This is a genomic window from Paraburkholderia sp. GAS199 (genome assembly GCF_050436585.1).
GTDB lineage: Bacteria > Pseudomonadota > Gammaproteobacteria > Burkholderiales > Burkholderiaceae > Paraburkholderia.
In genome coordinates this window covers 173,014-230,684 of sequence record NZ_JBNDMM010000003.1, presented here as the reverse complement: position 1 = coordinate 230,684, position 57,671 = coordinate 173,014, and the positions used below count along the sequence as shown (strand labels likewise).

General features: G+C 63.7%; 48 protein-coding genes (2 of these 48 only partly in view). 18 read left to right on the top strand and 30 right to left on the bottom strand.

Annotated elements, in window-relative coordinates:
- A protein-coding gene (locus P3T18_RS12685) for a hypothetical protein (protein ID WP_429300275.1) crosses the window boundary here: on the bottom strand, positions 1-178 show its start. The gene continues 1,895 nt to the left of window position 1, outside the view; 178 of the gene's 2,073 nt are visible here — the first part of the coding sequence; the start codon lies at positions 176-178; its stop codon lies beyond the left edge, outside the window.
- 419 nt (positions 179-597) lie between these two features.
- Here P3T18_RS12685 and P3T18_RS12680 point away from each other — a divergent pair, with 419 nt between their 5' ends.
- Positions 598-921 carry a hypothetical protein gene (locus P3T18_RS12680; protein ID WP_429300274.1) on the top strand — a complete coding sequence of 108 codons (324 nt, stop codon included), beginning with the start codon at positions 598-600 and terminating at the stop codon, positions 919-921.
- An 811-nt stretch (positions 922-1,732) separates the two neighbouring features.
- Positions 1,733-2,494: a 3-oxoacyl-ACP reductase gene (locus P3T18_RS12675; protein WP_429300273.1), complete on the top strand. Its 762-nt coding sequence runs from the start codon at positions 1,733-1,735 to the stop codon at positions 2,492-2,494.
- Positions 2,495-2,632: 138 nt separating this feature from the next.
- Here P3T18_RS12675 and P3T18_RS12670 read toward each other — a convergent pair whose 3' ends face one another.
- The gene (locus P3T18_RS12670; protein WP_429300272.1) at positions 2,633-3,619 is read right to left on the bottom strand and encodes a zinc-dependent alcohol dehydrogenase family protein; all 987 of its coding nucleotides are present in this window, start codon (positions 3,617-3,619) and stop codon (positions 2,633-2,635) included.
- A gap of 91 nt (positions 3,620-3,710) precedes the next feature.
- Here P3T18_RS12670 and P3T18_RS12665 point away from each other — a divergent pair, with 91 nt between their 5' ends.
- From P3T18_RS12665 to P3T18_RS12640, 6 genes are all read left to right on the top strand, one after another.
- Positions 3,711-4,610: a LysR family transcriptional regulator gene (locus tag P3T18_RS12665; RefSeq protein ID WP_429300271.1), complete on the top strand. Its 900-nt coding sequence runs from the start codon at positions 3,711-3,713 to the stop codon at positions 4,608-4,610.
- Positions 4,611-4,948: 338 nt separating this feature from the next.
- On the top strand, positions 4,949-6,340 hold the full coding sequence (locus tag P3T18_RS12660; protein WP_429300270.1) for an FAD-binding oxidoreductase: 1,392 nt from the start codon (positions 4,949-4,951) through the stop codon (positions 6,338-6,340).
- 138 nt (positions 6,341-6,478) lie between these two features.
- Positions 6,479-7,549 carry a transporter gene (locus tag P3T18_RS12655; protein ID WP_429300269.1) on the top strand — a complete coding sequence of 357 codons (1,071 nt, stop codon included), beginning with the start codon at positions 6,479-6,481 and terminating at the stop codon, positions 7,547-7,549.
- Between the two features lie 160 nt (positions 7,550-7,709).
- The gene (locus tag P3T18_RS12650; RefSeq protein ID WP_429300268.1) at positions 7,710-8,300 is read left to right on the top strand and encodes a BPSL1445 family SYLF domain-containing lipoprotein; all 591 of its coding nucleotides are present in this window, start codon (positions 7,710-7,712) and stop codon (positions 8,298-8,300) included.
- Between the two features lie 229 nt (positions 8,301-8,529).
- The gene (locus P3T18_RS12645) at positions 8,530-10,032 is read left to right on the top strand and encodes a SulP family inorganic anion transporter (protein WP_429300267.1); all 1,503 of its coding nucleotides are present in this window, start codon (positions 8,530-8,532) and stop codon (positions 10,030-10,032) included.
- Between the two features lie 120 nt (positions 10,033-10,152).
- On the top strand, positions 10,153-10,653 hold the full coding sequence (locus tag P3T18_RS12640; protein ID WP_429300266.1) for a histidine kinase: 501 nt from the start codon (positions 10,153-10,155) through the stop codon (positions 10,651-10,653).
- Positions 10,654-10,661: 8 nt separating this feature from the next.
- Here P3T18_RS12640 and P3T18_RS12635 read toward each other — a convergent pair whose 3' ends face one another.
- Both P3T18_RS12635 and P3T18_RS12630 read right to left on the bottom strand, forming a co-directional pair.
- Positions 10,662-12,221, bottom strand: a complete 1,560-nt coding sequence (locus P3T18_RS12635; protein WP_429300265.1) for a methyl-accepting chemotaxis protein — start codon at positions 12,219-12,221, stop codon at positions 10,662-10,664.
- A 145-nt stretch (positions 12,222-12,366) separates the two neighbouring features.
- Positions 12,367-12,906: a YbaK/EbsC family protein gene (locus P3T18_RS12630; protein WP_429300264.1), complete on the bottom strand. Its 540-nt coding sequence runs from the start codon at positions 12,904-12,906 to the stop codon at positions 12,367-12,369.
- 207 nt (positions 12,907-13,113) lie between these two features.
- Between P3T18_RS12630 and P3T18_RS12625 the strand changes: the two genes are divergently transcribed.
- The gene (locus P3T18_RS12625; protein WP_429300263.1) at positions 13,114-14,454 is read left to right on the top strand and encodes a YihY/virulence factor BrkB family protein; all 1,341 of its coding nucleotides are present in this window, start codon (positions 13,114-13,116) and stop codon (positions 14,452-14,454) included.
- A gap of 444 nt (positions 14,455-14,898) precedes the next feature.
- Positions 14,899-16,080 carry a porin gene (locus P3T18_RS12620; protein ID WP_429300262.1) on the top strand — a complete coding sequence of 394 codons (1,182 nt, stop codon included), beginning with the start codon at positions 14,899-14,901 and terminating at the stop codon, positions 16,078-16,080.
- Positions 16,081-16,338: 258 nt separating this feature from the next.
- Here the strand turns inward: P3T18_RS12620 and P3T18_RS12615 are convergent, their stop codons facing one another.
- The 7 genes from P3T18_RS12615 to P3T18_RS12585 all read right to left on the bottom strand — a co-directional run bounded on the left by P3T18_RS12615 (position 16,339) and on the right by P3T18_RS12585 (position 25,029).
- A complete protein-coding gene (locus P3T18_RS12615) occupies positions 16,339-17,211 on the bottom strand; it encodes a peptidase (protein ID WP_429300261.1) in 873 nt (290 codons plus the stop codon).
- 139 nt (positions 17,212-17,350) lie between these two features.
- Complete coding sequence (locus tag P3T18_RS12610; protein WP_429300260.1) at positions 17,351-18,151, bottom strand: transglutaminase family protein; 801 nt, start codon at positions 18,149-18,151, stop codon at positions 17,351-17,353.
- Between the two features lie 13 nt (positions 18,152-18,164).
- The gene (locus tag P3T18_RS12605) at positions 18,165-19,115 is read right to left on the bottom strand and encodes an alpha-E domain-containing protein (protein WP_429300259.1); all 951 of its coding nucleotides are present in this window, start codon (positions 19,113-19,115) and stop codon (positions 18,165-18,167) included.
- 169 nt (positions 19,116-19,284) lie between these two features.
- Positions 19,285-20,694 (bottom strand): circularly permuted type 2 ATP-grasp protein, encoded by a 1,410-nt coding sequence (locus P3T18_RS12600; RefSeq protein WP_154562910.1) that lies wholly within the window; start codon positions 20,692-20,694, stop codon positions 19,285-19,287.
- Between the two features lie 337 nt (positions 20,695-21,031).
- Positions 21,032-21,484, bottom strand: coding sequence for an HU family DNA-binding protein (locus P3T18_RS12595; RefSeq protein WP_007177969.1), 453 nt, complete (start codon positions 21,482-21,484; stop codon positions 21,032-21,034).
- A 308-nt stretch (positions 21,485-21,792) separates the two neighbouring features.
- The gene (locus P3T18_RS12590; protein ID WP_429300258.1) at positions 21,793-23,271 is read right to left on the bottom strand and encodes a PLP-dependent aminotransferase family protein; all 1,479 of its coding nucleotides are present in this window, start codon (positions 23,269-23,271) and stop codon (positions 21,793-21,795) included.
- 216 nt (positions 23,272-23,487) lie between these two features.
- Positions 23,488-25,029, bottom strand: coding sequence for a peptide MFS transporter (locus tag P3T18_RS12585; RefSeq protein ID WP_429300257.1), 1,542 nt, complete (start codon positions 25,027-25,029; stop codon positions 23,488-23,490).
- A gap of 965 nt (positions 25,030-25,994) precedes the next feature.
- On the opposite strand from P3T18_RS12585, the gene P3T18_RS12580 reads away from it, so the two are divergent.
- From P3T18_RS12580 to P3T18_RS12550, 7 genes are all read left to right on the top strand, one after another.
- Positions 25,995-26,567, top strand: a complete 573-nt coding sequence (locus P3T18_RS12580) for a cupin domain-containing protein (RefSeq protein ID WP_429300256.1) — start codon at positions 25,995-25,997, stop codon at positions 26,565-26,567.
- 170 nt (positions 26,568-26,737) lie between these two features.
- Complete coding sequence (locus P3T18_RS12575) at positions 26,738-28,354, top strand: peptide ABC transporter substrate-binding protein (RefSeq protein WP_429300255.1); 1,617 nt, start codon at positions 26,738-26,740, stop codon at positions 28,352-28,354.
- A 16-nt stretch (positions 28,355-28,370) separates the two neighbouring features.
- Positions 28,371-29,309, top strand: a complete 939-nt coding sequence (locus tag P3T18_RS12570) for an ABC transporter permease subunit (protein WP_429300254.1) — start codon at positions 28,371-28,373, stop codon at positions 29,307-29,309.
- A 3-nt stretch (positions 29,310-29,312) separates the two neighbouring features.
- Positions 29,313-30,227, top strand: coding sequence for an ABC transporter permease (locus tag P3T18_RS12565; protein ID WP_429300253.1), 915 nt, complete (start codon positions 29,313-29,315; stop codon positions 30,225-30,227).
- Between the two features lies 1 nt (position 30,228).
- Positions 30,229-31,224: an ABC transporter ATP-binding protein gene (locus tag P3T18_RS12560; protein ID WP_429300252.1), complete on the top strand. Its 996-nt coding sequence runs from the start codon at positions 30,229-30,231 to the stop codon at positions 31,222-31,224.
- On the top strand, positions 31,221-32,276 hold the full coding sequence (locus P3T18_RS12555; protein WP_429300251.1) for an ABC transporter ATP-binding protein: 1,056 nt from the start codon (positions 31,221-31,223) through the stop codon (positions 32,274-32,276). Before P3T18_RS12560 ends, P3T18_RS12555 begins: the two co-directional genes overlap by 4 nt.
- 163 nt (positions 32,277-32,439) lie before the next feature.
- Complete coding sequence (locus P3T18_RS12550; RefSeq protein WP_429300250.1) at positions 32,440-34,065, top strand: OprD family outer membrane porin; 1,626 nt, start codon at positions 32,440-32,442, stop codon at positions 34,063-34,065.
- Positions 34,066-34,159: 94 nt separating this feature from the next.
- On the opposite strand, the gene P3T18_RS12545 is transcribed toward P3T18_RS12550, so the two are convergent.
- From P3T18_RS12545 to P3T18_RS12495, 11 genes are all read right to left on the bottom strand, one after another.
- Positions 34,160-34,456, bottom strand: a complete 297-nt coding sequence (locus P3T18_RS12545; protein ID WP_429300249.1) for a hypothetical protein — start codon at positions 34,454-34,456, stop codon at positions 34,160-34,162.
- 55 nt (positions 34,457-34,511) lie between these two features.
- On the bottom strand, positions 34,512-35,447 hold the full coding sequence (gene panE, locus P3T18_RS12540) for a 2-dehydropantoate 2-reductase (protein WP_429300248.1): 936 nt from the start codon (positions 35,445-35,447) through the stop codon (positions 34,512-34,514).
- A 191-nt stretch (positions 35,448-35,638) separates the two neighbouring features.
- Positions 35,639-36,622 carry a nucleoside hydrolase gene (locus P3T18_RS12535; protein ID WP_429300247.1) on the bottom strand — a complete coding sequence of 328 codons (984 nt, stop codon included), beginning with the start codon at positions 36,620-36,622 and terminating at the stop codon, positions 35,639-35,641.
- Positions 36,619-37,008: a cytidine deaminase gene (locus P3T18_RS12530; RefSeq protein WP_429300246.1), complete on the bottom strand. Its 390-nt coding sequence runs from the start codon at positions 37,006-37,008 to the stop codon at positions 36,619-36,621. The genes P3T18_RS12535 and P3T18_RS12530 overlap by 4 nt, the downstream gene beginning before the upstream one ends.
- A gap of 14 nt (positions 37,009-37,022) precedes the next feature.
- A complete protein-coding gene (locus tag P3T18_RS12525) occupies positions 37,023-38,300 on the bottom strand; it encodes a NupC/NupG family nucleoside CNT transporter (protein WP_429300245.1) in 1,278 nt (425 codons plus the stop codon).
- A 126-nt stretch (positions 38,301-38,426) separates the two neighbouring features.
- Complete coding sequence (locus tag P3T18_RS12520; RefSeq protein ID WP_429300244.1) at positions 38,427-39,611, bottom strand: thiolase family protein; 1,185 nt, start codon at positions 39,609-39,611, stop codon at positions 38,427-38,429.
- A 49-nt stretch (positions 39,612-39,660) separates the two neighbouring features.
- Complete coding sequence (locus tag P3T18_RS12515) at positions 39,661-41,091, bottom strand: efflux transporter outer membrane subunit (protein ID WP_429300243.1); 1,431 nt, start codon at positions 41,089-41,091, stop codon at positions 39,661-39,663.
- A 22-nt stretch (positions 41,092-41,113) separates the two neighbouring features.
- Positions 41,114-42,685 carry a DHA2 family efflux MFS transporter permease subunit gene (locus P3T18_RS12510; protein ID WP_429300242.1) on the bottom strand — a complete coding sequence of 524 codons (1,572 nt, stop codon included), beginning with the start codon at positions 42,683-42,685 and terminating at the stop codon, positions 41,114-41,116.
- Positions 42,682-43,785, bottom strand: coding sequence for an HlyD family secretion protein (locus tag P3T18_RS12505; protein ID WP_429300241.1), 1,104 nt, complete (start codon positions 43,783-43,785; stop codon positions 42,682-42,684). Before P3T18_RS12505 ends, P3T18_RS12510 begins: the two co-directional genes overlap by 4 nt.
- Before the next feature lie 85 nt (positions 43,786-43,870).
- On the bottom strand, positions 43,871-44,293 hold the full coding sequence (locus tag P3T18_RS12500) for a MarR family winged helix-turn-helix transcriptional regulator (RefSeq protein ID WP_429300240.1): 423 nt from the start codon (positions 44,291-44,293) through the stop codon (positions 43,871-43,873).
- Between the two features lie 94 nt (positions 44,294-44,387).
- Positions 44,388-44,810 carry a MarR family winged helix-turn-helix transcriptional regulator gene (locus P3T18_RS12495; RefSeq protein WP_429300239.1) on the bottom strand — a complete coding sequence of 141 codons (423 nt, stop codon included), beginning with the start codon at positions 44,808-44,810 and terminating at the stop codon, positions 44,388-44,390.
- A gap of 655 nt (positions 44,811-45,465) precedes the next feature.
- On the opposite strand from P3T18_RS12495, the gene P3T18_RS12490 reads away from it, so the two are divergent.
- Complete coding sequence (locus P3T18_RS12490) at positions 45,466-47,070, top strand: DUF2957 domain-containing protein (protein ID WP_429301079.1); 1,605 nt, start codon at positions 45,466-45,468, stop codon at positions 47,068-47,070.
- Between the two features lie 80 nt (positions 47,071-47,150).
- On the opposite strand, the gene hutG is transcribed toward P3T18_RS12490, so the two are convergent.
- The 8 genes from hutG to P3T18_RS12450 form a co-directional block, all read right to left on the bottom strand.
- A complete protein-coding gene (gene hutG, locus P3T18_RS12485) occupies positions 47,151-48,125 on the bottom strand; it encodes a formimidoylglutamase (RefSeq protein WP_429300238.1) in 975 nt (324 codons plus the stop codon).
- On the bottom strand, positions 48,122-48,892 hold the full coding sequence (locus P3T18_RS12480; protein WP_429300237.1) for an amino acid ABC transporter ATP-binding protein: 771 nt from the start codon (positions 48,890-48,892) through the stop codon (positions 48,122-48,124). The genes hutG and P3T18_RS12480 overlap by 4 nt, the downstream gene beginning before the upstream one ends.
- Complete coding sequence (locus tag P3T18_RS12475; RefSeq protein ID WP_429300236.1) at positions 48,889-49,557, bottom strand: amino acid ABC transporter permease; 669 nt, start codon at positions 49,555-49,557, stop codon at positions 48,889-48,891. Before P3T18_RS12475 ends, P3T18_RS12480 begins: the two co-directional genes overlap by 4 nt.
- A gap of 26 nt (positions 49,558-49,583) precedes the next feature.
- The gene (locus P3T18_RS12470; RefSeq protein WP_429300235.1) at positions 49,584-50,339 is read right to left on the bottom strand and encodes a transporter substrate-binding domain-containing protein; all 756 of its coding nucleotides are present in this window, start codon (positions 50,337-50,339) and stop codon (positions 49,584-49,586) included.
- Positions 50,340-50,480: 141 nt separating this feature from the next.
- Positions 50,481-51,230 carry an IclR family transcriptional regulator gene (locus P3T18_RS12465; protein ID WP_429300234.1) on the bottom strand — a complete coding sequence of 250 codons (750 nt, stop codon included), beginning with the start codon at positions 51,228-51,230 and terminating at the stop codon, positions 50,481-50,483.
- A 149-nt stretch (positions 51,231-51,379) separates the two neighbouring features.
- Positions 51,380-52,276, bottom strand: coding sequence for a transglutaminase family protein (locus tag P3T18_RS12460; RefSeq protein WP_429300233.1), 897 nt, complete (start codon positions 52,274-52,276; stop codon positions 51,380-51,382).
- On the bottom strand, positions 52,273-54,924 hold the full coding sequence (locus P3T18_RS12455; protein WP_429300232.1) for a circularly permuted type 2 ATP-grasp protein: 2,652 nt from the start codon (positions 54,922-54,924) through the stop codon (positions 52,273-52,275). Before P3T18_RS12455 ends, P3T18_RS12460 begins: the two co-directional genes overlap by 4 nt.
- 29 nt (positions 54,925-54,953) lie before the next feature.
- A protein-coding gene (locus P3T18_RS12450) for a DUF2126 domain-containing protein (protein ID WP_429300231.1) crosses the window boundary here: on the bottom strand, positions 54,954-57,671 show its 3' portion. It continues 756 nt past the right edge of the window; the window shows 2,718 of its 3,474 coding nt (coding positions 757-3,474); its start codon lies off the right edge, out of view; it ends in the stop codon at positions 54,954-54,956.

Sequence of the window (57,671 nt, the reverse complement as noted above, 5' to 3'; positions counted from 1 at the left end):
CCATCACCGTGACCACCGTCACCATGGCCACCATCGCCATGACCACCGTCGCCATGACCGCCATCGCCGTGGCCACCGTCGCCATGACCGCCGTCACCATGACCACCGTCGCCGTGGCCGCCATCACCGTGACCGCCATCGCCGCCGCTGCCGCCATCTCCTCCCGAGCCCGTTCCACCAGTGCCGGTCCCACCAGTACCCGTTCCGCCAGTACCGGTTCCACCGGTCCCAGTCCCACCAGTGCCAGTTCCGCCGGTCCCAGTTCCACCCGTACCCGTTCCGCCAGTGCCAGTTCCACCGGTCCCGGTCCCGCCAGTGCCAGTTCCACCAGTACCCGTTCCGCCAGTGCCATTCCCGCCTGTACCAGTTCCGCCTGTACCAGTTCCGCCTGTACCAGTTCCGCCAGTCCCAGTCCCGCCAGTCCCAGTCCCGCCAGCACCAGTTCCACCAGTGCCAGTCCCAGTCCCACCCGCACCCGTCCCACCAGCCCCAGTCCCACCGCTCCCCGACCCATCCCCACCCTTACCACCGCCAGTACCCGTACCAGCACCACTACCGCTACCACCACCCGCACTATTAGAACTTCCCGAACTGCCGGTGCTTCCCGCACCCACTCCCGCAGCGCCCGAAGTCGATCCGCTCGCGCCGCCTCTGCCGCCGTTCGCGCCCGAGCCGGTCGACGAACTCCCGTCGCCCGCGGCGCTTTGCGAACCGAGGCCCGACGAGGTGCCGAATCCTGCCGCCGCAGCAACGCCGAATCCGATCGCGGTCGGCGCGGTTACTTCATCCTGTTTGCAACCCCGTGTGTCGTACGACGGGCAATCGACCGGCAATGCCTGCGCGAGCATGAAACTCGTCGAATTCCCCGACGGCGCAGCCGTCATCCCCACATTCGTTTCCGCGCCGGCCATCGCGGCGTAAAGACTCACGGCAATGGCCAATACCGCCTTGCGTGTCCCCAACGTCCGCACGTCCCCGTTTAGCTTTTTCATTTCATTCTCCTAACTACATTCAAAAGGCAGATCTCTGATAACGAGTCGATCTCCGTTCGCTCTTAATAACGAAACTTCAAACGAAAACGTCAAAGCCCGGTCGGCATTGCTTCGCGTTACGCAAAACATCGCATAACGCCATGCATTTCTCGCGGTTAAATCCCGGTCCGATTTCTCGTCATCCGCAAGAAGCGTCGTGCTGCGTGGAAAAAACTTTCGACAAAAACACAGCAGGGCCTGATACATGCGGAAGTTATGCGCAGCGGCATTGACATACCGTGCGCTAGACCACGTACTGCACGATTGGCAGCGCTTCTTTCTATTTATGCGGCGCTGAAAACGTCAAAGATCGTTAATTACCGAACTTCAATTCGTGCTGGCAAATTCTTCCATTCGATACGGAGTACCAAGGATTATCTATAAATGAATCCGCGATGCGTCCGGATCAACGGATTGCGTAGTTGCTCTTGCAACGACTGTGCGAAAGCGAACAGAATCGAATCGCAAAAACATTCCGCGACGGCTCTGAATCATTAATCCAGGTGTTTATCCCGACACTGAAAGACAATTGGATTCGCGTTAATGCGGTCAATCACACAGACGGCCCGATTGCCGGCAGATCACACTGACGCACGCGCTCGCGTTGCGAATGGATCTTCGCGTTATGCAAACAAGTTCGGGTTGCCCCGCGATTCAGGCGACAATACAAAGATCGCAATTCGATCGACAACGGGGAAAAGATGCTTTTATCGGATCAATGGGTATTGGTGACGGGCGGCGCGCGCGGACTCGGCACGGCAATCACGCGGGCGTTGCTGCGCGAAGGCGCGAGCGTGGTGGTGAACTACCTGAAAAGCGAAGCATCGGCGAACGCGCTGAAAGCGGAGTTCGGCGAGCGTGTCCTGCCGGTCAAGGCGGACGTCACCGATCGTGACGCGGTCGAGCGTCTGTTCGAAACGGCTCAGGCTCGCACCGGCCAGCCGATCGTGTCGGTGGTGAATAACGCGTTGGCGGATTTTCAGTTCGATGGCGACGCGCGTCCGAAGATCGATAGCATCGAATGGACGCGTTTCCAGCAGCAACTCGACGGTTCGCTGAAAGGCGCGCTCAACACGACGCAAGCGGCGCTCGCGGGCATGCGTTCGCGCGGCTTCGGCCGTATCGTCAATGTCGGAACCAACCTGTTTCAGAATCCCGTGGTGCCGTACCACGACTACACGGCGGCCAAAGCGGCGCTACTGTCTTTCACGCGTACTGCCGCGCACGATCTCGGACCGGACGGCATCACGGTCAATATGGTATCGGGCGGCCTGCTGCGCACCACGGACGCGAGCGCAGCCACGCCCGACTTCGTCTTCGACCTGATCGCGAATTCCACGCCGGTGCGGCGCGTCACCACGCCTGAAGAGTTCGCGGACGCAGTGCTGTTTTTCCTCTCGCCGTGGTCGCGAGCCGTCACGGGTCAAAACCTGATCGTCGACGGCGGCCTGGTCAAGGGCTGAAGAAAGCTCACAAGAAGGCTCACGAAGCTTGTCTTTATATAGCGCGAGTTCACGCCTTGGGCGCAGACCTGGATCGGAACACACGTCCACGTCTGCGCTCCGTTCGATCCGACAGCGCGGCAACGTCGTCGAGCGGCCTTAGGCCACCTCGACCACCACCTTGCCCCGTGCGTTCCCGCTGGTCATCGCTTCATACGCGGCTTCGGCGGATGTCAGATCGAAGCGGCGCGCGTCGAGTCGCGGCGCGAGTTTGCCTGCTTCCGCGAGTCGCGTCGCTTCGCGCAACATTTCGCCGTGATGCGCGCGGCCGTCGCCGGTCAGGAGCGCATGCAAGGTGAACACGCCCGAATAGGTCGCCTCGCGGAACGACAACGGCGCGAGCGCGTGCGTGCCCCAGCCGAGCGCGCTCACCACGTGACCGAAGTGCTTTACAGCCGCGAACGAGGCGTCGAGGGTTGCGCCGCCCACGTTGTCCACCACCAGATCGAAACCCTTGCCTTGCGTATTCGCCGCGACATACTGCTCGACGGTCTGCGCGCGGTAATCGATCGCTGTCGCCCCGAGCGCCTCGACCACGGCGCGGTCGTGCTCGCTGACCGTCGTAAAAACCCGTGCGCCGAGCGACAACGCCAGTTGCACCGCGAGATAGCCGACGCCGCCCGCGCCGCCATGTACGAGCACGGTCTGCCCCGACTGCAGACGCGCGCGATCCACGATGCCCGAATACGCTGTGATGAAGGCGAGCGGCACCGCCGCGGCTTCGCGCATCGTCAGGTTGGCCGGCTTGAGCGCCAGCAGATCGGCGTCGACCGCGGCAAATTGCGCGAGCGAGCCCTGCATGCCACCCACGCCGCCGGTCATGCCATACACCTGATCCCCCGGCTTGAATGCGCTCACGCCCTCGCCCACTGCCTCGACGACGCCAGCCATGTCGATCCCCAGCACCAGCGGCAGCGGATGCCGGGCGTGCGCCGCAGCGCCCGCGCGAATCTTGGTGTCGAGCGGATTCAGGCCGCTTGCGGCGATCCGCACCAGCACTTCGCCGTGCGCCGGTTGCGGGCGCGGCATGTCGGTCAATTCGAGCGGGCCGTTGTGCTGCGAAAGAACAAGCGCTTGCATGGACATGATGAATTCCTTGGTGAGAGTCGATACCTGCGATGTTGATCCGTGCGAAACTGCATGTAAATCGACACTTATGCACGTCAGGCAAACAAAAATGAATGGCACGACTTTGGACTGGAGCGACGTCCGCATCTTTCTCGCCATTGCGCGCAGCGGCACGCTCGGCGCGGCCGCGCGTCTGGCCGGGCAGACCCAGCCGACCATGGGACGGCGGCTGCGCGCACTGGAAGCGGCGGTCGGCCATACGCTGTTCCAGCGCACGCGCGACGGTTTCGTGCTGACCGACGAGGGCAGCGCCGTGCTGCTCTACGCCGAGCGCATGGAAGAAGAAGCACTGGCATTCAGCCGCGCGCTGGACGGCAAGGAGCGCCTGCTGACCGGGCAGCTGCGGGTGTCGTCATCGGACTGGTTCGGCGTGCATGTGCTGACGCCGGTGTTCGCGCGCTTTCTGGAACAGCATCGCGAAGTGTCGATCGAACTCGTCACGGATTCGCGCCGCTACAATCTCGCGCGCCGCGAAGCCGATCTGGTATTCCGCATCACGCCTTTCGACGAAGCCGACGTCATCCAGCGCAAACTCATGCACATGGACTACGCGTTGTACGGTCGCGCCGACCTCGCCGCGTCGCTGGCGCGTCATGCCGGCGACGCAGGCGCGGAATCGCCACCGCTCATCACCATGGACAGCGCATTCGGCACCTTGCCCGATGTGGCCTGGGCGAAGCGCATGCTGCCAAACGCACGGGTTCGCTTCGGCAGCAATAACCGCGAGTCGCAGGCGCGCATGTGCGCCGAAGGTGTCGGGCTTGCCGTGCTGCCCTGCCCGCTCGGCGACGCGACGCCGGGCCTCGCGCGCATCGACCTGGGCGAAGCGCCGCCGGGCCGCGACGTCTGGTTCGGCTATCACCGGGATTTGCGGCAACTCGCGCGTCTGAGAGCCCTGCTCGACCTGACCATCGAGTTGCTCGGCAATCCGGTCGCCGGCCCTGTCTAGCGCCGCAGTGCGGCTGCAGTGTTGCCGCGCGACCACCACAACGGCAGGCACCCAACACTTCGCCGTGCCGTGTTTTTTTAAAGCATTTCCACCATCCATCGCGCCGGCGCAAGTCGCCCGGCGCGTCTCCTTGCGCGGATGCCTACCGTACCGGCCTTCGCGTGACATCGCTGAAAAACGCGGGTTTACCTTCGTTTGACTTACACAATCAGCCCCGTTTACTGGACGCAACCCGAACCGCTGCCAACCCCGCCGATTGCTATGTTCAGCTGAATAACCGGCAGTGCGAGGCAGCGTGGGAAGCGCGTCCATTCATTCACGATGTCCGGAGGTATCTCATGGCCAATGTGTCGAGCAGCGCGATCGACGAACTCAAATCCACCAGCCGCGGTCAGTTGCTGCTGCCCGGCGACGCCGGCTTCGACGAAGCGCGCAGCATCTGGAACGCGATGATCGACCGCTATCCGGCGATGATCCTGCGTTGCGCGGGCGTCGCCGACGTGCGGCGCGGCATCGCCTTCGCGCGCGACCACGGCTTGCCGCTCGCGGTGCGCGGCGGCGGTCACAACATTGCCGGCAGCGCACTGTGCGACGACGGCCTGGTGCTCGATCTCTCGCAGATGAAATCCGTGCGCGTCGATCCTGCCGCACGGCGTGCCTACGTCGAACCGGGCGCCACGCTCGCGGATTTCGACCACGAAGCGCAGGCCTTCGGACTCGCCACGCCGCTCGGCATCAATTCGACCACCGGCGTGGCGGGACTCACGCTCGGCGGCGGCTTCGGCTGGCTGAGTCGCAAATACGGCATGACGGTCGACAATCTGGTCGCCGCGGACGTCGTCACGGCAGACGGCGAATTGCGTCACGCCAGCGCCGAGTCGAACGCCGATCTGTTCTGGGCGATTCGCGGCGGCGGCGGCAATTTCGGCGTGGTCACGCGCTTCGAATTCGCGCTGCATCCGGTTGGCCCGCTGGTGTACGGCGGCCTCGTCGTGCTGCCGTTCGCCGAGGCGAAACAGGCACTGGTCCAGTACCGCGCCGCCGTGGCCGCCATGCCGGAAGACCTGAGCGTCTGGGTGGTGTCGAGACTCGCGCCGCCATTGCCGTTCCTGCCGCCCGACGTGCACGGTCGACCGGTGATCGTCTTCGCGATGTGCTACAGCGGTCCACTCGAAAACGGCCCGGCTGCCGTGCAGGCTGTGCGTGGTTTCGGCACGCCGGTGGGCGAACATCTCGGCCCGATGCCTTACGCGATGTGGCAGCAAGCCTTCGATCCGCTGCTCACGCCGGGCGCACGCAACTACTGGAAATCGCACAATATCGGCGAGATCAGCGACGGTCTGATCGACGCGCTGATCGAGGCGATCGGCGCATTGCCCTCGCCCCAATGCGAGATTTTCTTCGGGCAGATCGGTGCGCAAACCAGCCGTGTGCCGGTCGACGCCACGGCCTATTCGAGCCGCGATGCGCAATACGCGATGAACGTGCATGGCCGCTGGGACGACGCCCGCGACGACGAGCGCTGCATCGGCTGGGCGCGCGCATTCTTCGATGCGGCCGCGCCGTTCGCGCTGGGCAGCGTCTACGTGAACTTCATGACGCAGGAGGAAAGCGCGCGCGTGAGCGAAGCGTACGGCCCGAACTACGCGCGGCTCGTCGAGGTGAAAACCCGCTACGACCCGGCCAATCTGTTCCGCCATAACCAGAACATCCGGCCCGCCGGGCAGTAACGCGTCGAGCGCGCTTACACGCCGATCGTGACATTCATGTGTCCGCCGCAATAGCCCTCCACGGGCGCGTGCGGCGGACACCGCCTGTATTTGATGTGTCAGAATGCGCGGCTGTGGAACGCTCATCCTGAACGGCTTATGAACCTGAATGTTGCACCTGTCATGTACGGTGCGGACCGCTCGGGCCTCGTCTGCGGCTTCCGCTTCTCGGCAGGCCGGCCCGGTTTGCCGATCGACACGGACAGCGCGGCCGAATGGCTCGCTTCCCACCCGCACAATCCGGACGGCACCGTCGTGTCCGCCGACGCACCGCGATCCGCCGGCGAGAACGGCGAATTCCTCTGGCTGCATTTCAATCTCGCGCACGTCTCTAGCGAAAAATGGATGCGCGCGCATCTGGATTTGCCCGAGAGCTTTTTCGAAGCGCTGCGCGAAGGCTCGCACTCGACCCGTATCGAACATCAGCATGGCGCGCTGCTCGCCGTCATGAACGACGTGATGTTCGATTTCGAGCAGACGCCGTCCGATATCGCCACGCTGTGGGTCTACACCCACGAGCGGATCATGATTACCGCGCGCCTGAAGCAGCTGCGCTCGGTGGACCGCTTGCGCGCCTCGGTGCGCGAGGGCGAGATCTTCGACGCGCCGGCCGAACTGCTGATTCACCTGTTGCGCGATCAGGCCGACCTGCTGGTCACGATCGTGCGCCGGAGCAGCACCGAAGTCGACCGGATCGAAGACCAGTTCCTGTCGCGCCATAACTTCGAAAACCGCCGCGACCTCGGCGCGATGCGCCGCGTGCTGGTCCGTCTGCAACGGCTGCTCGCGCCGGAACCGGGCTCGATCTTCCGGCTGCTGGTGCGGCCGCCCGCCTGGCTATCGGCCGCCGACGTGCAAAGTCTGCGGGACTCGACGGAAGAATTTTCATTGGTGCTCGGCGACCTCTCCGGTCTCGCCGAACGGATCAAGCTGCTGCAGGAAGAGATCGCCGCGCGCCTCACGGAACAGAGCAACCGCACGCTCTTCACGCTCACGCTCGTCACCGTGCTCGCCTTGCCGATCAATATCATCGCCGGCCTGTTCGGCATGAACGTAGGCGGTATTCCGCTCGCGGAGAACCGGCACGGCTTCTGGGTCATGGTGCTGATGGTGGTGAGCTTTACCGGGCTCGCGGGATGGTGGGGATTCCGGCGCCGAACCGGACGCTGAGTGCGCATCGTGGCTAGTATGTAGGGGCAGGCACGGGAACTGCTGAGGTCTTGGCGCGTCACACGTCTGGCGCGGCGCTGCTCGCAACTGGCGCCGTCCGGGACAGACGGCAGAAAACCAAACCACCTCTCAAGCATACGAACGCACAAGGAAAACAATCATGCGCAGACGACAATTCATCATGACCGGCAGCGCTGCTTTGGCCACTGCAGGCCTCAGCCTCGCCGGTTGCACGACCACGTCGCCGTCTTCGAGCGCCTCGCCTTCGGCCAATGCCGGCAAGCGGGACACCATCAACGCGGGCGTCGATTCCACGCTGTCGCGTCTCTATGCAAACGTAGGCGGTTCGCGCGAACTGGTCGCGAAGGCACGTGGCATCCTCGTGTTCCCGTCGGTGATTTCGGCCGGTTTCTGGATCGGCGGCCAGTATGGCGAAGGCGCGTTGCGCGTCGGCGGCCGTACGTCGGGTTATTACAGCACGGTGGCCGGCTCGTTCGGTCTGCAGATCGGCGCGCAGTCGAAAGCGCTCGTGTTCCTGTTCATGACGCAGGAAGCGCTCGACAAATTCACCAGCAGCCAGGGCTGGGCAGCGGGCGCCGACGCGACCGTCGCGGTGCTGAAGGTCGGCGCAAACGGCGCGGTCGATACGTCGACCGCCACCAGCCCGGTCGAAGCATTCGTGCTGACCAACGGCGGCCTGATGGCCGGCGTGTCGCTCGAAGGCACCAAGGTGTCGCGCCTGATGATCTGATCATCCGCACCGGTGAGTCCCACGCCACGCAGCCGCTATTGCGGCTTGCGTGGCGTTTTTCATTGACGGCATCCATTCGGGCAGCGCTGCGGCCCTCGCAGGTCGTTACGGCAGCCTTGTTGTAAAATTCGCGTCTTTGGTGGCCGTCGTTACGCGTCGCCTCCTTCCGCTTTCGTGCCTGGCACCGCCGTTTTTGCGCGTACCGGCATGCACTTTCGTCGCCCCTTTCATGAACACCCCTGGCCCCACACGCAGCCGGCTCGCCGCGCTTGCCAGTATCAAAAGCAACGTTCTCGCCGGTCTGACATCGTCGTTCGCGCTCGTGCCCGAGTGCATCGCGTTCGCGCTCGTCGCTCATCTCAATCCGTTGATGGGCCTCTACGGCGCATTCTTCATCTGCACGATTACGGCGCTGTTCGGCGGACGTCCGGGCATGATTTCCGGTGCCGCGGGTTCGATGGCGGTGGTCATCGTGGCGCTCGTCGTGCAACACGGCGCGCAATATCTGCTCGCCACTGTGATTCTGAGCGGCATCCTGATGGCGCTGTTCGGCGCGCTGCGGCTGGGCAAACTGATCCGCATGGTGCCGCATCCGGTGATGCTCGGTTTCGTCAACGGACTGGCCATCGTGATCGCGACGGCGCAGTTCGCGCACTTCAAACAGATGACGCCGCAAGGCGAGCAATGGCTGCACGGCAGCGCGTTGCTGATGATGTGCGGTCTCGTCGCGCTCACCATGGTGATCGTCTACGTGTTGCCGCGTCTGACCCGCGCGGCGCCGCCCGCGCTGGTGGCGATCGTCGGCGTGGGGCTGTTCAGCCAGCTTCTGCATCTGCCCACGCGCACGCTCGGCGACATGGCGCATATCGCGGGCGGCCTGCCGCTTCTGCATCTGCCCGTCGTGCCGATGAATCTCGACACCTTGCGCGTGGTGATGCCGTACGCCGTGCTGATGGCCATCGTCGGTCTGCTCGAAACACTCCTGACGTTCAACCTGACCGACGAAATCACCGAAACGCGCGGTCAGCCGAATCGCGAATGTCTCGCGCTCGGCGCGGCGAACATCGCTTCGGGTCTGTTCGGCGGCATGGGCGGCTGCGCGATGATCGGCCAGACCATGATCAACCTGAATTCGGGCGGCCGCTCGCGTTTGTCGGGCATCGTCAGCGGCGTGATGATCCTGCTGTTCATTCTGTTTCTGTCGCCGCTGATCGAACGGATTCCGCTTGCCGCGCTGGTCGGCGTGATGTTCGTGGTGGCGCAGCAGACGTTCGCGTGGGGCTCGCTGCGCGTGCTCGGCAAGGTGCCGCGCAACGACGCGCTGGTGATCGTCGCGGTGACGGTGGTCACGGTGTTTTCCGATCTGGCGATTGCGGTGTTGTGCGGCATCGTGATCGCCGCGCTGAACTTCGCCTGGCAGCACGCCCGCGAAATTCACGCGCACGTCGAACACGACGAGGAAGACAAAACCTACGCGCCGCGCGGCACGCTGTTTTTTGCGTCCACCACGCGCTTTCACGAGCTTTTCGATCCGGCCGACGATCCGCGCCAGGTGGTGCTCGATTGCCGGCATCTGTTGCTCGCGGACCACTCCGCGCTCGCCGCGATGCAGAGTCTCGCGGAACGCTACCGCAAGAGCGGCAAGCGTTTAAGTGTGAAGAATCTCTCGGAGCGCAACCAGTTGTTATTGAGCCGCGCCGGCATCGAATTGTCGGGCACGTTAGCGCCCTGAACGGCGCTCAGGAACGGTCAGAGGAAAGGGCGCGGCCGCTCCGCAAAAAAGTAAACTTCTGCACGTCATTTCTTTCGATTACATTAGTCGTCTTCAGCGCGCAGTCTAACGGAGGCCACCGTGACCAGACGCGTCTCACACGACGACGAAACAGAATTCGCAATCTGGAAGACCGCGTGCCCCGACCACACGACGGCGCCGCGCCGCGTGCTGATCGGGCATCGCGACAAGGCGATCGGCGAATCGCTCGTGCGGCTGCTTTCGCTCGAGGGCTATGAAGCCGTCCACGCCGCCGACCTTGTGAAGGTCGCGACTTTCGTGAAATGGTGGAAGCCGGATGCGCTTCTGCTCGATACACGGCTCGACTCCATTACCGGCTCACCATTTACCCGCGCACTGCACGCCGAAGAATTGAATCGTGGTGTGTTGATGCTGGCAATGAGCAACATCTGGCCGCTCGACCCAATCGCCACCCTCAAGGCCGCCGGCTTCGACGGACACTGCCGCCGGCCGTGTTCGCTATGGCGCGTGGTCGATCTGCTCGAAGGCTATTTCGCGAGCGTTCCGCTGAATCTAAGCGCGAATGCGGCCGCCGCACAAGGCATGCAGCGGCGGCCGTAGCGCGCCGGTCAATGCGTTTGCGGCAGCGTGAATACGGCAATCGCCGCGGCGAGTTGACCGGTCTGCGCTTTCAGCACGTCGGCTGAAGCGCTGGCTTCCTCGACCAGCGCCGCATTCTGCTGGGTCGTCTGATCCATGCTCGCCACGGCGATGTTCACCTGCTCGATACCCGAACTCTGTTCGACGGACGCCGCGCTGATCTCGCCCATGATGTCGGTCACGCGGCGCACGGCATGCACCACTTCCTGCATGGTTTCGCCCGCGCGACCCACGTATTGGGATCCGTCCTGAATCTGTGCCGCCGACTCTTCGATCAGCGCCTTGATTTCCTTGGCCGCCGCCGCGCTGCGTTGCGCCAGCGTGCGGACTTCGCCCGCCACCACCGCAAAGCCGCGTCCTTCTTCACCGGCACGCGCCGCTTCGACCGCCGCATTCAGCGCCAGAATATTGGTCTGAAATGCAATGCCTTCGATCACGCCGATGATGTCGCCGATGCGGTGCGACGACTGCGAAATGCCGCGCATGGTGTCGACCACCTGACCGACCACGTCGCCGCCACGCGCCGCCGTTTCCGATGCGTTGTGCGCGAGCTGGCTGGCCTGCTTCGCGTTGTCGGCGTTCTGTTTCACCGTGGCGGTAATCTGCTCCATGCTGGACGCCGTTTCGCCGAGCGCGGTGGCCTGCTGCTCGGTGCGGCGCGACAGGTCCGCGTTGCCCGCGGCAATCTCATGCGACACCGTCGAAATGAGCGTGGCGCCGCTGCGAATCTGCAGGATCGCCTCGGCCAGCCGATGCTGCATGCGCCGCATCGCGGCGAGCAGACTCGTTTCGTCGCCGGCCGCGGTTTGCACCTGCACGTCGAGATCGCCGTCGGCGATACGCGAGGCAATCTGCGCGGCGTAAGCCGGTTCGCCGCCGAGCTGCCGCAGAATGCTGCGCAGAATCACGCCGATCACCACCGACACCAGCAGGCTGAGAACCAGCGCCGCGCCGATGTATTGCAGCAGCGTCGTGTAGAAAGCGGCGTCGATGTCGTCCGTGAACACGCCGGTGACGATGGTCCAGTCCCACGGTTTGTACAGACGCACGTAATTGATCTTCGGCGCCATTTCGTTGGAGCCGGGTTTCAGGAACTGAAGATGGATGAAGCCTTCGCCGTCGCGTTCGGCGAGGTCGGAGCCGTCCTTGAACACGTAGCGGCCTTGCGGATCCTTGAAGCCGCTCATGTCCTTGCCTTCGAGGTCGGCGCGCACGCCGTGCATCAGCACTCGGGCGTGGGCGTCTTCGAGCACAAGGTAGCCGCCGGCGCCGCCGTAGCGCATGGCGCGCAGATCCGACATGGCCGTGCGCTGGGCGTCGGCGAGCGACATCGTGCCGGCCGAGACGAGTCCGTTATAGCGATCCAGCACGCTATACGCCACGCTCACTACGCTTTTCAGTTCGGCCTGCCGGTCGGCGATCATCGTGTCGCGCGTCTTGAACGCGCCCCACAGGCCGATCGCCAGAATCCCCATGCACATAACCGCCAGCGCGAGCCATAGCCGCACCTTCAGGCGAAAGCGTTCCATCTCCGTGTCCTTTGTCTTATTTCCGTAGGGAAGGCCGGTCCGCGCGAACGGTGTCGCGGCGAATCCGGCCAATCTCAGGATTAACGGCCAGGCACGGGGAAACTTCAGGCGGGCGGCAAGACGCTTGCCGCGAAAGTCGACGGACTTACTCGGCCGGCAGCGTCAGCGCAGCCACCTCGCAGCGCGGCCAAGCTTTCAGCACGGCCGGAGCGAGCAGCAGCTTGGCGGCGCGCACGCCCGCGCCCATCACGATCTGCTCGCGCTCCATCACGGCGGCGTCGATCAGAACGCGCCAGTCATCCGGCAAACCGAACGCGGTAATGCCGCCGAATTCCATCTGACTGTGCTCGACCGCCGCCTCGCGTTTGGCGAACGACAGACGCTGGGCGCCGAGCGCCGCCTTGACCGCGCCGTTGATGTCGAGCCGCAGCGAGCCGAGCGAGACCAGCGCGGCGTAATGCTCGCCGCCGTCTTTCTTGTAGCGGATCACGATGGTATTCGCGCAGTCTTCGAGGCCGAAGCCGTAGCGCTCGCTGAAAGCCGCGGTGTCGGAGGCATCGTCGCTGACGGCGAACACGGTCACGCCTTGCGGCGGCAACTGCTCGACCACATGCGCGGGCAGGTGTGCGGCGAGTTGGTCTGCCGGAATCACATCCAGCTGCTTTACGAATTCGTGCGAGTTCATGTTGGCGAAAGTGGGTGAGTTCAGCGGGCATTCTAACGGCACGCCGCGGCCGCCGCTTCGTGCGGGCAGGCGCGCGCGGCTTCGCGTCGCGGCTTGTATAGTGACAGGCACAAGGCTTGCGAAAGCTTCGATGCCGCAGCGGCGCCGGTCGCCGCTCGTGGCACGCATGGGCGCCGCCGGCGTCAGGATTTCTCGAGACGAACGATCATGGATATCGACACGCTTTCCTCCGAAAATCTCCAGTTAGTGGCGCGCAAGCAGGCCAACTGGGCAATCGGCGCATTCAAGCAGTTTGCCGAAGACCGCTGCGCGGCCATGGCGGCGAGCATCGCCTTTTACGCGGCTTTCTCGCTGGCGCCGACGCTCGTCATGGTGATCGCCGTGGCCGGCTGGTTCTTCGGCGCCGAAGCGGCGCGCGGCGAACTGTTCACGCATATTCACGGGCTGCTCGGCGATCAGGCGGCGGCAGGCGTGCAGACCATCGTCGAGAACGCGCATCACAGCGGCAGCGCCGGCGGCGTCGCCGCCATCATTTCGTTCGCCGCGCTGGCGATCGGCGCGTCGGCAACCTTTTCATCGCTCAACAGCGCGTTGAACATCGTCTGGCCGGACATCGGACCGCGCTCGTCGAGCGTCATCGCCATCGTGCGGGTTCGGCTGATCTCCTTCGGGCTGGTGCTGGGCGTGGCGTTCCTGCTGATCGTCTCGCTCGTGCTGGACACCGCCATCACCTTCATCGGCAAATGGATATGGGGCAATTCGCCCTACGTGATCATCGGCGATCTGCTGCAGGTCGGCGTCGGCCTGCTTGTGCTGGCGTTCGCTTTCGCCGGGCTGTTGAAGTTTCTGCCGGACGCCCGCGTGCGCTGGCGCGACGCGATTGTCGGCGGGATCGTCGCGGCGGTGCTGTTCACGGCGGGCAAGAAGCTTTTCGCTCTCTATATAGCGCACGCCGGAATGGCGAGTTCGTTCGGCGCCGCCGGCTCGCTCGCCGTGCTGCTCATGTGGCTGTATTTTTCCGCCGCCGTGCTGCTGCTCGGCGCGGAGTTCTCGGCCGCGCGCGGCAGGCTGCACGATCCGCGCGGCGAATGGGGCATGCAGGACACCACGCCGCCGGGCAGTCGCGCCAAGCTGGCGTCGGTGCTGGCGGCCTCGACCGTCACCGGCGACGCGGCACGCACGCCCGCTCCGTCGGCGACGGAACCCGCGCTGTCGGCGGCGTCCGCTGCGTCGCGAGCTGCCGCGCCGGCTGCGGCGTTCGCGCAACGCCGACAGGTCCGCGAGAAACCTTCGGCGCGCGCCACCGCGATCCGGATCGGCCGCACCGTGGCGCTCGCCGAGGCGCAGGCGACGCGCGTCGCCGCCGTCACGTTGGTGGAAGCCGGCCGCAAGGCGGTCGTGGCGGATCGTTACGTGCGCAAGTATCCGTGGACATCGGTACTGGTCGCCGCCGCGGCGGGTCTCGCCGCTGCGACCGTCGCCCGCCGTCACGCCAGCGAGAACGTTCACGCCGACGCCCCCCCGACGCAAGACGCCGACCGCAGCTAAAGCCGGGCCGCCCTCCGCCTCCACAGACAAACCGACGCCGGACCGCCGCCGACCCCGCCTCGCGCGGGCCGTGTCCGGCGGCTGCGTACGCGCACACCCGGCCCTTTCTGTCCATCCGGTACGTCAAGCGAGCAAGCGCTCCATTTTTATATGGACGCTTCATTGGCGAGCCGCTGTCTAGACGACTTTTTTACGATTACCCTTCAAAATAGGTTCGAAAGAGCACGTATTGGTAGCGTCACTGTCAACAAAACAACAATAATGCTCAGTCAACGATTTAATATTGCTGAAACAGAAATAATCGTTAACGGGCTTTAAATACAAGGCTTTGCACGTTTTGTCAGTTTTTGGAGACAGTCTTTTTTTTCCAGTTCGTACCGCTCCGAGGCGTGAGCTATTCTCCTTTCCGCAACAACGAAACTAATCATCTGCGTGGAGAAATGGATGAAACGAATCGCACTGTCTACCCTCTCGCTGGCGCTTCTGGGCGTCACCGGCGTGGCACATGCTCAAAGCAGCGTTACTCTGTACGGTTTGATCGACGAATCGATCCAGTACGCTCACAACACGGTTGACGCGAACAACAGAAACGCGAACCAGGTCGGCCTGGTCGGCGGCAATCTGCAGGGCGATCGCTGGGGCTTGAAGGGTACGGAAGATCTGGGCGGCGGCCTGAAGGCAATTTTCCAATTGGAAAACGGCTTCGATCTGAACAGCGGCAAGCTGGGTCAAGGCGGCAAGATGTTCGGTCGTCAAGCATACGTCGGTTTGACGGGCGACCAATGGGGTACGGTGACGGCTGGCCGTCAATACGATCCGCTGGTTGACCTGGTTCAACCGCTGACGGCTGACAACTACTTCGGTTCCACCTTCACCACGCCGGGCGACGTCGACAACAACGACAACTCCTCGCGCACGAACAGCGCCATCAAGTACACCTCGCCGGTGTGGGGCGGCTTCCAGTTCGAAGGTATGTACGCATTCGGCGGCGTGGCTGGCCAGACGGGTTCGGGTCAATCGTGGTCGGGCGCTGCAACGTACGCAACGGGCCCGTTCAGCGTGGCTGCAGGCTACTTCCGCCTGGACAACGGCAACACGCTGGCTAGCCGCACGACGGCAGGCGCTGTGGGCTGGAACGGCAGCACGTCGGACGGCACGTTCGACAACCAGGTCAACGGCGCATACGCCGCTGCCAAGTCGATCGGCATCGCTTCGGTTGCTGTTCAATACGTGGCTGGCCCGTTCACGGCTAACCTGCGTTACAGCAACGCGCAATACAAGCCGGACGCAAACTCGGGCTTCGGTTCGACCGAGAAGTACAACATCGGCGGCGCATACCTGGGTTACCAGGCAACGCCGGCAATGCTGGTTGGCGTGGGCTACATCTACACCAAGGCTAGCGGCGATTCGAGCGCAACGTATCACCAGGTTTCCCTGGGCGGCGACTACAACCTGTCGAAGCGCACGGACATCTACCTGGTCGGCGCATATCAGCACGCAAGCGGCCAGCAACGCACGTCGGCCGGCACGCTGGTCGATGCAGGCGCAGCAATCGGTTCGTACGGCTACAACTCGGCTTCCAGCTCGCAAGAACTGGTCAGCCTGGGCATCCGCCACAAGTTCTAATCGAACTTGACGGACTGCTGAAGCAACACGCAGTTGAAGACCAGCCACGGGCGAAAGCCTGTGGCTGGTTTTTTTTCGTCCTGTGATTTTGCGTGTGGCCGCGTCATTCGCGAGCGCGGTTCCGTCCGCCGCTCAGATCAAACCGCGCGCCCAAAGAAAAAGGCCACCAGCACGCCCTGCAACGGGCTTCTGACGACCTTGGTGCGACTCATGCGGCTGCGTGGGTGCGTGGTGTCACACGGCACCCCTCGCAGGCGCCTAGCGGCGCTGCGTCTTGCCTCTCTCCGACTGCGCGAGCGTCTGCGCAGGCTTCGCGTCGATATCATGCTCGATGCCGTCGGCGCCCACCGGGGCGCGGTGCAGCACCAGCGCCCGTTCGCGCTGCAACAACGGCACTTCGGGCGACTGCTGCCAGTCCGGATCGGGAATCTCGCCGAACACCTGACGCAGCCGCTCGCCCCACGTGCGGTGGATCATCTCGAAGTAGGCATTGTCGTGATCGATCGAAACGAAACGCGTGACCCGCAGCGAATCTTTCTCGTAGACCAGCAGGTCGAGCGGCAGACCCACGGAGAGGTTCGAGCGCAGCGTCGAGTCCATCGAGATCAGCGCGCACTTGGCGGCCTCGTCAAGCGGCGTGGACGGCGTCAGCACGCGGTCGATGATCGGCTTGCCGTACTTCGCCTCGCCGATCTGGAAATACGGATTCACGGCCGACGCTTCGATGAAATTGCCCGCCGCGTAGATCATGAACAGCCGCGAGCGGTTGCCGGCAATCTGACCGCCGAGAATGAAGCTGCAATTGAAGTCGACGCCGAATTCCTGCAAGGCCTCGGCTTCGCGCTGATGTACCGCGCGCACCGCACGGCCGATGACGCGCGCGGCGTCGGCCATGGTGGGCGCGTTCCAGAGCGTGGGCAGCGAGGGATCGGTCGGCTCGGACAGTTCGTGCAGCACGGCTTGCGTGAGCGACAGATTGCCCGCGCCCAGCAGCACGAGCATGCGCTCGCCCGGCTGCTCGAACACCGACATCTTGCGCGCCGTGCTGATGTGATCGACGCCCGCATTGGTGCGCGTGTCCGAGAGGAACACGAGACCTTCGTCGACGGCCATCGCAACGCAGTAAGTCATAACAGGTACCCGCAAAAAACCACTTAACCGCGCCATTGTAATGCCGTCTGCATGCGCCTTTACCGCATATTACGGCTGTTGCGGGCACAAACTGAATAGCGATGCGGGTTGACGCCGATAGCGGCATTGCGGCCCACGGCTACTGCGACAACTGCGCGCTCACCGTGACCGACACCTTCAGCTGTTCTTCGAGCCCGCCGATGCGGCGTCCGCGCACCGGCGCGGCGGCTTCGTAGTCGCGCGCGACCGCGAGGCGGCAGTAGATTTCGCTGGCAAACGCGGCGTGCGTCACGTCGATGGAAATCCAGCCCTTGCCTTCGAGCCAGACATCGACCCAGGCGTGGCTGGCCGCGTGCGGCACGTCGCCCGGCTCGATATAACCGCTCACATAGCGCGCCGGAATGCCGCGCGCGCGGCAGCAGGCCAGCATCAAGTGCGCGTGGTCCTGACACACACCGTTGCCGAGCGCGAGCGCCTGCGCGGCGGTGCTGGTCACTTCGGTGACGCCGGGGTTGTATTTCACGCGCTGCACGATCGCCTCGGACAGCGCGATCAAACCCGCCGAGTTGCTCAGCACCGGCACCGATTCGGCCAGTTCGCGGATCGCCGGATCGACTTCGGTGAGACGCGTGGTGCAGGTGAAATGCTCGAGCGGAATCGGCCCGACGCCTTCGGCCAGATAACCGTCCTGCAGCGGAATGGTGTCCACTTCACCGCCCACGTGCAGCCGGATTTCGCCGTGCGGCTTGTTGATGACGAGTGTGTGCAGCACGTTGCCGTAGGCGTCGAAGGTGGCGTCGAGCTTGCCGGGCGCATCGATGCTCCAGCGGCGCACCACCTGCGCGGCGTTGCTCGCCGGCGTCAGACGCAATTGCTGGATCGAATAGTGGACCGTCGCTTCGTAGCGATAGGACGTGTCGTGGCGGATCGTCAGATACATATAAAGAACTCCGTCAGGCGACTGGCAGCATCAGATAGGTACGCGCAACCAGATTGCCGAGCTCGAACACGCGAGCCAGGAACTGTGTCAGATAGGCGTGCAGGCCGGCTTCGAAAATCTGCCGGATGTCGGAGTACACGAGTTCGGCGCGCAGCTTGCCGGCAAACCGTTCGCACTGGTTCGAACCCGAGGTGCGCAGCATCGCCAGGTTCGCGCAGACGCCTTCGAGCGAGGCGAGCAGCGAGCGCGGCATCTGCTGGTTCAGGATCATCAGTTCGACCACGCGAGCCGGCGTCACGACGTCGCGATAGACCTTGCGATAGATTTCCAGCGCCGACACCGAACTGAGAATCGACGTCCAGTAGTAGAAGTCTTCGAGTTGACGCGCGGCGTCGCGCGAGTTCGGCTCGACGTCCGCGAAACGCACGTCGAGAATCCGCGCGGTGTTGTCGGCGCGTTCCAGATACGTGCCGAGCTGCGTGAAGAAAAACGCGTCGTCCTGCAAGGCGGTGCCGATCGTCACGCCGCGAGAAAGGTGCGAGCGGAACTTGACCCATTCGAACAGTTCGTCCGGATTCGCGGTGAGCTGCCCCGCGGCCGTCCGCTCGTTGAATTCGAGCCAGGTATCGTTGATGGTTTCCCACCACTCGGTGGTCAAGGTGCCGCGCACGGCGCGCGCATTTTCGCGCGCAGCCTGCAGACACGAATGAATACTCGACGGGTTGGTCGAATCGGCCACCATGAAATCGAGCACGTGTTCGCGCGTGGGTTCGTCGTAGCGCTGCGCAAATGCGGTTTCGAGTTCGGAGATGCGCAGCACCGAGCGTTGCGCGCGCGCCTCCTGTTCGGGCGTCTGCGGCAGCAGCAGCGCCTTCAGATTGATATCGAGCATGCGAGCGGTGTTCTCCGCGCGCTCCATGTAGCGGGCCATCCAGAAGAGGTGATCGGCGGTGCGGCTTAGCATGACGGCGTTCCGTATCTGATGACGCGAGGTTCCTGAAAACTCCGTAAGTGGAGGGACCCGCGCTGGTTATCCGTGTGCGCCGGCGGCGTACAAACTACTTCGCCGGCTTGTCGGGTTGCATCGGCGCCTGCGCGTTCTTCGTCGAACGCCGTGGCGCGCTGCAACCGCGTCAGTCGACCATCCACGTATCCTTGGTGCCGCCTCCCTGCGACGAATTGACGACGAGCGAGCCTTCCTGCAACGCCACGCGCGTGAGTCCGCCCGCGCACATCGTGACGCTCTTGCCGGACAGCACGAAGGGTCGCAAGTCGATATGGCGCGGCGCGATGCCGGATTCCACGAAAGTGGGACACGCCGACAGCGCCAGCGTGGGCTGCGCGATATAACCCGCGGGACGCGCGATCAGGCGCTCGCGGAACGATTCGATTTCGGCCTTCGTCGAAGCCGGCCCGACCAGCATGCCGTAGCCGCCCGCGCCGTGCACTTCCTTCACCACCAGCTCGGGCAGATGCGCGAGCGTGTAGGCGAGGTCGTCGGGCTTGCGGCACTGGAACGTGGGCACGTTGTTCAGAATCGGCTTCTCGCCGAGATAGAACTCGATCATTTCCGGCACGTACGGATAGATCGATTTGTCGTCGGCGATACCGGTGCCCATGGCATTCGCGAGCGCGACGCGGCCGGCGCGATACGCGGTCAGCAGACCCGGCACGCCGAGCGCCGAATCGTTGCGGAAAGCGAGCGGGTCGAGGAAGTCGTCGTCGACGCGGCGATAGATCACGTCCACGCGTTTCGGTCCTTGCGTGGTACGCATGAACACGTAGTTGTCGTCGACGAAAAGATCCTTGCCTTCCACCAGTTCGACGCCCATCTGCTGCGCGAGGAAGGTGTGCTCGAAATACGCCGAGTTGTACATGCCGGGCGTGAGCACCACCACGACCGGATCATCGACACCTTCGGGCGCCACCGAGCGCAAGGTATCGAGCAGCAGATCGGGATAATGCGCGACCGGCGCAATGCGGTTCTGCACGAACAGCTCGGGGAAAAGCCGCATCATCATCTTGCGGTTTTCGAGCATGTACGAGACACCCGACGGAACCCGCAGGTTGTCTTCGAGCACGTAGAACTCGCCCTCGTCGCCGGCGCGCACCACGTCGACGCCGGCAATGTGCGCGTAAACACCGAGCGGCACATTCACGCCCTGCATTTCAGGCCGGTATTGCGCGTTGGTATAGACCTGTTCGGCGGGCACGATGCCGGCACGCACGATATTGCGATCGTGATAGACGTCGTGGATGAACAGGTTGAGCGCCTGGACTCGCTGACGCAAACCCGCTTCGAGGGTCTGCCATTCGCTGCGCGGAATGATGCGCGGAATCAGGTCGAAGGGAATCAGCCGCTCGGTGCCGGACAGATCGCCGTTCACCGCAAAGGTAATGCCGACCCGGCGAAACAGCAGGTCGGCCTCGGCACGCTTGCGCGCAATGGCCTCGTTACCCTGCTTGACCAGCCACCGCTCGAAGCGAGCATAGTGTGGCCGCACGGCATCGTCATGATGACGCATCTCGTCATAGCATCGCATGTCACGCCCCGCTCTTTTTGTCGGATAGAAGGCGAATGCGCTGCGCATTCGGTGTTCGACAATCAATTAAGCAAGCGCTATGCCATTACGCTTTTTCGCGTGGTATGAAGCCCTCATGCACGCGAACAGCGCATCCCGACCGGCACGGCCTCGTTGCCATCGTACTGCGGCGGATCACGATGCGCCAGTACGGTGCAAACGCGCATAAAAAAATCCCCGTGGATTCTCATCCACGGGGATTCGCACAACATGCATTGCAGACCAGCGAAGCGCGGCCGGTGGGAACGGGCTGCAATCGATATCGCCGCCCGCGCCTCATTGCCTACGCTCGCAACGATCAGCCTGCTGCAGCGTCTTTCAGCTTCTTCAGCGGACGTGCCTTGATGCGCACGCTAGCCGGCTTGGCCGGGAACCAACGCTCTTCGCCCGAGAACGGGTCTTTGCCGAAGCGCTTCTTCTTCGCCGGCACTGCTTGCACGACGATCTTCAGAAGACCCGACAGCGTGAATTCGCCAGCGCCCTTCTTGTGCACAGCGCCGAGGATCGTGTCTTCGAGCGCGGCCAGAACGGCCTTGGCGGTCTTCGGTTCCACAGCAGCACGTTCAGCGACGTGTGCAGCCAGCGAGGCCTTCGTGAAGGTGTCCTTGATCGGCGACGGAGCGCTGGACGCCTTCACGGCGACCTTCTTAGCTGCGACGGCTTTCTTCGCAGGAACTTTCTTTGCAGCAACCTTCTTGGTCGGTACCGGGGCAGCAGCCTTCTTGGCCACCTTTTTTGCGGAAGTCGGCATGTTTCTCCTACCTGTTGTGGTCAGTGAATTGCAAGAAGCGCACACCGTATGTGCACGCTTCAACGCCGGATTCTACAAGCGCAAATGCGATTCGTGCGACTCTTTTGTGTATAACGGCCAAGGTTTGTTGCGCGGCGCAGACTGCGCAACACATTTTGATGCTTGTTTTAGCGGGTAAACGCGTGTCGAAGCGTCCGCGCCGCTGCTTTCGCACCGACACGTAACGCACGTTACAAGTCGTTTCGATGCATGAATAAAGGCACTTTTGGCCGCGCGCGATCGTCGGGGTGGTCGCGAAAGTCTCGTGGTCAGCGCGCGAGACGCGGCAGAATCGCCGCCAGCCTGGTGAGTGCGGTGTCGATCTCGTCGATCGAAATGCAGCCGTAACCGAACATCAGTCCCGGCCGCGCCTTCACGCGCTGATGAAACGGCGCGAGGCCGTATAGACCAATCGACGCCTGCTGCGCGGCGTCGACCACGGCCGCTTCGGTCAACGGCGCGCTCAGGTGCGCCGCCATGTGGATGCCGGCAGTCGGCACGATCGGCTCGAACCACGGCGCGAGTGCGCCCTGAAGATGGTCGAGCAGCATCGCCCGGCGCGCCGCGTAGAGCTTGTGCATGCGCCGCAGATGCTTGGCGAAGTCGCCGTTGAGCATGAAGCTGGCGAGCGCGGTTTGCGTGAGCGTGCAACCGTGCCAGTCGGCGATCTGGCGAGCCTTGAAAACCGGAACCAGCAGCGACGCGGGCGGCACCACGTAACCCACCCGCAGCTCCGGAAAAATCGTTTTCGAAAAGGTGCCGACATACGCGACGAGCCCGGCGCGATCGAGGCTTTTGAGCGGCTCCATCGGCCGGCCTTCGAAGCGGTACTCGCAGTCGTAATCGTCTTCTATGATGACGGCGCCGCGCTTCTGCGCCCATTCGAGCAACTCCACGCGACGCTCCAGACTCATCGGCATGCCGAGCGGAAACTGATGCGACGGTGTCACGTAGACGAGCCGCGCCTTGTCCGGCAGTTTGCTCACGACCAGCCCTTCGGCATCAACCGGCACCGGCACCACGCGCGCGCCGGCTGCCGTAAAACAGGCATGCGCGGGCGGATAACCGGGGTCTTCGATCGCGGCGATGTCGCCGCTGCGCAAGGTGACGCGCGCGACCAGATCGAGCGCATGCTGCGCGCCCTGCGTGACGAACACGTCTTCCCAGTTGCTCGCCACCGCGCGATTGAACGCCAGGTAACGCGAGATCGCCAGACGCAATTCCTGCTCGCCGGCGGCATCGCGATAGACACCGCGTCCGCGCGCCTGCGTGCGCAGCGCGTGGTTCACGCAGCGGCGCCAGACGTCGAACGGAAACTGCGCCTTGTCGGTCACGCCGCCGACGAAATCCTGGGTCGAGCTTGCCAGCGGACGCGGCAGCGGCAAGGTGGCGGGCATCTGTTCCCACAGAGGCTGGGCGCGCGCCGCGGCATTCGACCTCGTCTTCGGACGCTCGCGCGCCGACTCGGCTTCGCGTACGTGCGGCGAGCGTTCGGACGGCAGACGTTCGAGTCCGTCGGCGACGAAGGTGCCGGATCCGGCGCGGGCATTCAGATAGCCTTCGGAAAGCAGCCGCTCGAATACGTCGAGCGTGGTCTTGCGCGAGACGCCGAGCTGCGTGGCGAGGTCGCGCGTGGACGGCAAGCGCGTGCCGCCGGCAAGACGCCCTTCCAGAATCCCGGCGCGCAATTGCCGATAGATCTGGCCGGCCAGATCGTGACGGCCTTCGACGGCAATATGGATGTCCATGATCGAGTGGTTACCTTCGCTCTTCCAGGGCGCCTGAGCCACGGAGGCCGGTCAAAATCGTGAGCTTAACCCGGCCGGTGCGATTCACGCATCACCCGCGCAATGACCACGAAAAAAATGGCGCGCCGCATGCGATGCGGCGCGCCATTTTCTGGACTGTCCTGCGTTGTTACCCTGAGATTTTCGCTCCGGGTCAGAGCGTTACGTCGCGGTCTTTCACTTCGTCGCGACGTTCAGGGCGGCACGCGCCTGTTGCGCGTTTTCACGCGCTTCGTCGCTGCAACGCTGATGTTCGCGCGAGAGCTTGCGCATCAGCGGCAACAGCAGCACGGCGACGAGCGCGCCGACTGCGGCCAGCCAGCCGAGGCCGGTAAACAGCTTCGTATACAGCGGCAGCGATTCGAGCGGGTCGAGGTCGCCGGCCGGCATTTGCGCAAAATTCGCGACCACGCTGCCCAGATATTGCGACACACCGGTTGCCACGAAGTACGCGCCCATCATGAAACCGCTCATGCGCGCGGGCACGTAGCGCGCGATCATCGCGAGACCGAGGCCGCTCACCAGCAGTTCGCCGAGCGAGTACAAACCGTAGCCGCCCACCATGAACCACGACGACACACGTCCGTTCACCGCGTACTTGCCGCTCATCGCGTAGACGAAGAAGCCGGCGGCCACCACCGCGAAGCCGAACGCATATTTCACGGCGACCGGCACGTCCTTACCGCTTTTCGCGAGCCTGGTGTAGAGCAGCGCCAGCAGCGGGCTCAGCAGCATGATCCAGATCGGATTGAGCGCCTGGAATTGCGCCGCGCTCCACGTGAAGAGCGTCTGCCCGAACAGCGTGAATCGCGGATCGACATTGCGCAGCGCGAACAGCGTGAGCGACGTGGACATCTGCACGTAGAACACGAAAAACAGGATCACCTGCGCCGTCAGAATGAGCGCGGCGACCAGACCCGAGCGCTCGGAGCGCTCGCACTTCATCAGCATGTAGCCGAAGATCGCCAGGATCGCGACGCCCGCCGTGTAGACGCACGCCACGGCAATGGCCTTGTGCTGCAGCACGAACATGGTTGCCGTGCCGAGCACGACGCCGCCCAGCGCAACCGCGCCGACGCGCTTCCAGCGTACCGGTTCGGCGTCCGGCGCGGAGCCGATATGCGCGAGCGTGCGAAACATCACGAAGTAATTCAGCACCGACAGCAGCATGCCCGCGCAGCAGACAGCGAATGCCGTATGCCAGCCCCAGTGGTCCTTGATCCAGGGCGTGGCGAGCATCGACACCGTCGAGCCGATGTTCACCGCCATGTAATAGATCGTGAACGCGCTGTCGATGCGCGCGTCGTCGCCCTCGTAAATGCGGCGCACCAGATTCGCGGCGTTCGCCTTGAACAGGCCGTTGCCCACCACGATCACGCCGAGCGACGCGTACATATAGTTCAACTGGTCGTTGGGCAAAGCCAGCATCAGATAGCCGGCGGCCAGCACGACGGCGCCGAAAATCATCGTGCGGCGCGCGCCGAGAATCTTGTCGCCGATCCAGCCGCCGATCGACGGCGACGCATACACCAGCGCCGTAAAAGCGCCCCACGTGAGGGTGGCGTGGCTGTCGGCGAAATGCAGCTTGTCGATCATGAACAGCACGAGCAGCGCGGCCATCCCGTAGTAGCCGAAACGCTCCCACATCTCGATCAGGAAGACCGTCGAAAACGAGCGTGTCTGCGAAACGGGTGCGGCGGGTGGGTGGGATGAATTCATCGTGTACCTCTTGTTCAAACGGTTACGGCGACGCGTGAGCCGGCACGCGAGGCGAAAAAACGAGTCTGGAATGATGGCCGGCGGACCATGCGATGTCTTGCGCGACGCCCTATGCGCACTCCGGCGCGCGACAGGTCGCGCCTGCCCGCGAACCGCCACGGCAACGCACGACCAGACAGGACCAGCGGGAAGCAGCGAAACAGCCAGGAGAGGGATGAGCGCCATGTTGCGCGCGGCGCCGCGATGCGCGTACGCCTGACGGATGCCACGTAGCGTCGGGCCCGCTTTGAACGCGGGCGGACGCGGGTGGACGCAACGACGGGCTCAATGATAAAGCATCGCGTGAAACGGCATGCCGGCGGCCGGCAAAGTGCGGATGCGCCGGATGACGGGCCTCGGGCCCGCGACGCAGAAGTTCGGCAGTGATAGTCATGTCCTCATGCCGGCTGTCATTCGGGTGGAATGCGCCGGACGATGCTCCGCTGCGCGGGATCGCCGCGCGCGGATGGGTAACGGGCAGCCGCCGCACACCTGGCATCGTTGCAGGTGTGTGGTACCGCAAAGGGGGCCGATTGTGCGAACAGACGCCGCCCGCGTCACTCAGGGAATTCACTGAGCCGCACGCAGATGACAGGCCGTTACACGGCAGCCGCCTTTGTCTAGTCATCGCACGCCGACAAAAATAGTCTTTGATGTCATGCCTTTAATCTCCTCGCATATTCAATGCGCATGATCCGCACGGTCCTGCTCCTGCTGCGGATTCTCATGCAATCCACTGACGGTCAGCCCGCGCGTTCATTCAAAACGGGTAGAGGCCGTACCGCTTCTGGCAACATAGAGCGTTGTCTCGAAAAACGATCTCCTGCATGACCGAGCGCCGACTAGGCCGCCGGGCCGGTCGAGGTCGCGATCAAACCATATTTACTTATATCAAACAAATTTTGACGGGCTAATTTCCTCCTGCTATGGTCACGACAATTCAAAACAACAACCCGGCACTCGAACTCGGCAGCAAGATCCGCGCGTTGCGTCAGCGGCTCAAGCGCACGCTCGACGACACGGCAACCGCGGCGGGTATTTCCAAGCCGTTCCTGTCGCAAGTCGAACGGGGCCTGGCGTCACCGTCCATCACGTCGTTGGCCGGGATTGCCAACGCACTCGGCGTGACGGTGCAGTATTTCGTCGACACACCCAGCGAAGAACGCTGCGTGAGCCGCGGCGATCAGTTGAAGTTTTTCGGCTTTGCGGATTCAGCCAATCTGTTTGCACGGCTGACCAATCTGACGGGCGGCCGTCAGCTCGAAGCGATCCTCGTGAGGATGCCGCCCGGGCAGAAGCGCTCCGAAGTCACCACGCATGCCGGTGAAGAGTTTGTTTATGTGATCGACGGCGAAGTGTCGTTGACACTCGAAGGCAAGACGTTCGTGCTGCACGCGGGAGACAGCGCGCATTACGAATCGACGGTGCCGCACAGCTGGGTGAACACCGCTCGCGTGGAGTCGGTGGTCGTCTGGGTGGGCACACCGCGGCTGTTTTAAAGAGCAGGCATCTTTCCGGTTGATCCGGCCAGGATTGCCTGCATTACGCAATGTAAGGAATCCTGCATGTCGGACAAGCAACAAGGGCCGCCCCGGCCCGGGCAACGCAGCTAAACAGGCGCACTAGCGCCGTCGCGTTCTTTCTCGACCTTTCCCTGCGATCTCAACCGATGAAAACCCCGTTCGTCTATTCGACGGCGCTGGCCGCGCTCGTCCTCACGTTTGCCACTTCCGCATTCGCCGTCAACGTACCGGCGGGCGTCACACTTGCAGCCAGCCAGGAAATCACCCGTCAGGTGCCGGCCGAAACCGAGTCGCTCGACCCCGCGCATATCGAATCGTGGACCGGCAATACGATCGCGCTCGACCTGTTCGAAGGTCTGACGCGCATCGACGCCGCCGGCGCCGTGGTGCCGGGTGTCGCGCAATCGTGGACGCGCACCGGTCCGGATACGTGGGTCTTCAAGCTGCGCCACGACGCGCGCTGGAGCAACGGCCAGCCGGTCACGGCCGCCGATTTCGTATACGCCTGGCAGCGCGTGCTCGATCCGAAGACGGGTTCGAAATACACGGTACTGGTCGAATTCGTGAAGAACGCCAAGGCGATTCTCGCCGGCAAGGCGCCGCTGTCGAGCCTCGGCGTGCGCGCGCCGGACCCGTACACGATCGAGGTGACGACGGAAGTGCCCGCGGCCTTCTTCCCGCAACTGGCCGCCATGCCCACCATGGCGCCCGTGAATCGCGCGACCATCGAGAAGTTCGGCGGCGACTGGACGCGCCCCGGCAATTTCGTCGGCAACGGGCCGTATGCGCTCGCCGACTGGCAGCCAAGCAATCGTCTGGTCGGCACGAAAAGCAGCACGTACTGGAACGCGGGCAAGGTGGTGATCACCAAAGTGACCTACCTGCCGATCGAAAACGACGAAACGGCCATGCGCATGTATCAGGCGGGCCAGTTCGACTACACGTATTCGATTCCGTCGGGCATCTATGCGCAGGTGAGCAAGCAGTTCGGTCCCGAACTGAAAACCGGTCTGCAGATTGCCACGTACTACTACAGCCTGAATAACGAAGACGCGAGCTTCAAGGACAAACGCGTGCGTCAGGCGCTTTCCATGGTGCTCGACCGCGATCTGCTGACCTCGCGTCTCACGGCGGACGGCGAGTTGCCCATGTACGGCCTGATCGCCAAAGGCACGCAAGGCGCGGCCGTCTTCAAGCCCGACTGGGCGACGTGGCCGATGCCCAAGCGGATCGACTACGCGCGCAATCTGCTGAAGAGCGCCGGCTACTCGGACGCGAAGCCGCTCACCTTCACGCTCACTTACAACACGAACGACCTGCACAAGAAGGTTGCGCTGTTTGCCACCTCGGAATGGCGCACCAAGCTCGGCGTGAACGTCAAACTCGAAAACGTCGAATACAAGGTGCTGCTCAAGCAACGCCACGATGGCAAGGTACAGGCTTCGCGCGACGGCTGGTTCGTCGACTACAACGACGCCATGTCGTACTTCGACCTGATCCGCTGCAACAGCGTGCAGAACGATCAGCGCTACTGCAATCCGCAGGTGGACAAGCTCGTCGATCAGGCCAACCTGCAACTCGACGACGCCAAACGCACCGCGCTGCTCACCCAGGCGCACGACACGGCGATGGGCGACTACCCGATGGTGCCGCTGTTCCAGTATTCCGCGGACCGTCTGGTGAAGCCGTACGTGGGCGGCTACACGTCGACCAATTACGTCGACCAGCGTGCCACGCAAGACATGTATCTGATCAAGCACTGAGCGCGGGAGCACCGTCATGCTGGCCTATACGCTGCGCCGCACGCTCTGGGCGATCCCGACGATACTCGCCGTGATCACCGCGTGCTATCTGCTGCTGCATCTCACTCCAGGCGGCCCGTTCGACACCGAGAAGCAACTGTCGTCGGCCGTGCTCGCGAACCTCAACGCGAAGTATCACCTCGACGAACCGCTGTGGCTCCAGTATCTCCACTATCTCGGCTCGCTGCTGCACGGCGACCTCGGTCCGTCGTTCCGCTACGCCGACTGGTCGGTCAACGACCTCGTATGGAAAGCGCTGCCGGTGAGTCTCGGCGTAGGCGGCGTCTCGGTGCCGATCGCGCTCGTAATCGGCGTGACGCTCGGCACGCTCGCGGCGGTCCGGCGTGACCGTTTCGTGGATCACGCGGTGATGGTGCTCGGCAATATCGGCAACGTGGTGCCGCCGTTCGTGCTCGGCCCGGTGCTGGTGTGGGTCTTCGCGATCCTCCTGAAAACCTCCGAGGGACATGGCTGGCTGCCGGCAGGCGGCTGGGGCGAAGGCGAATGGCGTTATCGCGTGTTGCCGATCGTGCTGCTCACCTTCATCAACGTGGCTGCCATCGCACGCGTGATGCGCGGCAGCATGATCGAAGTACTGTCGGGCAATTTCATCCGCACGGCGCGCGCGAAGGGGCTGCCGGGCCGCACCATCGTGCTGCGCCATGCGCTCAAGCCCGCCATGATGCCGGTGGTGTCGCTGCTCGGCTCGATCTGCATTTCCTCGATCACCGCAGCGGTGGTCACGGAGTCGGTTTTCGCGCTGCCGGGCCTCGGCCAGCTGGTGGTCAACGGCGCGATCAACCGCGACTACACCCTCGTGCTCGGCCTGGTCGTGCTGACCACCGCCGTCGCCGTACTGTTCAATCTGCTGGTCGATCTGGCGTACGCCTGGCTCGATCCGCGCATCCGGTACTGAACCATGCCCCGCTCCATTCAACCGACGGTCGCGGCGCTCGATCCGCTCTCGGCCATCGCCCGCGCACCGCGCTCGCGCGGCCCGCTCGCCACCGCCGCGCTGCGTTTCGTGCGCAATCGCGCGGCTTTCGCCGGCTTCGCCGTGTTGCTGCTGATCGTGATCGCCTGCGTAGCCGGCCCGTGGCTGCTGCCGAACAATCCGATCGACAGCGACTGGAGCGCCATCAGCCTCGCGCCGACGCTCGCCAACATGCACTGGTTCGGCACCGACGAACTCGGCCGCGACCTGCTCGCGCGTACCTTGCAAGGCGGGCGCGTGTCGCTCGAAGTCGGCCTGCTCGGCACGCTCGTCTCCGGGCTGATCGGCGTGGCGTACGGCGCGACGGCCGGCTATCTCGGCGGACGCGTGGATGCCGTGATGATGCGCATCGTGGACATGATGTACGCGATCCCGTACATGCTGATCGCGATCCTCATGATGACGATGTTCGGCCGCGCGTTCTATCTGGTGGTGCTCACCATCAGCGCGTTTTCGTGGCTCGACATGGCGCGCGTGGTGCGCGGCCAGACGCTGTCGCTGCGTTCGCGTGAGTTCATCGACGCCGCAAGGGCGATCGGCGTCACGTCGCGCTCGATCATCGCGCGCCACATCGTGCCGAATCTGTTCGGCGTGGTGGTGGTGTACGCGAGCGTCACCGTGCCGAACATCGTGCTGACCGAATCGGTGCTGTCCTTCCTCGGGCTGGGCGTGCAGGAACCCATGACGAGCTGGGGCGTGCTGATTCAGGACGGCGCGCAGAAACTCGAATCGATGCCGTGGCTGCTGCTGTGCCCGGCGGTGATGCTGTGCGTCACTTTGTATTGCGTGAATTTCGTCGGCGACGGTCTGCGCGACGCATTCGATCCGAAGGACCGCTGACATGCCGCTACTCGAAGTCAAAGATCTCAGCGTGCGTTTTACGCGCCGTGAAGGCGTTCCGGTCGACGCCGTGCAGCGCGTGTCGTTTTCGCTCGAAGCGGGCCGCACCCTCGGCATTGTCGGCGAATCGGGGTCGGGCAAAAGCCAGACCGTGATGGCGCTGCTCGGTTTGCTGGCCGGCAACGGCAAGGTGTCCGGCGAGGCGAACTATCGCGGCGAAAACCTACTGACCCTGAACGAAGCGGCATTGAACCGGATTCGCGGCGACCGCATCGGCATGATCTTTCAGGACCCGATGACCTCGCTCAATCCGTTCCTGACGATCGAACGGCAGATGACCGAGACGCTGCAACTGCATCGCAGGATGTCGCGCCGCGAAGCGCGCCGACGCGCAATCGACACGCTGGAAACGGTGCGCATTCCCGACGCCGCGCGCCGCATCAATATGTATCCGCACGAATTCTCCGGCGGCATGCGGCAACGCGTGATGATCGCAATGGCGCTGCTGTCGGAGCCGGAAATCCTGATCGCCGACGAACCGACCACCGCGCTCGACGTCACCGTGCAGGCGCAGATCATCGAGTTGCTGCGCGAACTCAATCGCGAGCGCGGCACGGCGATCATCCTGATCACGCACGACATGGGCGTGGTTGCCGGCCTGTGCGACGACGTGATGGTGATGTACGCGGGACAGACAGTCGAGCAGGCCAGCGCCGAAGCGCTGTTCGCCGCGCCCACGCATCCCTACACCATCGGCCTGCTGAACGCCCTGCCCCGACTCTCCGACGAAGACGACCGTCCGCTGCAAACCATTCCCGGCAATCCGCCGCTGCCCGGCGAAGTCGGTGCGGGTTGCGCCTTTGCGCCGCGCTGTGCGTTCAGCGTGGAGCGCTGCCGCGAAGCGCGTCCGGCTCTGGTCGCGCTGCCCGAGCGGGCCGACGCCTTGCGCGCGTGTCATCGCCCGGTGGCGGAAATCCTGGAGGTACAACACGTATGACCACCGCTACGACTCAAGGCGCTCAAGCGGCCACGCTGCTCTCCGTCGAGAACCTGAAGGTGCAGTTCGGCGTGCCGCGCGGCGGCTTTCCGTGGTCCGGCAAGGCCACGTTGCGCGCGGTGGACGGCGTGTCGTTCAACGTGCGGCGCGGCGAAACCGTGGGGCTGGTCGGCGAATCCGGCTGCGGCAAATCCACCCTGGCGCGCGCGATCATCGGACTCGCGCCGGTGGCGAGCGGCAGCGTGCGCTGGCTCGGCAACGAAACCGTGCTGGCCGACGGCAAGGCCACGCGACGCGACACCTCGCGTTTGCGCCGCGACGTCCAGATGATTTTTCAGGACCCGCTCGCGTCGCTCGATCCGCGCATGACGATCGAACAGATCGTGGCCGAGCCGCTAACTACGTACGGGCAGGACGTGGCGCGCGCCGACGTGCAGCGGCGCGTGCTGACCATGCTCGAACGCGTGGGTCTCAATGCGCAACATCTGCGCCGTTATCCGCACGAATTTTCAGGCGGCCAGTGTCAGCGCGTGGGCATTGCGCGTGCGCTGATCGGCGAGCCGCAACTGGTGATCTGCGACGAGCCGGTTTCCGCGCTCGACGTTTCCATTCAGGCACAGATCGTCAATCTGCTGCGCGATTTGCAACGCGAGTTGTCGCTGTCGCTGCTGTTCGTGGCGCACGATCTCGCGGTCGTGAAAGCGATCAGCCATCGCGTGCTGGTGATGTATCTGGGGCGTGTCATGGAGTTCGGCGAGAAGCGCGAAGTGTATGGCGAGCCGCGTCATCCTTATACGCGCGCGCTGCTGTCCGCCGTGCCGCTGCCCGACCCTGCAATCGAGCGAGCGCGCCGTCATCTGCTGCTACGCGGCGAAATTGCTTCGCCGCTCAATCCGCCGTCCGGCTGCGCGTTTCGCACCCGTTGCCCGGACGCGATCGACGCCTGCGCCACCGAAGTGCCGCAGCCTGTCACGCACGGCAAAAGCGCGACGCGCGTGGCTTGCATTCGCGTCGCGGACGCTGCCGGAACCGTTGGTCACGAAGCACGCTGAGCATTAAAAATTAATCACAGCCGATCAGGCTGAAACCGTATTCCCCGGCGCGGCAGGCCGCCGCGCCGATGGATGCGTTCGCCCTGTCATTAGCAGGACGAACGATACGTATGGACCGGCTAAAAGCCGGCCAAAGATTCACCACAATAACCAGAGACACTCAATGAAAGATAACCGATCAAAAAAGCGGACAAAAAAAACGACATCCGCCACCTTCTTTTATGCCGCGCTGACCCTTCCTGTACTGACCGCCTCCGCGAGTGCTTACGCCGACGACAGCGTGACGCAGCCCATCGCGAATGCGTCCGGCACGTCAACGAGCCAGACCTCGCCAACAGGTCAAACGCTCGCGCAAACGTTGTCGTCTCCCTCGCAAGGCTCGCAAGCGGCCCCAATGACGCCGGCACCCCAGTTTGCGCAGGCCGCACCGGCCGACAAGCGCCGCGCCGACAGCGGCGGCACGCCGCGTAACGACCAGCCCGACACCACCAACGTGCTCGTGAACGCCGAAGCCAATCAGACAGTCACGCCGCCGAGCCCGCCTTCGAGCCAGAGCGCGAGCAAGGGTTTTATCGCGGACAGTCATTTGAATCTGCAATTGCGCAACTACTCCGATTATTTTCAGGCGCCGCCCTCAACCTATCGTCACGCATGGATTCAGGGCGCGCAGGTCAATTACGAATCAGGCTATACGCAAGGACTGGTCGGCTTCGGCGTGGATGCCTCGCTATTCGCCGCGCTCAAACTCGACGGCGGCAACGGCGCGAGCAACATGGTGCACGTGGGCAAGGACGGCGGCGGGTCGAACCAGCTCGCGTGGGCCTATCCCGGCATGTACGACATCAAGGGACGCATTTCGGAAACGGTGGTGAAATACGGCCTGCAAACCGTCACCAATCCGTTTCTCGAACCGCACGACAATCGCGCCTTGCCGCCGACCTTCCTCGGCGTTTCGATGGTCAGCAACGATCTCGTGTACACCACGCTCGAAGCGGGTAGCTTCACGAAGGTGGACGCGCGCGGCCACACCAACCTCACGAACCTCACGACCTCGTATGGCGGCACGCGCATCGATCGCCTGACCTATCTCGGCGGCACGTGGCATTACGCCAAAAACGGCGAAATGGCGCTCTACGTCGATCAGGCCGACGACGTCTGGCGTCAGTACTACGGCTCGGTGGCGCAGTCGTTCGGCGACCCCACCACGATCAAATGGAGCGGTCTCGCCAACATCTATTCGACGCACGACACCGGCGCGTCCAGGCAAGGTCACATCAACAGCAACGCGTACAGTCTTTCGGTTTCCGCGCAGCACGGTCCGCATGCACTCCTGCTCGGCTATCAGCAGGTGCTGGGCGACCAGTTCTTCGATTACGTGAACGAGACCAATGGCATCTACCTGACCAACTCGATGGACGTGGACTACAACGCGCCGCACGAGCAATCGCTGCAACTGCGCTATACGTTCGACGGAAAATACGCGGGCGTGCCAGGTCTGAAAGCGATGTTCTGGGGCGAATACGGTTGGGGCGCGGACGCATCGGCGGGCGCAGAGGAGAACGCTTCGTCCTCGTCGCCGCTGCACAACCTTTACTGGAAGAACGGCGAACCGGTGCACGGCCACCATCACGAGTTCGGCTTCATTCCAAGCTACGTGCTGCAAAGCGGCCGCTACAAGGATACGAAGATCACGTTCATCGCCATGTGGCACAACGGCTCGAACTTCTATTCCGACGGCAACAACATGGAATACCGGCTGGTCGTGAACGTCCCGATCAAGGTGTTCTAAACCGGCGGCTCAGGCTTCGAGCATGAAAAAGGCGCCGCGTTCGCGAGCGAACGTGGCGCCTTATCTTTGGCCCGACGAGGCGTTCGTGGAAGGCTCAGAAAATAACCGACACCGCGACGGCGAGCCAGATTCCCCCCGCGCCCGCCAGAAACAGATGCCGCGCAAGGCGAATTCGCGAATCGCTGCCCGCTTCGACCGGACTCGTGGCAAGCCACGGGACCAGGCCGAGGCAGGCAAAGCCGATCAGCGCGAAGACGAACACCACCACGTCGGAAACCAGCCATTTGCCCGTGTCGTACAGCCCCCAGTAGCCGAGAAAGACGATGCCGATCGAGAAGATCGTCGCCGAAGCGGAACTGAGTGCGGCCACCGACCCATCGGGACTGCGCATGCTGCACCTCCGGACATTGGACAGCAACGTCGATCTTCGTCGCAGCGCGCCCGGCTCAGTTCGTGCGGGTCAGCCGCGCTTCGTACGTCTTCAGATGACTATAGGCGATGCGCAGCAACGACAGGCCATGCTCGCCCTTCTGCGCGTCGCCGCCGCGCGAGATCAGGTCGCCGAGAATGTGATCGGCCTCGGTATGCGAGCGGTTTTCGACATCGCGCAACATGGACGCCGTGAGCGGCGACGGCGTCAGCAGCGTTTGCGTGGCACGCGCGTCGAAGTCCGGTCCCATGGTGAAACCCTTGCTCTCGGCTACCGCGCGGCATTCGCCCAGCAGATTTTCGATCACGCGTTTGCCGTCCGGCGCAGCCAGAATATCGCCGACCGCGCCGCGCATCAAGCACGTACTGGCCGCCAATGTGGCCAGGAACACCCACTTTTCCCACATGCGCAGCAGGATTTTTTCGCTGACGAGCGTATCGAAGTTCGCGGTTTTCAACGCTTCGGCGATTGCCGCCACGCGCTCGGACGAGCCGCCTTCGAGTTCGCCGAAAGTGATGGCGTGCATGTCGTTCAGATGCACGATGTGCTTGCTGGCGTCGAGCGTTGCCGCGATCACGCACTGGCCGCCCAGTACGCGCGACGCGCCGAACTTCTCGGTCAGCACGTCGATATGGCGCATGCCGTTGAGCATCGGCAGGATCGAGGTCGATTCACCGACCAGCGGCGCGAAGGAATCGATGGCGTCGTCGAGGCTGTAGGCTTTGCAGCTGAGCAGCACGAGATCGAACGGCTCGGCGCTTACGCCGGCGAGTATCGTCTTCACGTCCGGCAAAGTGAGATCGCCGCGCGGGCTGCGAATCACGAGCCCTTCGCGCTGCAATTGTTCCGCACGACCCGGACGAACCAGGAAAGTGACGTCCTGACCCGCGGCGGCGAGACGTCCGCCGAAGTAGCCGCCCACGGCGCCCGCTCCCACAACTAGAATTCGCATCGTTTGCCTCTTGATAGATTTGCTCGCGCGTTGCAACTACGCGTCGCGCGTGGTTCGCGCCACGGACGCCGTGCGTCAGCAGAATGTAGCAAAGAATCGCCGAACACATCGGCGACGATTGCCCGCCTCCACATCCGCCTGACTGCCGCGGTGCAACACGGCGGCACCGCGGTTAAAGCCCTTACATAAGATCAATGGCGATTCGCGCCGCACAACGTCGCTTCGTACAGCGCCAGCATGCCCTGCACGTCCACGCCGATACAGACTTCGCACGACGGCCGGCTGTCCCAGTCCGGCGCGGGCACCGGCATGGTCGACGGCTTCTGGATGGTCTGCCCCACCGCGATGCCCTCGGTCAGCACGCGCACGGGACCGCTGCGGGTCGTGTACAGATGCGGCGCGAGCACGTACGCCACCGCCGACGAATCGTGCACGTAGATGCCCGTGAGTTGCGCGCTCTGCTCGTGAAACGCTTCATAGTGCCGCGACACGTCCCACACGAATTGCCCGGCCGCGCCGCCGCGCTCGCCTATGGACGCCAGATAATCGCGGCTCATGATGGTGCGCTGCGTGACATCCAGCCCGACGATCGCCACCGGCCACGCCGCGCCGAGCACGATGTCGGCGGCGTGCGGGTCGCCGAGAATGTTGGCTTCGGCAGCGGGCGTGACGTTGCCGAGCACGCCGTCGCCGCCGAATGCGCCGCCCATGATGACCACCTGTTTAACGAGTGTGGCGATCTGCGGATCGTCGGCCAGCGCGAGCGCGAGATTGGTCAGCGGGCCGACGGCGATCAACGTGACTTCGCCGGGATGCGCCCGCACCGTATCGACGATGAAGCGATGCGCGGGCCGCGCGTCGAGCGTGGCCGAAGCGATCGGCTCGCCAGCCGAACCGAGATCGACGTTACCGAGTCCGTTGTCGCCGTGAATCCACGCCAGCGGTTGCGGCGCTGCGCGTTCCAGCGGCGCGGCCGCGCCCTGCGCGACCGGCACATGCGGCGCGAAACGGCTAGTGAGGAACAGCGCATTGCGCGTGGTGGTCTCGATCGTGGCATTGCCGAATACGCTCGTCAGGCCGAGCAGCTCGATATCCGGATGCAGCGCCTGGAACACCAGCGCCATGGCGTCGTCCACGCCGGGGTCGGTGTCGTAAATGACCTTGTGCTGGCTCATAGATAGAACGCGTCCGGCAGTTGATCACGCGCCGTGGTGTCGCGCGTATGGCCATGCAGATTGCCGAGGCGAATCGGCAAATCCGGCCCGCCGAGTTCGATAATCACCTGACGGCACGCGCCGCACGGCGAGATCGGGCCGTCCGTGTCGCCGATCACGGCGAGCGCCGCGAACTGGTCGCGCCGATAACCCGCCGCGATGGCGCTGAAAAACGCGGTACGTTCCGCGCAATTGCACAGACCATACGAAGCATTCTCGACGTTGCAGCCGTCGAAGACCTGGCCGTCGCGTGTAAGCAGCGCGGCGCCGACCTTGAATTTCGAATAGGGCGCATAGGCCTTTTCTCGCGCGAGACCCGCGCGTTCCAGCAGTTGTTCCATGTTCATAGCCGATCCTCGCATCAATTCAGTGTGATGAACATGCCCGCAATCGTGGCGCTCATCAGATTCGAGAGCGTCGCGGCGAGCACCACACGCAAGCCGTAGCGCGCGACCTCGGCGCGGCGTTCGGGCGCGACGGCGCTAAAGCCGCCCGTCAGCACCGCGATCGACGCGAAGTTCGCGAAGCCGCACAACGCAAACGACAGAATCGCAATGGTACGCGGATCGAGCGCCTGCAGGCCGGCCGCGCTCACGCTCGCAGCATCTTTCAGATACGGCGAGAGCGATGCGTACGCGACGAATTCGTTAAGAATGATCTTCTGGCCGAGGAAGTTGCCGGCCAGCGCCGCTTCGTTCCACGGCACGCCGATCAGATACGCCAGCGGCGCGAAGATCACGCCGAGCACGGATTGCATGGACAGTTGCGGATGACCGAACCAGCCGCCGATGCCGCCCACGATGCCGTTGAGCAAGGCAATCAATCCGACGAAGGCGATCAGCATTGCGCCGACCATCACCGCGATTTTCAGGCCCACGGTGGCACCGGAACTCGCGGCCTCGATCACGTTGGCAGGACGTTTTTCGTCGAAGCTGAGGTTCTCCAGCTGCACGCGGCTCGGCTCCGTGGTCGGGTGAATGATCTTGGCGAACAGCAGCCCGCCCGGCACCGCCATGAACGAAGCGGCGAGCAGATACTCGATACGTACGCCGAGCCCGGCGTAACCCGCGAGCACCGAGCCGGCCACCGCCGCCATGCCGCTCGACATCACCGCGAACAACTCCGCGCCCGTCATGTCGCGCATGAACGGCTTGACCACGGCGGGCATTTCGCTTTGTCCGAGAAAGATGGTGGTGACGGCGGAAAACGATTCGAGCTTCGACACGCCGAGCAGTTTCTGGAACAACGTGCCGAGCACGAGCACGATCCAGCGCATCACGCCGATGTAGTACAGCACGGAAATCAGCGCCGTCACGAAGATGATGGCCGGCAGCACGCGCACCGCAAACACGAAGCCGCCGTCGCCGAAGATCTGGAACATTTTTGCCTGCACGAGTCCGCCGAACAGGAACTCGATGCCGGCGTTGCCGTAGCCGAGCACGTGATTGACGCCCGACGCCGCGGCGGCCAGGATCGTCTTGCCAAGCGGCACGAAGAGAATGAAGGCACCGATACCGATCTGCGCCAGCAAGGCGGTGACGACGGTTCGTAAGCGAATCGCGCGGCGGTTGGTGGAAAAGGCGAACGCGATGAGCAGCAGTACGGCGATACCTAGCAGGTTTCGTGCGATCAGGGCCATGTGTCTCGAAGTTCTTGTGAATGTGGCAGTGATGCTAAACGAAACTCAGGCGGGAATAAAACTTTAGATGACGCGCGACGCGTGTTCGATGCGCCGCGCATTCACCATCGTATTGCGCGACTGCGCTCAGAGCATTTCCAGGGCCAGCGCGATGCCCTGCCCGCCGCCGATACACAACGTCACGATGCCGCGCTTCAGACCGTCGCGGCGCATCGAGTGCAACAGGCGCGTGGTGAGCACGGCACCTGTTGCGCCGATCGGATGACCGTGCGCAATGGCGCCGCCTTGCACGTTGACGCGTTCCTCGGCAATGCCGAGTCGGCGCATCACGGCAAGCGGCACCGCGGCGAACGCCTCGTTGATCTCGAAGCGCTCCACCTCGCCGAGTTGCCAGCCCGCGCGCGCCAGCGCCATCTCAACCGCCGGCACCGGTCCGAGTCCGAACAGACCCGGTTCGACCGCCGCCACGCCGTATGCCGCGAGACGCGCGAACGGTTCGATACCGCGCGACTCGGCGAAACCACGCTCGGCCACCAGCATGGCGGCCGCGCCGCTGTTCAGACCCGGCGCGTTGCCCGCCGTGATGGTGCCGTCGGGACGGAATGCCGGGCGCAATCTGGCGAGCGTCTCGAGCGTGGTGTCGGGACGCGGCTGCTCGTCGCGTGTGAAGGGTTGCGGTCCTTTGCGTCCGGGCGTTTCGACGGCGATCAGCTCCGCGTCGAAATCGCCACGCGACTGGGCTTGCGCGAAGCGCTGTTGCGAGCGCGCGGCCCAACGGTCCTGCGATTCGCGCGTGAGATCGAATTGCGCGACGAGGTCTTCGGTATGCCAACCCGAATGCTCACCGGAAAACGCGTCGTTCAGGCCGTCGCGCAACAGGCTGTCGTGCATCTGCGCGTTGCCCATGCGCACGCCCCAGCGGCCGCCGTCGAACAGATAAGGCGCGCGATCCATGTTCTCCATGCCGCCCGCCACGGCGGCGTCGCCGAGACCCAGCCAGATTTCCTGCGCCGCAGAGGCAATGGCCTGCGCACCCGAGCCGCACACCCGATTGACCGTCAACGCGGGCACGGCTACCGGCACGCCACCGCCGACCGATGCCTGGCGCGCGGGATTCATCCGGTTGCCGGCCTGAATCACGTTGCCCATCACCACCGACGACAACGCGGCCGGATCGAGCGCGCTACGGCGCAGCGTTTCGCGCACGGCAACCGCGCCGAGATCGGTTGCCGGCACCTCTTTCAGCGAGCCGCCAAATGCGCCGATCGGCGTTCTCACCGGATTGCAGATCACCACTTCACGCTTGCTCATCGTTTATCTCCTGGTTGGATTAGCGGGTTTATCGCGGTATCGATTCGCCTCAATTCGCCGACGCCGCCGTGACCGTGCCGGGCACGTCCCAGCCGCCGCCGAGCGAGCGGTACAGCGCCACGGCCGCGAGCGCATGTTCGCGCCGCGCCTGATTCAGCGATTCCGAGTCGCGCAGATAGGCTTCCTGCGCGTCGAGCACATCGAGAAAGCTCGACGCGCCGCCCTTGTACAGTTCGCTCGACAGACGCAAGGCGTGGCCAGACGCATCCAGCGCGCCGCCGAGACGTCCCACCTGTACCGCGCCGTTCACGAGGTCGCTGCGGTTGTCCTCGATCTCTTTCAGCGCCTGCAACATGGTCTGCTGCAAACCGAGTTGCGATTCGCGCATGCGGCTTTCGCTCGCGTCGATATTCGCGGTGATGCGGCCGGCGTTGAAGATCGGACTGGTGGCGTTCAATGCCGCGCTGAACAGGTTGTCGGTGAGCGTCGGCAGGCCGAGATACGACGAGGCGAGCAAACCGTCGGCGAGATTGAGTCTGAATTGCGGATAGCGCTGCGCACGGGAAACGCCCACCTCCGCCGCGCGCTGCTCGACCGTCGCGTAAGCGGTGCGCACGTCGGGACGTTGCAACAGCGCTTCGGACGGCAAGGTCTGCGGCACGCTCTGTGCGGGCACGGGAATCTCGCGAGCGTCGGCAAGCAGCAGCTTGTCCACGCTTTCCGGCGTGCGGCCCGAATACACCGCAATCAGACTGAGTTGATGCTGCACGATGGATTGCATGCGTGGAATCTGCGCCTGCAAATCCTGCAACTGATTCTGCGCCCGTGCCACGTCGAGTTGCGTCGACAGGCCGTAATGCAGCCGTTGCTGCGTGAGTTTCAGTGCGCGCGCGCGGATCTGCTCGTTGTCGTTGAGAATCTGCAGTTGCGACTGGGCCCATCGCAAATCGATGTACGCCGCCGCAGTGTTAGCCGCGAGCGCGAGACGCACCTGATTCAGCGCTGCCTGACGTCCCGACACTTGCGCCTGCGCCGCCAGCACGGCAAGCCGTTCGCCGCCGAATACATCGGGCGTCCAGCTGGCGCTCAAGCCAAAACCCGCCTGACGCACATAGCCGAGCGGCGGCGGCGTGTTCTGACGCGAGTCGGAAGCGCCGGCATTGGCGTTCAGTTCGGGCAGCAAGGCCGCGCGATTTTGCGTCGCGAGATCTTGCGCCTGCTTCACGCGTTCCACGGCGGCTTGCACGTCGAGATTGCCGGTCAGCACCGACTCGATCAATTCGTGCATGACGGGGTCGCCGAATTGCGTCCACCATGCGTCGGCGTTCACGGCGTCTTTCGGTGCGTCCACACTCCATTGCTGGGGCGCGACGCTTTGCACCGTCTGCGGCAGATTCGCGTGCGTTTCGGGCTGCACCGCACAGGCCGCGAGCGTCAGCAAGGCGGCGCTGGCGAAAAGCTTCATAACGATCGGTTTCATTCCGGTTTCCCTTTCTATCTTTTCAATGCGCGTCGGGCGGCGGCGCGGTATTGCCGAATGGACGCGAGAACATCACGCTCAGCAGACCCACCAGGAAACAGAGCGACAGCGCGAAGAACGTGTCCGAGAACGTGAGCACGAGTGCTTCGCGCATGAGCAGCGCGTGCAGTTCACCCAGGCCCGCGTTTGCCGCGTTGAGCATGTCGCCGCCGACTGCGGCGAAATGCGCGCTCTGCTGCTGCAAAACCGATTCGACGACGGGGCGTCCCACGTTCAGATGTTCATCCAGACGTTCGTAGTGCAGGTTCAGGCGGTCGTTGAGCATGGTGCTGCTCACCGCAATGCCGATTGCGCCGCCAAGGTTGCGCATCAGATTGAAAAGACCGCTGGCGGAACGCAGCCTCGACATCGGCAACGAACCGAGCGCCATCGTGACGATGGGCGGAATGCAGAACTGCTGGCCGATGCCGCGCAAGGCCTGCGGAATCAGCAACTCCTGCCAGCCCCACTGGTTGGTCAGCGGCACATACAGATAACAGCCGACACCGAACAGCACGAGGCCGAACACGAGCAGAATGCGCATGTCGATGAAACGCGCGACCAGCGAATACGCCACCATGGCGACCAGCTGGAAACAGCCGACCGACAGCAACGCCACACCGATCTGCAAGGAATCGAAACCCCGCACGCGGGAGAGAAAAACCGGCGTGAGAAACACCGCACAGAAGATGCCGATGCCGGTGATGAAAGACAGCAGACTGCCGATCCCGAAGTTGCGGATCGCCAACGCGCGCAAGTCGACGATCGGCTCTTTCGCGGTGAAGGCGTGCACGATGAACAGAAAGCCGCAGATAGCCGCGATCCACGTGCAGGTGAGGATCACGTCGTCGCCGAACCAGTTCTTGCGCGGCCCTTCTTCCAGCACGTATTCGAGGCAGCCGAGAAAGCCCGACATCAACAGAATGCCGAGGTAGTCACCCTTCTTGATGAGCGAGAGATCGACGTTATCGAAATGCACGTATTTCGGCACCATCAGCGTGACGGCGACGCCCGGCACGAGGTTCAGATAGAACAGCCAGTGCCACGACCATTGCGACGTGATCCAGCCGCCGATCACCGGGCCGACCGTGGGCGCAAGCGTGGCGAGCGCGCTGATCGTGGTGGAGGCAATCAGGCGCTGCTTGCCGGGGAACAGCACGAAGGCGGTCGTGAACACGGTCGGGATCATCGCGGCGCCGAGCGCGCCTTGCAAACCGCGAAACAGGATCATCGAGTTGATGTCCCATGCGAGGCCGCACAACATGCTCGTGACGGTAAAGCCGAGCGCGGAAAACGCGAACACCCAGCGCGTCGAAAAGACTCGCGTGAGCCAGCCGGACATCGGAATCACGAGAATTTCCGCGATCAGATACGCGGTCTGCACCCACGAGAGTTCGTCCTGACTCGCGGACAACCCGCCGCCGATGTCCTTGAGCGACGAGGCGACGATCTGGATATCGAGTGTCGCCATGAAAAAGCCGAGGCACATCAGCGAAAAAGCAAGCACCCGCGTGCGGATCGGCAGATCCGCGGGATTGGCGAGGACCTGAGTCATGATCGTGCCTGACCGTTTGCGCTTGCGTCGAGATGCACCTTCACAGTCGCCGACAGACCGGGACGCAGCACGCCTTGCATGTCCTTCGGCACATCGAGGCGAACACGCACCGGCACCCGTTGCACGATCTTCGTGAAGTTGCCGGTCGCGTTTTCCGCCGGCAGTACGCTGAAAGTCGCGCCGGTTGCGGGTGCCAGACTTTCGACGACACCGTGAAGACGCTTGCTCGATGCATCGAGATCGACATCGACGCTGTCGCCCACGCGCATCTTCTTCAACTGGTCTTCCTTGAAATTGGCATCGACCCACAAGCCGCTCGACGGCACGACCGTCAACAGAGAAACGCCGGTATTGGCGAGCAGTCCGACGCGCGCTGTACGATTGCCCACGTAGCCGTCGATCGGCGAGCGGATCGTGGTGTATTCCACGTTCAGCGCCGCGACGCGTTCCGCGGCCTGCGCAGTGGCGATACGCGCCTGCGCGTCGCCGATCTGCGCGTCGAGCACGGCAATCTGGCGCTGCGCCGCGATCAGCGCCGCGCCGCTGCGCTCGACGGCGGCGTGCGCCTTGGTCAGATCGGCGTCCGCGCGCTCCACGACCTGATTGGACACGGCGTCGTCTTTCACCAGTTCGCGATAGCGCGTCTGGTCGGCGGCGCTTCGCGTCAACTCCGCGCCGGATGCGCGAACTTCGGCGGCCTGCTCGTTGATGGTCGCGAGTTGCAAGGACTTCTTGGCCTGCAACTCGGTGATCGCAGCCTGCGCACTCTGCACTTCCGCGCTCGCCTGGGCGAGCCGCGCGTCGTAATCGCGCGCATCGAGTTTCACCAGCACCTGATTCGCGTGGACGAACTGGTTGTCGCGCACCAGCACGTCGGTGACGAAGCCGTTGACCTTCGGCGCCATCACGGTCACGTCGCCGCCCACGTAGGCGTCGTCGGTAGTCTCGACGAAGCGGCCGACGAAGAACCAGTACGAAGCCGCCAGTGCGAGCGCGACGATCACCGCGAGAACCGCGAGCAGCATCCATGGAATGCGTCGCGCCGGCTTCGACGTGTTGGCCGCGCTGGGCGGCGCGATGGTAGAAGGTGTAGTGGACATGGTAGTCAGATGTGCGTATGCACTCGTTAAGCTGAAAAAAAAGCGCGAGGCGCGCCGGCTGTGATCCGCTTCGTGCGGACCCGATTCAAGCAGAATCTTTGGTCATGTCGAACAACTCGGTGCGTAATGCCGCGGCCCGTTGTTCGCCGAAACGGTGTTCGAACTCGGCTTGCGCCGCATACCAGTGCTGCCGGCCGGCATTCAGAAGCGCTTCGCCGGCGGGCGTGATCGAAATGGACAGGGCGCGTGCGTCTGCGCCAAGAGCCTCGCTCGTGATGAGACCGTTGCGCCGCAGCGGCTGGATCGTGCGAACCAGCGTCGTGCGCTGCATGCGCATCGCCTCGGCGAGTTGCTTCATGGTGAGCGGGCCGATGCGTTTGAGACGGGCCATCAGCGAAAACTGCGTGATGGTCAGCCCAACATTGGCCAGATGACGATCGTAGAGTTGGGAGACGTAACGAGCAGCCTGGCGGATTGCAAAGCAGTCGTCGTCGAAAAATGCTTCCATCGCTGCGCTTCCTTGTCGACAGTGCCAATAACTGAGAGTGCGTATGCACACAATCAAGTGTGAAAAAACTCGCCGAAGCGAGTTTGCGCTTTCACTAACCCGTGATGCCGAACAGCTCCGAGCGCAGCGCCTTGGCGCGCGCACGGCCAAACTTTTCTTCGAACTCGTCCTGAGCGGCACGCCATGCCACGGCGGCCTGATCGAAGGTTGCTTCGCCCTGCTCCGTCAGACTGAACAGAAACGTGCGGCCGTCGTGTTCCGCCGGTTCGGCGACCACCAGACCGTCACGCTGCAGCGGTTTGAGCGCGCGGACCAGCGTGGTGCGCTCCATGACCATGGCGTCGGCCAGGTCGGCCATGGCCAGGTTAGGCGTTCGCGCGAGCTTGGCGAGAATCGTGAACTGCGCGGCCGTCAACCCGACCTGCCCGAGATGGCGCTCATAGATCTGCGTGACGTGCCGCGCCGCCTGGCGCAGCGCGAAACAGTTGCATTCGTCGTAGGAGAGAGGACGGCTCATGAAGTGCAGTCTATATGTGCATACGCACAGAGTCAAGTTTTCGTTGATGCGGCTTGTCGACGACCACGCAACCGGTGCCCGGCTGTTCCGAATGCTCCATCCATACATACGTGCGTTTGAAATATTGCCGGAAGCCCCGCCGCGCAATGACGCGACCGCCGTCTCGGGTTTGGATTAGTGCCACTATATACAAGTCCGCAGTAGCGGCTTAATGTTCAGCCGACGCATTAAATCTAATAACAAGCAGGAGACATAATGCCCTCCATGACGAAGGCCACTCGATCCGCCATCCGGATTGCAGAAGCCGTTTCGATTTTCCGGCTAAGCGACTATCGCGCTCTTTGCGCGCTGCTTCGAATTACCTGAGCTTTAGCCCGTCACGCGTGAAAGGCCGCCGCGCTTCGTGATCCGACGCGCGACGCGTCCATTGGCGCTTATTCCCGTTTGCTTGCACCGAAACATACTGAGAGAACCGCCGCAGATAGCGCGATATCCATTAAACGGGATATCGCGCGCCCGACTAGATCTGCTTAATAGTTGGGAAATAGTTGGGAATGGCTTTATGCCAATGCCTGCTGTCGCTCTGTACGACGCGCGGTTTAGATCGATTGACGTCGATTAGAAAACGAAAGACGACTCGAGGAGACACACCATGATGTTTAAACTGCGCGGCGGCCATCACGCCGCCCTGATAATCGGCGCGCTGGCGTTGCCGGTCCTGCTCGCGGCATGCGGCGGCGGCAAGGCGGACGACCCGGCCGCGGTGGCCGTGCCGCAATGTTCGGGCAGCAGTTGTCCGGCGCAGGGACAGCCGGCCGGCACGCCGGTCACGGTGGCCAAACTCTGCCCCGATACGCTCGACTATTCGACCACCTACACCGGCGGTTCGGGCAGCGGCGAGTACATCAAGGTCAAATTCGACTCGACGAAAAAGCAATACCAGATGACCTTCGTCGAGTCCGCAGTGCCGACCTCGGCGGGTCAGGTGAACGACACGCGCGCCGGCATGACCATCATCGGCGACTACGACAATCCGAACGGCGCACTCGCGCTGCCGACCGCCGAGCAGACCCGCTGCGCGATCATGCTGAAGAACGGCGCGACGGCGGACGGCACTTACCACGTCACCATCAATCCGCAGGACCCGCCGATGCTGTTCGTCGGTCAGGGCATCATCGGCGGCGGCATTCCGGGCGCGACGATCCAGTACGACGGCCTCGAACTGGTGCCCGGCCTGTTTATCGGCACTGTGCCGTCCCGCACTTTCGACTCCTATCCGTTCCTCGGCTTCAGCCAGACGGTGACGGACTTCACCCAGGTAGCGGGCAAGTACAACGAACTCGGTTTTCGCGTCACGCCGGAAGGCACGGTGTCGCAGAGTTCGAATGGCGCGACGATGGCCGGCTGGGAGCCCGACGCGATCCAGGCGAGCGAAACCTTCAACGCCGACGGCACCTGTACGCCGGATTCGTCGAAGTACTCGTGCATTTCCACCGGCATGCCCTGGACCTTGCGCAGCAATACCGACGGCACGCCGGATAACGTCTTCACGAGTTCGGTGCCGGCGAGTCTCAACTATCCGGTTGTCGGCACCAACGTGCTGCAACTCGCGATTACGCAGAATCAGGCGCACGGCATCATGATCGTCGGCAAGGTAAACAATCAACTGGTGCCGGTCGTCATTCGCGTGGGTTATGCCCACACGGACGCGAGCAATCTGCTCGCCAACGTGCTCGACGACCAGCTCGGCATCTCGCTGCTCGCGCCGGCCACCACCATCGCGCCGACCGCGCTGAAGGGCGGCTATATCGGAGCGAATAGCGCGTCGGCCTGCGGCGTGGTCGCGTATCAGGGACAAAGCTCGTTTGCGACACTGGTCAACGGACAGACGATCTATCCGTCGGCCGGCGCGTGTCTCGATGCCAGCGCATCGCTCGATGCCGGCGTGAACTACGGCGCCACCCTGTTCCAGAGTCCGACGGCGGCCTTGCTGAATCCGTTCACGTCGGCGGTGTCCACGAACTTCAGTCTCGACTTCACGCAGACGCAACCCGGTCTCGTCAACGTGACGGCCAACAAGGACTTTCTGTCGGGCAATACGCCGATCTTCAAGGCCGGCGACACGGGCGTGATGGTGCAGGTCGGTCCGGTGTACGGCGTGCTGATGAACGGCGTGAACACGCAGTACACCACCTACGATCCGGCCAATAACGTCAGCAAGGTGAACCCGTTCCTCTCCATCGGCGCGTTCGTGCAGTAGCACGGCTTCGCGCAAAACAGAACGGCTCGCCGGAGCAATCCGGCGAGCCGTTTTTCATGCGACGGGCGCAGCGCGCCGGCCTAAAGCAACCGGTACGCGAGACGCGCCGCGGCCCGCGCCGTGCGTTTGTCCTGATCGAGCGCCGGGTTGTATTCGGCGATATCCGCCGCGCGCAATTTGCCCGATGCCCGCACGCGCAACACCATCGCTTCGACCACCGACAACGGCACGCCGAGCGCCGCGGGCGCCGACACGCCCGGCGCGGTCGCGGCGGGCAGCACGTCGAGATCGATGGTCAGATAGACGTCGTCGGCGGCATCGATCAATTGCTGCAGTTCGTGCAAACGCTGCGGCAATTGCGGCTCCTGCATGCCGGTGTCCAGCACATAATGCACGCCGAGCGCTTCGGCATGCGCAAATAGCGACGCCGTATTGCCGAGATCGCTGATACCGAAACAGGCGTAGTTGAACGGCACGCCACGCGTCGCGCAATCGTTCGCGATCTGATCGAACGGCGTACCCGAATTTGCCGGCCGCTTCTGACGCAGATCGAAATGCGCGTCGAAATTGACGATCAGCAACTTGCGGTCTGCCGCTTCGCCCACGCGATCCTGATGCAGACGCAAACCGCTATACGTCCCCCACGCCACCTCGTGACCGCCGCCGAACACCAGCGGTCGTCCACCACGCGCAAGCACGCCGCTCACGACGTCTGCCAGTTCCGCCTGTGCGCCTTCGAGATCGCCATCGTCGCAGACCACATCGCCCACGTCGGCGAGCGACGTGATCGACGTTTTGGCGGGCAGACCCGCCAGTACACGACGCAATTCCTTCGGCGCATGCGCCGCGCCAACGCGCCCCTGATTGCGCCGCACACCTTCGTCGGAACCGAAACCGACGATCACCGGCATCGCGCCGGCACCATCGTTCTGTTCAGTGAAGTGAGCCGGACCACCTTCGAACGGCCTGACCTGATTGAAGATACGCCGCGTGTCGCCGGGCTCGCCGTCGTCGATACGGCCCGCCCATACTTTCTCGTCGAATGGAACTCTCATGCGCGCGACAACACCGCCTGCAGGAATGCCCGCGTACGCGGCTGCGACGGCGCGGAGAAAATCTCGGCGGGCGGCCCGGCTTCGACGATCACACCGCCGTCCATGACCACCACCACGTCGGCCACTTCTTTGGCAAAGCCCATTTCGTGCGTGACGACGACCATCGTCATGCCTTCACTCGCGAGCAGTTTCATCACTTGCAACACTTCGCCCACCAGTTCGGGATCGAGCGCGGATGTCGGCTCGTCGAACAGCATCACGCGCGGCTGCATCGCCAACGCGCGCGCGATCGCCACACGCTGCTTCTGACCACCCGACAGACTCGCCGGCATCACATGCGCCTTGTGCGCGAGGCCGACTTTTTCCAGCAGCGCGAGTGCGGCCGCTTCGGCCTGCGCCTTGCTCGCGCCGCGCAGCATCCGCGGACCAACCGTGATGTTATGCAGCACCGACAGATGCGGGAATAGATTGAAAGACTGAAACACCATGCCGACTTCGGTGCGCAATTCGTTGAGCGAGCGCTCCTTGAGCATCGTTCCCTGATCGACCAGCCGGTGTCCGCAGATATCGATCGTGCCGCCTTCCGCCTGTTCGAGGCCGTTGCAGCAGCGCAGAAAAGTGCTCTTGCCGGAGCCGCTGGGTCCGATCACCACCACTACCTGCTGCGGCTGGATGTCGAAGTCGATTCCGTTGAGCACGGTATGCGTGCCGAACGATTTGGTCAGCCCGCGAATGCTGACGATAGGCTCATTGACCACGGTATTCATTGCACCATTCCTCCTGCGCGCAAACGACGCTCCACGCGATGCAGCGCGTAATTGGTCGCCTGCGTCAACACCAGATAAACCAGCGCGATAGCCAGATACACTTCGAGCGAGCGATACGACACGCTGATGATCTTTTGACCTTCATGCATCAGGTCGTCGATCGTCAACAGCGACACCAGTGCCGAGTTCTTGATCAACGCAATGAACTCGTTGCCGAGCGGCGGAATCATGCGCACGATGGCCTGCGGCAAAATGATGGCGCGCATGGCCTGCCCCGACGACATGCCGATCGAGCGAGCCGCCTCCATCTGCCCGCGATCCACGGATTGAATCGCTCCGCGCACGATTTCCGACACATACGCCGCGGAATAGAGCCCGAGCCCCAGCATCCCGCACACGAATGCGGGCAACAGAATGCCGAATTGCGGCAAGCCGAAGAACAGCAGGAACAGTTGCACGAGCAACGGCGTGCCGCGGAAAAACGTCAGGTAGGCCGTGCACAAACCGTAGACGATGCGCCGTTGCGGCGTGAGCCGGCCGATGCCGATCAGCAGACCCAGCACGCAACTGAGCGCGAGCGATGCGGCGGTCACTTCGACCGTCGTCACCGCGCCGTGCAGGATGTCCGGCAAGCCGGCCACCACCGGCGAAAAATCGAGTTCCATTGTGTCGAGTCCAGACGGTCAGTACTTTATTGCGCGGTCGCGCCGAACCACTTCTTCACGAGCGCCGCGTAGGTGCCGTCGGCCTTGATCTTCGCCAGCGCCGTGTTGAATGCAGTCTTCAGTTGCGGTTCGTCCTTACGCACGGCAATGCCATACGCTTCCGTCGTGAGCGGCTTGTCGAGCACGCGGAAACCGCCGCGCGTCCTGACCAGCTGATAGGCAGCCGGCTTGCCGGTCACGGCGGCGTCCGCGCGGCCAATGCCGACCAGATCGAACATTTCCTGATTCTTCTCGACTTCCACGCGATTGATTTGCGGGAAGTTGTCACGCAGGAAATTGACCGACTTCGTGCCGACCTGCACCGAGACTTTCTTGCCGTTCAGATCCGCGACCGACTTGATCGGCGAATCGCTTTTCACCAGCACGACGAGGCCGCCCGCGTAGTACGAGTCCGTGAAGTCGACCACTTTCGCGCGTTCGTCGGTGATGTAGATGCCGGAGATCGCCGCGTCGAAGCGATGCGCGATCAGGCCGGGAATCAGGCCTTTGAAGTCGATGTCGGTCCATTGCACGCGTTTGCCCATCGCCTTCGCGAGCGCGTTCATCACGTCCACGTCGAAGCCGGTGCGTGCTCCGTTTTCGGTGAATTCCATTGGCGGGAAGGTCGCGTCGGTGGCGACATTCAGCACGTCGTCGGTTTGCGCGGATGCGGCACCGGAAAAACCGGCAAACGTGAGCGTAGCAGCGACGCAGGCGAGAGACAGCAGCTTGTTCAGTTTCATGGGAGGGCTCCTTGCGCTTCGTTAAGTTCGTTTAGGTACTTCGATTAACTACTTCGAGTAAGTCGGGTCGGTCGGGTCAGGATGATTTTTAGTTCGGAATCCGTATCGAACCGGCACGTCGATTATCGGGGACATGCCGGGTCAATCGGTTTGCATTCGCTCGGAAATGGCGCGGGCCGTACGTAGCGTCCCGTCGATGAACTGGTTTTCGCGGCCAATGGCCCGCGTGGAAGGCGCCATCAGCGTGATCGACGCGCTGCTGCCCGCCGTGCGCGCGTTGCGATGAAAGATGGGCGCACTCACGCCCCACACGCCTGAATCCACCTCACTATCGCTCACGGCATAGCCCTGATGGCGAATCTGTTCCAGTTCGGCTTCGATCGCGGCGCGGCCGGCGGCATCGTTGTCGAACAGGCTGTCGAGCACTTCGACGCGCGCTTTCTCGGCCATGAACGCGAGCAACGATTTGGCCGAAGCGCCGGCTTTGAGCGGCACGGCGCGGCCCTTTTCGAACGAGCAGCGCAGCGAGTGCCGGCTGTCCACCATTTCCAGACACATCACCTGCTGCTTGACCGCCACCACCAGGCCGATGCTTTCCTGCGACGCATGCGCCAGTTGCTGCATTTCCTCGCGGCTCGCTTCGACGAGCAGTGAATTCACGTCGAAGCCAAGCGCCAGCTGCAGGCTGATCGGCCCCGGCGCGTAATGTCCCGCGTTTTCAGCGACGAAACCCCAGCGCTTGAGCAAGGCGATCTGGCGGTACAGCGTGCTTTGCGCGAGGCCGGTAACGGCGAGCAGGTCCCTGACGGACATCGCCTTGCCGTGACTGGCAAGCGCCGCCAGCACGAGCAACACCCGTTCGGCCCCTGTCACGTTCTGTTCCGCGTTCACGATGAATACTGCCCACGATGAGTAACGGAATCAGAATGCCAGAAGATTCTCAAATTTCAAAAATCGGATTCCCGCTGAGTGGGAATGAAGGGAGAGGGTTTTCCCCGTTTTGAAGGAAGGACGGCGGGAAGGAGCGGACGCGTGCCTGCTCAGGTGTCGAGCGCCAGCACCGTCACGCCCACCTCCACCCGATGCGCGCCGCCGCCGAGGATCATTCCGCGCAACAGCGACACGTCGCTGTAATCGCGGCCGATCGCGAGCGTGACGTGGTCGAGGTCGGCCAGTACGTCGTTGGTCGGATCGAGGTCGATCCAGCCGCTGCCCGGACAATGCACCGAGACCCACGCATGCGACGCGTCGGCGCCGATCAGTCGCGGCTGTCCCGGCGGCGGGTCGTTACGCAGATAACCGCTCACATAGCGCGCCGGCAAACCCAGCGAGCGCAAACAGCCGATCATCACCTGCGCGAAGTCCTGGCACACGCCGCTCTTCAGTTCGAAGGCGCGCTCGGCGGGCGTGTCGAACATGGTCGCGGAAGGTTTGTAGGCGAAGTCTTCGTGAATGCGGTGCATCAGATCGATTGCGCCCGCGGCGATCGGCATGCCCGGTCGAAAACTCGGCAACGCATAGGCACGCAGCGACGGGCGCGGCACGATGTTCGGCGACGCGAAGCAGAACTCCACTTCCGGACGAAACTCCCCGCCGACCCAGAAACGCGATTCGGCCGCCACCTCTTCCCACGCAGGCGTCGACTCGGGATCGAGATCGGTCCAGCGCGGCGTGAGCGCCACCGTGGTTTCGCTCACGAGTTGCAGGCGTTCGTGCGGCATATCGAGCGCGAAATACAGTACGTCGTTGCCGAACGCGTCCATGCGGCTGTTCATATACGACGGCTTCGGCTCGATCGCTTCGCTGTGCGAGACCACGCGCTGCCAGGCACACGCAATCGGTCGGATCGTCGCGAGATGCTGCGCGGTTTCCACGTACGTCGAATAGCGATACGTGGTGCGATGCGAGACGGACAACACGGTCGGCGCGCCCTTCATGACCACACCTGCGAGGCCACGGTACTGGCATGGCTGAAATAGCGCGCGCTGATCTCGTGCGCCGCCGCACCGACGAAGCCGTTGATCTGGTCGCAGACCGCAATCAGGTTCGCGTACGTGCCGCTTTCGTCGACCTCGCACAAGGCTTCGAGCGTCGGCAATGAGGCGGCGGGCGGCATGAGTTCCGCAAACGGACGATGCCGCGTGCTGCCCGCCGCCACCGCGATTTCATCGAGCTTCTTGCGCAAGCGGTCGTACACGCCGTAAATGCCGCGCGGATTGGTCGGCTCGATCACCAGCAGATCGAGCAACGCCGGCACTTCGAAACGGCCCGGATACAGCGAGCGATAAGTCAACGTGCTGTCGAACAGTTGCAGCAGCAGATCGAATCCAGCCGGCGTAGCGAGTTGACCTTTGTCGGCCACGACACGCAGGAACGAGGTCATCGTCGACACGCGCTCGATATGACGGCCGACGAACAGCAGACGCCACGCTTCGTCGCGCGTCATGCGATCGCCTTGCGCGCCGCTGATCGCCGAGAGTTGCACCGACAAACGCTCAAGCGCGCTCATCAGCGTGACGCGATCGTAACGGTCATACCGGTCGCTACGTTCGCCGCGCTCGCCACGTTCGTAACGGCCATTGCCGTTGCCGTTCGCGCCATTCGCGCCGGCGGCCGGCATCAGGGTTTGCAACGCGTCACGGAAGTCGTTGCGCGACGCCAGAATGGTGCGCCAGTGGTCGTTCGACAAACGCCCGCGCACCTCGCCATTCGAGCGCGCCTGGCATTGCAGGTTCTGACCGATGCTCGCCGCCCCCGTGCTCTCGCTCAGGTTGCCGACCAGCGCGCGTTCGAACGCCTGCGGCGAGTGCGGCGAAAAGAGGTCGCCGTATTGCACGAGGCCGCAATGCGTGGCGAGTTCCACCAGCGTGGCAAACATCGCGTCGGCGTCGCTGCCTTCGAGCGAGCCGAGAATCAGACGCAGCAAGCGCACGTTGTTCTCGGCGCGCTCGCCGTAACGTCCGGCCCAGTACAGGTTTTCCGCCGCGCGGCTCGACACCGTGCGGTGTTTGCGCGCGAGGTCGGCGGGCTTCATGGGCGAAGGCAGCAAGGTGAAGGTCGAGGTGGGCTGACTCGACAACACCCACGTATCGACACTGCTGCCGCCGAACTGCATCGACACGGTCGTCTGACGCTCGGCCGCCATGCGCGTGAAGCCGCCGGGCATGACGTGCCAGCCGCCGTTCATGTCGGCGATCGCGTAGACGCGCAGCACCGACGGACGGCGCCCGATCGTGCCTTCTTCGTAACGCGGCGTGCACGAAAAGCGCTGCGCCTGCTGGATCGTATAAGCGTCGGGCATGGCCTCGATACGCTCGCGCCATGCGGCGAGCCGCTGGCGTCCCTGCTCGATGCCGGGCGGCGCGTCGCGCGGCGCAACCGGCCATGTCGGTACGATGAAGGCTTCGTCCAGCCGCGCAAATGCGTGATTACGCGCGGCCTTCTCGCCGCACCACCAGGTGGCCACGCTCGGCAATACGAGGTCTTCGTCGAGCAACACTTCGGCGATGCCCGGCAAGAAGCCGTGCAACGCGGGAGATTCGACGAAGCCCGAGCCCGGCACGTTCGAGACGATCACGTTACCCGCACGCATCACCTGCAACAAACCCGGCACGCCGATGCTCGAATCGGCGCGCAATTCGACCGGATCGCAGAACGCGTCGTCCAGACGGCGCAACACCACGTGAACCCGTTCCAGCCCGGCGAGCGTCTTCAGATACAGCATGTCGTCGCGCACGGTCAGGTCTTTGCCTTCCACCAGCGTCACGCCGAGATAGCGCGCCAGAAATACGTGCTCGAAATAGGTCTCGCTGAACGGGCCGGGCGTGAGCAGCGCGATATGCGGCGACCCGTCGGCTCCCGCCTTGTCGTGCCGCATGGTGGACTGCGCGGCCTGCACGAGGGTTGCGATGAGTTGCGAATAAGTGGGCGCGAGCCGGCTCACGCGCAACGCGCGAAACGGATCGGCGAATAGCGTGGAGACGATCAGGCGATTTTCGAGCGCGTAGCCGAGACCCGACGGCGCGCCGGTGCGATGCGCCATCACGGTCCAGTCGCCGTTGGGCGTGCGCGCCAGGTCTACGGCCACCACTTGCAGATACTGACTGCCCGGCGGCGTATAGCCCTTCACCGAGCGCAGATAACCCGGATGACCGAACACCAGCGCGGGCGGCAGTTGCCCGCGCTCGAGCAGGGTTTGCGGCCCGTAAATATCGGCGACGATCGCGTTGAGCAGATGCGCACGCTGCATCACGCCGCGCTCGATGTGCGCCCATTCGTCTTCGCTGATCAGAAACGGCAGCAGATCGAGCGCCCACGGACGGGGCTCGCCGTTGTCCGCGTAGACGTTGTAGCTGATGTCGTTGTCGCGGATCTGCTGGGCGACCGAGGCCCGGTTGTGTTCCAGCCGCGCGATGCCGTCTTCGCCGAGCCGCTCGAAGAATTGCCGCCACGGTTCGCGCAGCGCGCCGGAGGCGTCGCGTAACTCGTCCCAGTGTCCCTCGTAAGGCGGCAACAGCCGCAACAGGGACGAAGCGTCCGCCCGCGCGGCGGACGTTTCGAAGGGAAAAGTCGATTGAAAGGCCAAGGTCGTGTCGTTTTAAGTGTGTGCTGGGCTTACCAGTAGCGCAGATCGAGCGTGAAAGGAAACTCCAGGCTGCGCTGCGGCGCATCCGCCGTGAGCGGACCCGGCGTATGACCCGACGCGAAGAAACGCGCGCGCCGCCGGCTTTCCGCCTCGTAGGCGTTGACCGGGAAGGTCTCGTAGTTGCGCCCGCCCGGATGAGCGACATGATACTGGCATCCGCCGACCGAGCGCCCAGTCCATGTATCGACCAGGTCGAAAGTGAGCGGCGCGTCCACGCCGATGGTCGGATGCAACGCGGACGGCTGCGACCACGCGCGAAAGCGCACGCCGGCCACGTATTCGCTGACGCGCCCGGTCGGTTGCAGCGGCACCGGCACGCCGTTGACCGTCAGCACGTGACGGTTGCCGTTCAGCCCGAGCGCATGCACCTCGAGCCGCTCCACCGACGAATCCACGTAACGCACCGTGCCGCCCGCCGAGCCTTCTTCACCCATCACGTGCCACGGTTCGAGCGCGTTGCGGATCGTCAGCGCGACGCCGTTCACCGTCGTGGCGCCGACCAGCGGGAAACGGAATTCGAAGTGCGGCGCGAACCAGCTGCTATCGAACGCGAAGCCGGCCTGCTTCAGTTCGCCGAGCACGTCGTCGAAATCCATCCTGATGAAGGTGCCGAGCAGGAAACGGTCGTGCAACTCGGTGCCCCAACGCGTGAGCCGCTGGGTATAAGGCGTCTCCCAGAAGCGCGCCACCAGCGCGCGCAGCAGCAGTTGCTGCACGAGACTCATGCGCGCATGCGGCGGCATTTCGAAGCCGCGCAATTCGAGCAGACCGAGACGGCCGGTCGGTCCGTCGGGCGAATACAGCTTGTCGATACAGAACTCGGCGCGGTGCGTGTTGCCGGTCACGTCGATCAGGATATTGCGCAACGAGCGGTCGATCATCCACGCCGGCAGGTTGGCGCTTTCGCGTCCGCCGAGCAGATCGATCTGCCGCTGCAACTCGCGGAACGCCACTTCGAGTTCGTACACCTGATCGTTGCGCGCTTCGTCCACGCGCGGCGCCTGACTGGTCGGGCCGATGAAAAGCCCGGAGAACAGATACGACAGCGACGGATGGTTATGCCAGTAAGCAATCAGGCTCGCGAGCAGATCGGGCCGGCGCAGAAACGGACTGTCGGCCGGCGTCGCGCCGCCGAGTACGAAGTGATTGCCGCCGCCCGTGCCGGTGTGGCGCCCGTCGGTCATGAACTTCTCGCTGCTGAGATAACTCTCCGCCGCGGACTGATACAGGTATTCCGTGTTGTCGACCAGTTGCTCCCAGTTCGACGCCGGATGAATGTTGACTTCGATCACGCCGGGGTCCGGCGTCACCTGCAAAATCTTCAGACGCGGATCGCGCGGCGGCGGATAACCTTCGAGCACGATCTGCATGCGCAACTCCGCGGCGGTCGCTTCGAGCGCGGCAAGCAGATCGAGGTAGTCGTCGAGTTCGGTGAGCGGCGGCATGAATACGTGCAACAGCGTGCGGCCGCTGCCGAACGCGTCGGTCTCGGCCTTCGGACCGGCCGCGCGTTTCGGGTCGCGTGCTTCCACGCAGATCGCCGTGCGCAAGGTTTCGCGCGACGACTGGCCGCGCGCCGGCGGCCGGTCGCCGGCCGTCTGCGGCGCGAACGCCACGGCGCCGCTGCCGGCCATGCCGCTCAGCAGATCCGCCGCGGACGAGGACAACGCCGCCGCGCGGCGTGCTTCCGCCGCGTTCATGGTGCGCGACTCGCCTTCGTACTGCATGCGCAACTGGGCGGCTGGGCGCAACGGCACGGGCGGCGCGAACGGGTCGTGGGCGTGCTGATACGGGTAGTCGGTCTTCGAGACCCACGGCAGCGAGTCGAGCGGCAGGCGATATCCCATCGGCGAGTCGCCGGGAATCAGATACATGCGTTCGTCGCGGAAGAACCAGCGGCCGCTGACCCACTTCGGCGCTTCGTTGGGCACGTCGCGTTCGCGCGCGAGCGGCAGCACGTAGCCGGTCGCGCCGCCGAGGCCGGCGTCGAACACCCGCCGCAGACGCACACGTTCCAGCTCGTCGTCCAGACGCGCGTCGAACGGATCGACGTTGACCGGCAGACGACGCTCGCGCCACAGGTAATACCAGACGTCTTCGTAGCCGGGCTGGATGCAGTCTTCATCCAGCGAGAGCTTGCCCGCCAGATGCGCGAGGAAGCGTTGCGCGTCGGCGGCGGTGTAGGTGCCGGGCTCGCGTTCGTCGGCGAACAGCGTGGGGTCCTGCCAGCACGGCTCGCCGTCGGCGCGCCAGTAGAGCGACATGGCCCAGCGCGGCAACTGCTCGCCCGGATACCACTTGCCCTGGCCGATGTGCAGGAAACCGTTCGCGCCGTACCGGGCGCGCAGCTTTTCCATCAGCGCGACGGCGTAGCCGCGCTTGGTCGGGCCGAGCGCGTCGGTGTTCCATTCGGCGGCGTCGCGGTCGCGCACCGAAACGAAGGTCGGTTCGCCACCCATGGTCAGGCGCACGTCCATCTCGGCGAGTTGCCGGTCGACCTGCTCGCCCATCTTCAGCACGTCGTTCCACACGGCTTCGGTGAACGGCTTGGTGACGCGCGGCGTCTCCAGCACCCGCTCGATCGACATGGTGTGCTCGAACTCCACCTCGGACTCGTCCACCGCGCCCGAGATCGGCGCGGCGCTGCCGGGTTCCGGCGTACAAGCCACCGGAATATGCCCCTCGCC

Coding starts and splice junctions, on each gene's coding strand:
- panE (WP_429300248.1), bottom strand. CDS start 35,447: ATGCGAATTCTAGTTGTGGGAGCGGGCGCCGTGGGCGGCTACTTCGGC.
- P3T18_RS12520 (WP_429300244.1), bottom strand. CDS start 39,611: ATGAGCAAGCGTGAAGTGGTGATCTGCAATCCGGTGAGAACGCCGATC.
- P3T18_RS12655 (WP_429300269.1), top strand. CDS start 6,479: ATGAACCTGAATGTTGCACCTGTCATGTACGGTGCGGACCGCTCGGGC.
- P3T18_RS12605 (WP_429300259.1), bottom strand. CDS start 19,115: ATGCTAAGCCGCACCGCCGATCACCTCTTCTGGATGGCCCGCTACATG.
- P3T18_RS12470 (WP_429300235.1), bottom strand. CDS start 50,339: ATGAAACTGAACAAGCTGCTGTCTCTCGCCTGCGTCGCTGCTACGCTC.
- P3T18_RS12495 (WP_429300239.1), bottom strand. CDS start 44,810: ATGAGCCGTCCTCTCTCCTACGACGAATGCAACTGTTTCGCGCTGCGC.
- P3T18_RS12615 (WP_429300261.1), bottom strand. CDS start 17,211: ATGACTTACTGCGTTGCGATGGCCGTCGACGAAGGTCTCGTGTTCCTC.
- P3T18_RS12650 (WP_429300268.1), top strand. CDS start 7,710: ATGCGCAGACGACAATTCATCATGACCGGCAGCGCTGCTTTGGCCACT.
- P3T18_RS12665 (WP_429300271.1), top strand. CDS start 3,711: ATGAATGGCACGACTTTGGACTGGAGCGACGTCCGCATCTTTCTCGCC.
- P3T18_RS12645 (WP_429300267.1), top strand. CDS start 8,530: ATGAACACCCCTGGCCCCACACGCAGCCGGCTCGCCGCGCTTGCCAGT.
- P3T18_RS12580 (WP_429300256.1), top strand. CDS start 25,995: ATGGTCACGACAATTCAAAACAACAACCCGGCACTCGAACTCGGCAGC.
- P3T18_RS12530 (WP_429300246.1), bottom strand. CDS start 37,008: ATGAACATGGAACAACTGCTGGAACGCGCGGGTCTCGCGCGAGAAAAG.
- P3T18_RS12590 (WP_429300258.1), bottom strand. CDS start 23,271: ATGGACATCCATATTGCCGTCGAAGGCCGTCACGATCTGGCCGGCCAG.
- P3T18_RS12550 (WP_429300250.1), top strand. CDS start 32,440: ATGAAAGATAACCGATCAAAAAAGCGGACAAAAAAAACGACATCCGCC.
- P3T18_RS12480 (WP_429300237.1), bottom strand. CDS start 48,892: ATGAATACCGTGGTCAATGAGCCTATCGTCAGCATTCGCGGGCTGACC.
- P3T18_RS12620 (WP_429300262.1), top strand. CDS start 14,899: ATGAAACGAATCGCACTGTCTACCCTCTCGCTGGCGCTTCTGGGCGTC.
- P3T18_RS12635 (WP_429300265.1), bottom strand. CDS start 12,221: ATGGAACGCTTTCGCCTGAAGGTGCGGCTATGGCTCGCGCTGGCGGTT.
- P3T18_RS12525 (WP_429300245.1), bottom strand. CDS start 38,300: ATGGCCCTGATCGCACGAAACCTGCTAGGTATCGCCGTACTGCTGCTC.
- P3T18_RS12510 (WP_429300242.1), bottom strand. CDS start 42,685: ATGACTCAGGTCCTCGCCAATCCCGCGGATCTGCCGATCCGCACGCGG.
- P3T18_RS12545 (WP_429300249.1), bottom strand. CDS start 34,456: ATGCGCAGTCCCGATGGGTCGGTGGCCGCACTCAGTTCCGCTTCGGCG.
- P3T18_RS12555 (WP_429300251.1), top strand. CDS start 31,221: ATGACCACCGCTACGACTCAAGGCGCTCAAGCGGCCACGCTGCTCTCC.
- P3T18_RS12585 (WP_429300257.1), bottom strand. CDS start 25,029: ATGAATTCATCCCACCCACCCGCCGCACCCGTTTCGCAGACACGCTCG.
- P3T18_RS12535 (WP_429300247.1), bottom strand. CDS start 36,622: ATGAGCCAGCACAAGGTCATTTACGACACCGACCCCGGCGTGGACGAC.
- P3T18_RS12505 (WP_429300241.1), bottom strand. CDS start 43,785: ATGTCCACTACACCTTCTACCATCGCGCCGCCCAGCGCGGCCAACACG.
- P3T18_RS12600 (WP_154562910.1), bottom strand. CDS start 20,694: ATGCGATGCTATGACGAGATGCGTCATCATGACGATGCCGTGCGGCCA.
- hutG (WP_429300238.1), bottom strand. CDS start 48,125: ATGAGAGTTCCATTCGACGAGAAAGTATGGGCGGGCCGTATCGACGAC.
- P3T18_RS12500 (WP_429300240.1), bottom strand. CDS start 44,293: ATGGAAGCATTTTTCGACGACGACTGCTTTGCAATCCGCCAGGCTGCT.
- P3T18_RS12460 (WP_429300233.1), bottom strand. CDS start 52,276: ATGAAGGGCGCGCCGACCGTGTTGTCCGTCTCGCATCGCACCACGTAT.
- P3T18_RS12490 (WP_429301079.1), top strand. CDS start 45,466: ATGTTTAAACTGCGCGGCGGCCATCACGCCGCCCTGATAATCGGCGCG.
- P3T18_RS12670 (WP_429300272.1), bottom strand. CDS start 3,619: ATGTCCATGCAAGCGCTTGTTCTTTCGCAGCACAACGGCCCGCTCGAA.
- P3T18_RS12515 (WP_429300243.1), bottom strand. CDS start 41,091: ATGAAACCGATCGTTATGAAGCTTTTCGCCAGCGCCGCCTTGCTGACG.
- P3T18_RS12610 (WP_429300260.1), bottom strand. CDS start 18,151: ATGTATCTGACGATCCGCCACGACACGTCCTATCGCTACGAAGCGACG.
- P3T18_RS12565 (WP_429300253.1), top strand. CDS start 29,313: ATGCCCCGCTCCATTCAACCGACGGTCGCGGCGCTCGATCCGCTCTCG.
- P3T18_RS12560 (WP_429300252.1), top strand. CDS start 30,229: ATGCCGCTACTCGAAGTCAAAGATCTCAGCGTGCGTTTTACGCGCCGT.
- P3T18_RS12625 (WP_429300263.1), top strand. CDS start 13,114: ATGGATATCGACACGCTTTCCTCCGAAAATCTCCAGTTAGTGGCGCGC.
- P3T18_RS12660 (WP_429300270.1), top strand. CDS start 4,949: ATGGCCAATGTGTCGAGCAGCGCGATCGACGAACTCAAATCCACCAGC.
- P3T18_RS12595 (WP_007177969.1), bottom strand. CDS start 21,484: ATGCCGACTTCCGCAAAAAAGGTGGCCAAGAAGGCTGCTGCCCCGGTA.
- P3T18_RS12475 (WP_429300236.1), bottom strand. CDS start 49,557: ATGGAACTCGATTTTTCGCCGGTGGTGGCCGGCTTGCCGGACATCCTG.
- P3T18_RS12570 (WP_429300254.1), top strand. CDS start 28,371: ATGCTGGCCTATACGCTGCGCCGCACGCTCTGGGCGATCCCGACGATA.
- P3T18_RS12675 (WP_429300273.1), top strand. CDS start 1,733: ATGCTTTTATCGGATCAATGGGTATTGGTGACGGGCGGCGCGCGCGGA.
- P3T18_RS12630 (WP_429300264.1), bottom strand. CDS start 12,906: ATGAACTCGCACGAATTCGTAAAGCAGCTGGATGTGATTCCGGCAGAC.
- P3T18_RS12575 (WP_429300255.1), top strand. CDS start 26,738: ATGAAAACCCCGTTCGTCTATTCGACGGCGCTGGCCGCGCTCGTCCTC.